Genomic DNA, 57,671 nt, shown 5'->3' with positions numbered 1-57,671 from the left:
TCGACCATCGACAACATGGTCGACCGCTCGCCGGAGGGCAAGCTCGCAGTCCAGGCGACGCCGATCCGCTACATGCACACGTGCAATTGGAAGATGCTGGTCGAGAACCAGACCGACACCTGCCATCCGATGGTGGCGCATGAGAGCTCGGCCGGCACCGCGGTCAAGGTCTGGAAGCGCGAGCAGGGCGATTCCACGGAAACGCCGATGGCGGTGCAGCTCTACGGTCCCTTCATGAGCCCGTACGAGTTCTACGAGCAGAGCGGCATCCGGATTTGGCCGAACGGCCACGGCCACACCGGCGTCGCCAACTCCATCCATTCGAACTACTCTGATATCCCGGGCTATCTCGACCAGATGGTCGCAGCCTATGGCGAGCAGCGCGCGCATGAGATCCTTGGCGAAGTCAGGCACAACACCGTCTACTTCCCGAACATCATGGTGAAAGGCGCTGTCCAGATCCTGCGCAATTTCATCCCGATCGCGGTTGACAAGACGCTGGTCGAGAGCTGGGTCTATCGCCTGGTCGGCGCCCCCGACAAGCTTTACGAGCGCGCGTTGATGTACAACCGCTTCATCAACGCGCCGACCTCGATCGTCGGCCACGACGACCTCGAGATGTATGAGCGGGCGCAGGAAGGACTGAAGTCCAACGGCAATCAATGGGTCAATCTGCGGCGGCTCTACGACGGCCACGAAGAGCAGGACGTCACGGCGGTGATCAACGGCACGTCCGAGCGGCAGATGCGGAACCAGTTTCACGCCTGGGCGAAATTCATCACCATGGGCATGGACGAGCGCATCGAGGCTCCGGAATGATCGGCGAGAAGACCATCACGGACTTCATCTATCGCGAGGCCGAGCTGCTCGACACGATGGAGTGGCAGGCCTGGCTCGATCTGTTTCACCCCGAAGGGCGTTACTGGATGCCGCTGGAATGGCAGCAGCAGGATCCGGTGCTGCAGCCGTCACTGATGTATGAGGATCTTTTGCTCCTGAAGGTGCGGGTCGAGCGGCTCGCCGGCGAGCGCACCTTCAGCCAGAAGCCGAAGAGCCGTTGCCATCATCTGCTCCAGGCACCGCGGATCGTCGCGTGCGATCCTGCTGCCGGATTGTTCAAGGCACGGACTTCCTACATCTACACCGAGACGCGCGGCGATATGCTGGAGCGCTATTCGGGATGGGCCTCGCACGAGCTCGTGCAGGTCGGCGATGCCCTGAAGATCAAGCTCAAGCGGGTCGATCTCGTCAATTTCGCTGCGCCGTTCGGCAACATCCAGCTTTTCATGTGAGACTGCTTTGACCGCTGCGACCACTGTCCATGCCCGTTTTCAAGAGACCGCGCTCCGCCGTGGCGAGGCGGGCTTCCTCAACGTGCTGCCGGAGACCGCAGGCATCTACGGCATTGCGGCGGGCGAGATTTCCTACCGCGCGATGCTCGACCGGGTCGAGCGCCGTCGCGTAGCGTTTGCGAGCCGCGGCTACGGCGAAGGCCACCGGGTCGGGCTGCTGCTCCAGAACAGGCCCGTCTTCATCGAGCTGTGGTTCGCGCTCAATGCGCTCGGCGTCTCGGTGGTGCCGATCAATCCGGACCTCCGTCTCAGCGAGCTCGAATACATCATCGGGCATTCCGAGATGAATGCCGCGTTCGTCCTCACCGAACGGCGCGAGGAGGTGGCGCTGGCCGCGCGTCAGGCCGGCCGGCCGATCCCTGTCGTGGACGATCAGGACGACGTTCCCGCGCCCTTCGGCGGTGCGCGGCCCTCGACCTCGGCAAGCGAGGGAAGCGAATGCGCGCTGCTCTATACGTCGGGGACGACGGGCCAGCCCAAGGGCTGCGTCCTCACCAACACCTATTTCCTGCATTGCGGAAACTGGTATCGCGACGTCGGCGGGCTGATCGACCTCAAGCCAGACGGCGAGCGTATGATCACGCCGCTGCCGCTGTTCCACATGAACGCGATGGCGGTGTCTCTGATGGCGATGCTGTCGGTCGGCGGCTGCCTGACCATGCTCGATCGCTTCCACCCGCGCAGCTGGTGGGCCTCGGTGCGCGACAGCCGTGCCACCTGCCTGCATTATCTCGGCGTGATGCCCTCGATGCTGATGAGTGCGCCGCCATCGGAGCTGGACCGCGCGCACAGCGTGCGCTTCGGCTTCGGCGCCGGCGTCGACAAGCTGCTGCATGCCACGTTCGAGCAGCGCTTCGGCTTCCCGCTGCTGGAGGCCTGGGCGATGACCGAGACCGGCAGCGGCGGCGTCATCGCCGCCAATGTCGAGCCGCGCAAGATCGGCACCAGCTGTTTTGGTCGCCCGGCCCCCGAGATCGAGGTTCGGATCGTCGATGACGGCGGCAATGATGCCCCGCTCGATGTGCCCGGCGAGCTGTTGGTGCGGCGCGCCGGCGCTGATCCGCGCTACGGCTTCTTCCGCGAATATCTCAAGAACGAGGCTGCCACCATCGAGGCGTGGGCCGGCGGCTGGCTGCACACTGGCGATATCGTGTCGCGCGATGCGGACGGCGACCTGCACTTCGTCGATCGCAAGAAAAACGTGATCCGTCGCTCCGGCGAGAACATCGCCGCGGTCGAGGTCGAATCCGTTCTCAACCGCCATCCCGCGATCCGGCAGGCCGCGGTTGCGGCGACGCCGGATCAGGTGCGCGGCGACGAGGTTGCGGCGGTCATCATCGCTGAGAAGGCCGGCGCGGACCGCGCGCTCGCCGAAGAGATCGTGCGCTGGAGCCTTGAGCAGATGGCCTATTACAAGGCGCCGGGCTGGATCTGCTTCGCCGACAGCCTGCCGTTGACCGCGACCGAGAAGATCCAGCGCGGCGGGTTGAAGGATTTTGTCGGGAAGCTGATGCGCGAAGGCGCGTTCTTCGACCTGCGCGACCTCAAGAAGCGGCAAGTCTGATCAAGAAGGTCTGATCAAAGAAGGGTCTGATCATGAGCGAGATCCGCACCACCCTCATCACCGGCGGCAATTCGGGGATCGGCGAGGCCCTGGCGAAGAAGCTCGTCGCGCGCGGGCAGCGCGTGGTCTCGATCGGGCTGGAGCAGCCCGGCTGGACCCATGATCTGCTCGCGGCCTATCGCGCCGACCTCACCGATATCGAACAGACGCGTGCGATCGCGCAGGAGATCTGCCGCGATCACGCCGTCGACAGCCTGGTCCACAATGCCGGGGTCATCCTGCCGAACCTGCTGCCCGACGCCAAGCCGGAAGACATATTGATGCTCGCGCAGTTGCATCTGGGCGCGCCGATGCTCCTGACCCAGGCGGCGCTGGAAGGGATGCGTGCGCGCCGCTTCGGGCGCATCGTGTTCGTCTCTTCGCGCGCCGCGATGGGGGCAGTGACGCGCTCGGCCTATTCGGCCACCAAGGCCGGCGTGCACGGCATGGCAAGGACCTGGGCGCTGGAGCTTGCCGCGAGCGGCATCACCGTGAATGTCGTCGCGCCGGGGCCGATCCTGACCGATAATTTCTGGGGCATCATCCCGAAGGGCTCCGAGCAGCAGGAGCGGATGGCGCGCAACGTTCCGGTCGGGCGGCTCGGCTCGCGCGAGGATGTCGCACACGCAATCTCGTTCTTCCTCGACGAGCACTCCGATTTCGTCACCGGCCAGGTGCTCTATGTCTGCGGCGGCACCAGCCTCGTCGGCCTCGGGCCTTGACGCGCGCGCTCTAGATCTGGTTCTGGCGGATATTCTCGACCATCTTGGCCAGCACCCGTGCGCAGACCTCGATGTCGTCGGGCTCGATGCCCGCGACCAGCTTGTCGTAATTGTTCGCCATGATCGGCCAGATCTTGCGCAGCAGCGCTTCGCCCTCCGGCGTCAGGCCGACGACGCGGCGGCGCTGGTCCTCCTCGGCGATCTCGCGCTTGACGAGGCCCGACGACACCATGGACTCGACCATGCGGCTCGCCGTCGACTGTTCGGTCACCGCGAGAACGGCGACCTCGTTGACGGTGAGGGTCTTGTAGATGAACAGTACCGACAGCGTCCGGAACACGACATTGTTGATGCCGTGCTCGCTCAAATCGCGGTTCTGATCCAGGTTCCAGCGATTGGCGAGCCGGTTGAACAGATACGGAATATAGGTTTGCAGCTGGTCCCTCGTCCTCGGCGGACCCGACTTCCATCTGCTCTTGGATTCTCTGGCCATTATCTCTTGCGACTTTGCTTCTTGCTCTCGGTGTGAAGTTTCGAGGACAGCGATTTCAGCACGGACAACGCGGCGTCCAGCTCCCGGGCCGAGACGTTCTCGAGCCGTTTGGCGAGATGCTTCTTGTGGATTTCGGCCGCCTTCCGGAACAGCGCTTCGCCTTTCGGCGTCAGGCGCACGATGAAGGACCGCCGGTCCTCGCTCGACATCTCCCTGCTGATGAGGTCGTCGGCGAGAAGACGTTGCACCAGTCCCGAGACATTGCCGCCGGTCACCTTCAGGTTTTGCGACAATTGCCCGAGCGCCAGGCCATCCTGGCAACGATCGAGCTGGGCCAGCACGTCGAATTTTGCCAGCGACAGGCCGAACTCCGAACTCAGCATCGAATTGAGCGAGGCGAACAGCTCACCATGCAGCGACAGCAACTGGAGCCAGAGCCGGGTTTCGATCTGCCCGGGGACGGGAACAATGTTCTCCTTGAGTGCTGCCGGCATCGCATGACCATCGAGTACAGAATGTCTCGTCGAGTGAAGGGAATTACCGCGGGTCGTTCGCTCCGATTAACAACCTGAGAATCGTAGTCAAGCCGTCCGATCCTGACCTCCTGCGGGGCGAACGGCAATCCAAGCCTGTGTCCGGCGCCCGTGGAATCATGCGAAAGTCTTGATGGTCTGGATCACGCCGTCGAGCGCCGTTCCTGCGCTGTCCTTCAGCGCGGCCTCCCGCAGGCGGCGCGCCCAGTCGGCGGCATCCTCGCGGCGCTCCACCAGCTTGATCGCCGCGAGCGTCCTGTCGAATTTCGACAGCCCCCGGCTGTGAGTGTCTGAATAGCCTTTGACGAGGCGTCGGCATTGCAGGATCTCGACACCGAGCTGGTAATTGGTGCCGACAGCCTCGGTCGCGGCCTTGAGCCATGAATCCCGATGCGCCGTCTCGACGGCGTGACGCAGCGAGCGGCGGCGCAGGCCGCGCATCCCGCCGACGACATAGAGGGCCAGGAACCAGGGCAGCGAGTAGGTTCGCACCCGGCGTCCCCGGTTGACGCGGCGATCGAGCCAGCCGAGCAGGCGCGGCCGCGCGCCGAGCCAGCGGCCGAAGCCTGCCGGCAGCATGCCCATCACTTCCTCCATGCGGGGATGCATGAACTCGGTGGTCTGGAGCACCTGTCCGTTCGACATCTCGAGCTCGCTCTCGATGCGCGCGCGGCGGCCGGCGCGCGTCTTGAGGTCGGCGACGCGGATGACGTCGTCATAGGTCATGGCGTTGGCGAGGTACTTTGCCGCGGCTTCCGTGAAGGCATAGGCATGTGCCCCACCGCCGGCGTTTCGGTCGGCTGCGTGCAACCTCTTGAGGATGTCGAGATATTCGCCGCCATAGGCGATGTCCTGGAAGTCGATGACCTTCCGCAAGCCTGCACGAGCCATGCCGAGTGCAGGCTCGGACAACTCCTGATTCAATCTTGCGACAAGCTCACCGAGCTGCGGATCGGGCGTCGCCAAAGAGGGGGTATCGTCGGCCGGTTTGGTTGGCGCGGGCACCGCAACTTCGGTCGGGCCGGTCTTGACCCGCTCGAAGGCGGCCTCGAAAGTCTCGACGCTGGCCTTCGCACCTTTGCCGCCGGTGCGGATGACGTCGAGATAGCTGTCGCGGCTGAACGGCAGCACGCCTGCGCCTGCGAGCGCGCCGAACATCGCGGCCGAGATGACGCTGCCATGCGCGATCGCCAGCGCGTTCAGATCGAAGATGATCTCGGTCTTCGCCGCAATGCCGATGGCGCCGGTCACGGCGCCGCCGTCGGCGATGCCGTTGCCTGGGGCGATCTTCTCGCCGATCGCGAACGACCGGTGGTTGGACGCGATCAGCGTGGTGCGATCCGGCGTCACGAGGCCACGCAGGATCGATCGCCCGGCCTCCATGAATTCGGCCGCCATCACCACGTCGACGTCGCCCGGGGTCGGCATCAGCGACAGGATCGGCTTGCGGCCGTCGAGTGGCGGCATCGCCTCGATATAGTAGATGGTGGCGCCGGTGCGCTGGGCGACGCCGGGCACCGAGGTGGACTGCGCGACCCAGCCATGGTTCTCGGCGAGCTGAACGATCCAGTCGGTCAGGACGCCGCCGCCCTGGCCGCCCATCGCGACGATCGCGATCGAGATCGGCCGCTCGGTCGCTTCGCCTGCGGCGGGGAGGGCCAGCCGGACCGTCTCGTCTCTCATGCCAGTGCCTCGAGCGCCGGCCGCCGGCGGTCGCGCCGACGCTGCAGCCAGCCGATCACGCTCATGGCGAGCTTGGATTTGAACATGTCCCAGCGAGTCGGATTATGGATGACGTCGGCTCGATAGAACGAGGGGCAGAGCACGGCGGCCTCGGCGACTTCGCCGCAATTGCCGCAACCGACGCAGGAATTGTCGATCGCCGCGACCGGATCGTCGCGCAGGGGGTCGTCGAGCTGCTTCACCGACAGTGACGGGCAGCCGGAGAGGCGGATGCAGGCATGGTCGCCGGTGCAGACGTCTTCGTCGACGCCAAAGCGCTCCTTGACGACGCGCGTCCCGTCCTTGATCGCCTTGTTGATCTGCGGCTTCACGCGCCGCTGCTTGTTCAGCATGCATTCGGAGGACGCGACGATGACCTTCGGGCCTTCCTCTTTCGTCGTCAGCGCTTCCTTCAGCGTGTCGCGCATCTTGCCGACGTCGTAGGTGCGGTCGAGCTGGCGCACCCACTGGCCGCCGATGCCCTTCACCGCCTGCACGATCGAATTGTTGGTCTTGCGGCGCTTGTTGACCGCGCGTGACGACAGGATGTCCTGACCGCCCGTCGCCGAGGTGTAGTAATTGTCGACGATGACGAACACGCCGTCATGCTTGTTGAACACGGCATTGCCGATGCCGCTGGTCAGTCCGTTGTGCCAGAAGCCGCCGTCGCCCATCACCGCGATCGAGCGCTTGTCCGCCTTGACGTTGAAGGCCGAGGTCGAGGCCGGGCCGAGGCCGAAGCCCATCGTGGTCGCGCCGATGTTGAACGGCGGCAGGATCGAGAACAGATGGCAGCCGATGTCCGCGGAGACGTGGTGCTGGCCGAGCTCTTCCTCGACCAGCTTCATGGCGGCGAAGATCGGCCGTTCCGGGCAGCCGGTGCAAAGCCCGGGCGGGCGCGCCGGCACCACCTGCTTGAGCTTCTCGACCGCGGGGTGATTGAGCACGGGCGCTGCGTCCGGCGCCGGCGGCCGGTTGCCGAGCAGCCGCGGCTCGGTCTTCTCCAGGAATTCCCTGACGCCGCCGAGCAGCACCTGCGCGGTATAGTCGCCGCCCATCGGCAGCACGTCCTTGCCGTGAACGCGCGCCTGGATGTCCTTGCGGCGTAAAACCGTATTGATCGCCTGCTCCAGATATTCCGGCTGGCCTTCCTCGACGACGAGCACGGCGTCCTTGTCGACGCAGAATTCCGCCACCTCGGTGTCGATCACGGGGTAGGTGACGTTCATGATGTAGAGCGGGATCTGCGTGTTGCCATAGGCATCCGACAGCCCGAGATATTGCAGCGCGCGGATGACGTTGTTGTACATGCCGCCCTGCATGATGATGCCGACCTTGCCCTGCTTCGGCCCCATCCACTCATTCAGCTTGTTGTCCCGAATGAATCCGATGGCCGCGGGCATCCGCGTCTTGATCTTCTCCTGCTCGTGCTCATAGGCTGCCGGCGGCAGCACGATGCGGTTGACGTCACGCTTGGGATTGTTGAGCGCGTCCTTGATGGTGTGCGCCGGCCTGACATTGTCCTTGCAGGCGAAGCTGCCGTGCATGTGGCAGGCGCGCACGCGCACCTCCAGCATGACTGGCGTGTTGGAGACCTCGGAGAGCTCGAAGCCTTTCTCGATCAGATTGACGATGCATTCATGCTCGGGGCGGGGATCGAGCAGCCACATCTGCGACTTCATCGCGAAGGCGTGGGTACGCTCCTGCATGATGGAGGACCCTTCGCCGTAGTCCTCGCCGACGATGATCATGGTGCCGCCGGTGACACCGCCCGAGGCGAGGTTGGCAAGGGCGTCGGAGGCGACGTTGGTCCCGACGGTCGACTTCCACGCCACCGCGCCGCGCAGGGGATACATCACCGATGCCGACAGCATCGCCGCGGCGGCGGCTTCGTTGGCCGAGCTCTGGAATACGACGCCGAGATCGTCGAGCACATCCTTGGCGTCGGCCAGCACGTCCATCAGATGCGAGATCGGCGAGCCCTGGTAGCCGCCGACATAGGCGACGCCCGATTGCAGCAGCGCCTTGGTGATGGCGAGGATGCCTTCGCCGCGGAACGTGTCGCCGTCGCCGAGCCTGAGATCCTCGACCTCGCGAGCAAAAGACCGTTCAGCCATTGCACCCTCCAGAAATATGCGATAGCATACGTTTACATGTGAAGTAAGTCAACGCCGCGCCATGCTATCACGCTTGCGGATGCTCCCTCCGACAAGGCGGTCATGAGCCAGCGACAGGGTAGGGCTGATGCTGAAGCTGCCTCGCTTTAAAGCCGCCGCCGTCCAGGCTTCACCAGTCTATCTCAACGCAAGCGCGACCGCCGAGAAGGCGGCTTCACTGGTCCGTGAGGCCGCAGCCAATGGGGCGAAGCTCGTCGCGTTCCCCGAAGTGTTCGTTCCCGGCTATCCCTATTGGAACTGGATCACCGATCCCGTTACCGGCAGTGCATGGTTTGAGAAGCTCGCCAAGGCGTCGGTGCTGGTGCCGGGGCCGGAGGTCGACGTCGTCCGCAAGGCCGCGCGCGATACGGGATGCCACGTCGTGCTCGGCGTGAACGAGCGCAGCCCGGTCTCGCTCGGCGCGATCTACAATACGCTGGTATTCATCGGGCCTGACGGCGCCTTACTCGGCAAGCATCGCAAGCTGGTGCCGACCTGGGCAGAGAAGCTGACCTGGACCGGCGGTGACGGATCGAGCCTGCGCGTCTATGATACCGAGATCGGGCGTCTCGGAGGCCTGGCCTGCGGCGAGAACACCAACACGCTGGCGCGCTTTGCGCTGCTTGGGCAGGGTGAGCTCGTGCACGTCGCCAGCTACATCTCGCTTCCCGTCGCGCCCCCCGACTATGACATGGCGGAGGCGATCAAATTGCGCGCGATTGCCCACTCCTTCGAAGGCAAGATCTTCACGATCGTCTCCTGCTCGACCGTGTCGGAGGAGATCATCGCGGCGATGGAGACCGTCGTTCCCGACGCACGCGCGCGTCTGCAACGGAAATCGAGCGCATTCTCCGGTATCATCGGGCCGGACGGGCGCGTGGTCGGCGATCCCTTGATCGACGACGAAGGCATCGTCTATGCCGACATCGACCTCGAGCGCTGCATCCAGCCGAAGCAGATGCACGACATCGTCGGGCACTATAACCGGTTCGACATTTTCGATCTGCGAGTCAACCGGCGTCCCCTGACGCCGCTGGGCCTCGCGGACAGCGAGGGCGATGCCGCGGAGCAGGGTTTTGTGCCGATCCCGCTGAGATCGGAATGATGATGAGATTGGGCCCGGCTGCCAACCGCAAAGAAGGTGCGCTCCCTCCCCCGCTTGCGGGGGAGGGTTGGGGAGAGGGTGTCTCCGCGTCGGGGTTGTCGAGGATTGCGGAGGATGTCCCTGCGCGGCGAGAGCCCTCACCCGCCGCGCTCTGCGAGCGCGTCGGCCTCTCCCGCAAGCGGGAGAGGCGAAGCACTCCCGCGGCCCGATCAACTCGACCCAGATTCATCATGCGCTAGGCGACGCCACGACACAGGACTTGGAGGATAGGATGCGCGAGAACGTGATCGGCCGGGCCAATGTCGAGGACACCCCGGAGCTCGAGGCCTATTACAAGGATCTCGAAAGGTACGAAGCCGGAGCGCTCTGGACCGTCGCCAACAAGATCGAGCCGTGGGCGCCGCAATCGGCCTCGGTTCCCGTGCTCTGGCGTTACAAGGATCTGCGCGAGCACGTGCTGCGCTCGGTCGAGCTGGTCTCGCCCGAGAAAGCCGGCCGGCGGGTGATCTATCTCAACAATCCCGGGCGGCGCGACGTGTCGGCCGCGGTCGGCTGGCTCTATTCCGGATTGCAGGTGATGCATCCCGGCGAGGTCGCCACGGCCCACGCCCACTCGGCCTCGGCGCTGCGCTTCATCATGGAGGGCGCGGGCGCCTACACCATCGTCGACGGTCACAAGATGACGCTGGGCGCGCGGGATTTCGTGCTGACGCCGAACGGCACCTGGCACGAGCATGGTGTCGAAGGCAACGGCTCGGTCTGCATCTGGCAGGACGGCTTGGACATCCCGCTCGTCAACGCGCTGGAAGCCAATTTCTTCGTCGTGCATCCCAAGATCCAGCAGGAGCCGTCCGGCTACCCCGTGGACGACATGACCCGGACCTGGGGCAATCCCGGCCTTCGGCCGGCGGACTCGCGCTGGTCGAAGGGCTATTCGCCGATGTTCAAATATGAGTGGGAGCCGACCTACGAATCCTTGCAGAAATATGCGGCCGCGACCGATGGCTCGCCCTATGACGGCATTCTCATGAACTACGTCAACCCGATCACCGGCGGGCACGTGATGCAGACGATCGGTGCCAGCATGCAGCTGCTGCGCCCCGGCGAGAAGACAAAGTCGCACCGGCACACCGGCAGCTTCATCTACCAGGTCGCCAAGGGGCGCGGCTATTCGATCATCGGCGGCAAGCGGCTCGAATGGGAAGAGCGCGACATCTTCTGCGTTCCCTCCTGGGCCTGGCACGAGCACGGCAATGCCTCGGCGAGCGAGGATGCCTGCCTGTTCTGCTTCAACGATCTGCCCGTCATCGAAGGCCTCGGGCTCTATCGGGAAGAGGCCTATGGCGACAATGGCGGTTACCAGTCGGTTGCCGCCTGACATGCTCTTGCAGAATTCAACCAGAACAGCCGGATAGAAGCTTTCATGCGTCTCGTCACCTACACCTTGGGCTCCAGCGGTGCCCGTCTTGGAGCCCTCGTCAATGGATTGGTCGTCGATGTCGAGCATCTTGGTGCGTCCAGCGGCGTGACATGGCCGAGTGAAATGCTGTCGTTCATCGACAACAGCGTGACGCTGCTGCCTGCGCTTAAGGAGGCACTGGCGGACGCCGATGGCCGCTTCCCGGCCGGCTCGGCGGTTGCGGTCGAAGACGTCAAGCTCCAGGCGCCGATCCCGCGGCCCCGGAAAAACATCTTCGGCATCGGGCTGAACTACCGGGCGCATGTGGCGGAATCGGCCAAGAGCCTGGATACGGACAAGGACCTGCCGAAGCAGCCGGTCGTCTTCTCCAAGCCGCCGACCTCGGTGATCGGCCCGGGCGCGGCGATCCAGCATAATGCGAAGATGACACAGCAGCTCGACTGGGAGGTCGAGCTCGCCGTCATCATCGGCAAGACCGCAACGCGCATCGCGACCGACAAGGCGATGGACCACGTCTTCGGCTATTCGGTGATGATCGACATTTCCGCGCGCGACAATCGCCGCGCCGGACAGTGGATCTTCTCCAAGGGCATGGACACTTATGCGCCGTTCGGCCCCTGCATCGTGACAGCGGACGAGATTGCCGATCCACACGATCTGCGGCTGTGGCTGACCAAGAACGGTGTCATGAAGCAGGATTCCAACACCAAATACATGATCTTCGACATTCCGGTGCTGATATCGGACATTTCGTCGGGCATGACGCTCGAGCCGGGCGACATCATCGCCACGGGAACACCTGAAGGCGTCGGCGCCGGCATGAGCCCGCAGGAATGGCTTTGGCCGGGCGACGTGGTCGAGGCCGGCGTCGACGGCGTCGGTGTCATCCGCCACCCCGTCGTCGCGATCTGATGACGAATTTTTCGTTCGAGCGCGAGCTCAGGTTCGGAGACTGCGATCCCTCGGGGATCGCGTACTTCCCGTCTTATTTAAACATTCTCAACGGCGTCGTCGAAGATTTCTGGGCTGGAATCGGTTTTCCATGGCCGGAGCTGATCACGGTCCGGAAGATCGGAACGCCCACGGTGCACCTCAATTGCGATTTCTCCCGGCCGTCGATGTTCGGCGATCTCCTGACATTCAACCTGCGCATCATCAGGGTCGGTGGGTCATCTCTCCATCTCGCGCATGTCATCTCCGGCGCGAATGGCCCGCGCTGGCGCGCGCGCCAAGTCCTTGCTGCGACTTCGCTGGTCGATCATCACGCCATCCCATGGCCCGATGACATTCGCCTCGCATTGATGGCGCATGTGAGTGTGGGCGAGGGGACCGAGGCAACGCCCGCATGATCTCGCTGTTCATGGCATTCTCCGATTCCACGGGCGAACGGCGAGTTCGTCCTGATGAGGTTACCTCTGTGGCGGAGCGCGTCGGATCGATCCCCGACATGACCGAGGCCCTGCTGTTCACGCCGCTCGAACAGTCGGTCGACCATCCTTACAAGGCCGACGGCACCGGCCCCGCCTTTGCGCTTCAACTCCGGTTTCCCGACCTGTTCGCCTGCGAGGCGGCAATGGACCGCGGCGGCGTCCTCGCCAGCCTCGCAACAGGGGCCGGGCTATCCGGCCTCACCGGACTCGATGTCGCACACCAGGTGATGCTGACGCGCCCGTTTCCCGTCGATGTCGCAGAGCATCCGGCGGGAACGACGACCCCGTGCAGTTACCTCGTGCACTATCCCGGCCCGGCCGAGGATATGAACGCCTGGAACCTGCATTATCTGGAGCACCACCCGTCGATCATGCGGACCTTCCCGAACGTTCGCCAAATCGAGATCTACACCCGCATCGACTGGGTCGACCGGCTACCGTCGCGGCGCGTCGAGCACATGCAACGCAACAAGCTGGTGTTCGACAGCCCGCAAGCCCTCGCGCACGCACTCGGCTCCGACGTGATCAAGCACATGCGTGCCGACTTCATGAAATTCCCGCCATTCGCAGGCGGCAACAAGCATTTTCCGATGCTGACCAGGGTGGTGGCGGCGAGGTCCTAGGCCGTGTACCCATAACCCGGCGGCGTGATGCGGTCAAAAGCAGCGTCTGCTTTGCTCCTATAGCGACCGAGTTCGTGCGGCGGCGCAGTATGTCGCGATGGGCCCAAAGCGCATAGCGCGGTCGGTGTTTGTTTTTTCGCGCGCTGGAATTGGAGGCATCGACCATTTGGGGCCGGATGCGCAGCCGACAAAATGGGCGAGGGCGTCGAACCGGGTTCGTCGGCTCGCGAATGGCATAAGAGGGCTGGCAACACGCGACAATTATAGTAGCGTTGTTGCAAGAAGAAGCGCACGGCGGCTGAAACCGGGCGCAACAATAGAACAGGGAGGATTTTCAATGCAGTTTCTCAAGGCTGCGGTTGCGGCCGGGCTTGTAGTTGCGGCCTTTACGGGCACCTCGCTTGCGCAGAACAAGCCGTCGGAGCTCAAAATCGGCATCACGACGTTCCTGTCGGGCCCTGCGTCAGTCTTTGGTGTGCCGGCGAAGGCCGCGGCGGAGATGATCGCGGAGGACCTCAACAAGAAGGGCGGCATCGGCGGCGTGCCGGTCAAGCTCTCCTTCATCGACGAAGGCGCGGGAGGCGAAGCGCTCGTCTCGAACTACCGACGCGTGGTGCAGGACGAAAAGGTCGATGCCACGTTTGCTTCGATCTCGTCGGGCAGCTGCACCCAGTTGGTGCCCGTCGCCGAAGACCTCAAAGTCATGAATTTCATGTGGGACTGCGGTGCGGCCTCCATCCTCGAAACCAAGAAGTACCGGTACAATTTCCGGACTCAGGCGAATGGCACGCCGGAAATGCTGGCCGTGCTCCTTTACCTGCTCAAGACCAAGCCCGACTTTAAGACCATCGCGGTGGTCAATCAGGATTATGCATGGGGTCGGGAGAGCTGGGAGATCTTTTCGACCGCGCTCAAGGCGATGAAGCCGGACGTGCAAGTCGTCGCGGAGCTCTTCCCGAAGTTCGGCGCACCGGACTACTCCACTGAAGTCTCCCGTCTGTTGGCGCTGCGGCCGGATGTGGTTCTGACCACGTCTTGGGGCGGAGATCTCGACACGCTGGTCCGCCAGGCCGGTCAACGCGGCCTGTTGCAGCAGTCGACCTTCGTGCTCGGGATCGGCGAATCATCGATCCAGCGGCTGGGCAAGGACTTGCCCGAAGGCCTGATCGTCGGCGCGCGCGGAGACCACTGGTTCCTGCATCCCGAGAAGAAGAACGACGCGGCCTTCAAGGCGTTCAATGAAGCCTTCAAGGCGAAGACCGGTGCATGGCCGATCTATCCGGTCTATCACATGGCGCAGGCATTCAAGGCTCTGCAGACCGCCTACGACAAGGCGATCAAGTCCAACGGCGGCAACTGGCCCACGCGCGAACAGGTCGTCGACGCGACGGCGGGTATTGAGTTCGCCACCGGCTTCGGCCGTCCGATTACGCTGCGGCCCGAGGACAACCAGGGTCTCGAAGCTCAGCTGGTCGGCGTCACCAAGTCCGTTCCGGGGTACGACTTCAAGCTGCTCGACAACATGATGATCTTCGATCCGAAGATGATCACCAACCCGGCGGGCGTACGGTCGGTTGAGTGGCTCAAGACGCTCAAGCCGGACTTCGTCAAGATGGACGTGCCGACCTTCAAAGCTCAGTAACGGCACGCTCGACTTTTGATTCCCGTCCTCCGAGCCGCGTCCCGGAGGACGGACCTTTTTTCGAAGGCCATCATGAACTCGACACTTGCTATCTTGGCGATCCTCGATGGGATCAGCTACGCCGCACTGGTGTTCTTGGTCTCTGTCGGGCTCAGCCTGATTTTCGGCGTGCTGCGCGTGGTCAACGTCGCGCACGGTTCGCTGTACGCGTTCGGCGCCTACCTGGCTGCGACGTTCAGCCTTGCAATCGCCCCGATCTCGCCTTGGCTCACCTATCCCGCGCTGCTGGCCGCCTCCATCGTGATCGGCGTCGTGTGCGGCGGTTTCATCGAACGGTTTCTGCTGCGACCGCTCTCTGGACAGGAGGACGTCCTCCAGCTTCTGATCACTTTCGCCGCCTTCATGATCATGGACAACCTGCAGCGTCTGATCTGGGGCGTGCAGCCCATCTTCGCCGCGGAGCCGTTGAGACTACTTCCCAACATCGCCGTGTTCGGCGTCAGCTACACGTCATACCAGGTCATTCTGCTGCCCGGCGTCGCATTGGCGACGCTGTTCGGGCTCCGCTACTTCCTGCGCAGGACCCTGTCGGGAGCGGTGATCCTTGCGGTCACGGAGGACCGCGAAGCTTCGACGGCCATTGGGATTGACGCAAAACGCGTATATTTCGTCACTTTCGTCATCGGAGCGAGTCTGGCCGCGTTGGGAGGAGCGCTGGCCTCGCCGACCACCTCGCTGGTCCCCGGTATGGGCGCCGATATGATCGTGCTTTCCTTTGCCGTCGCTGCGACCGCTGGTCTCGGCCAGATCGAGGGCACCGCGCTCACCGCGCTGATGATCGGCCTGACCCGTGCCTTCGTGATCTATCTCCAGCCGGAATTCGAAGTTCTCGTTCCCTATCTGCTGATGGTGCTGGTGCTTCTGGTGCGTCCGTTCGGCCTGTTCGGCGCCGTGCAGGTAAGGAAAATATGATGAGCGGTCGCATCAAGCCGGTCACCACGATCGCGACTATCTTCTTTCTGGCCAGCGCCGTCGCGCCCCTTTTTGTAGCGAGCTGGGCAACCTTGTTCGCGTTGATCCTAGCGAAGGGCATCGTCGTTCTCGGTATCATTCTTCTGCTGCAGGCGGGACAGGTGTCGTTCGGACATGCAATGTTCTTCGCTACTGGGGCATATACCGCGGCGTTCTGGGGCAAGTACGTCGGTGGCGGCGACATCGTGCTCTTCATCGCGCTGGGCGGCATAACCTCCGCCGTCTTCGGCCTCATCGTCGGGCTCTTCGTCGTGCGCTACCGGGAGATCTTTTTTGGAATGCTGAATCTGGCGTTTTCGATGGTGCTGTGGTCGCTGCTGGAGAAGATGTTTCATTACACCAACGGCGCCGACGGCATCCGGGTCCCTCGTCCGGCCCTGTTGGGGCTGTCGTTTACGCCCGAAACCTTCCAGTACGTCATTCTTTACGTGAGCCTCTTGATCGCGGTCGTCGCCTTCTACGGCGTGCAACGCTATCTCGATAGCCCGCTCGGACACATGCTGCGTGCCGTCAAATCGAACGAGACCCGGCTCGAGTATCTCGGGACGTCCGCACGGCGCGTGCTTCTGATAGGTTACGTAATCTCGGCTTTTCTCGGCGGCATCGGCGGCACGCTGGTGGCGATCATCCAGCAGATCGCCACGCCCGAGTTCGGGTTCTGGACGAAGTCGGGCGAGTTCGTCTTCATCGCGATCCTCGGCGGCAGCGCCCACGCCTTCGGAGCGTTCGCCGGCGCGGCGATGTTCGAGTGCGTGCGCTTCTATGCGGCGGCCCACCTGGCCGACACCTGGCAGCTGATCCTCGGCGCGGTCTTGATCGTCATCATTCTCTATGCGCCTAACGGACTGATAGGTCTCAGGCAGCGCTACGGCCAGGCGAAGCAGGGAGGACATTGATGGCCAACGTCCTCCTTTCCGCGAAGGGCATCAAGATCCGGTTCGGTGGTGTCGTCGCCGCCGACGGTATCGATCTGGATGTGCTCCAAGGCGAGAACCTCGCGATCATCGGACCGAATGGCGCCGGAAAGACCACCTTCCTCAACATCTCGACGGGTTATCTGCGGCCGCAGGCCGGAAGCATCACCTTCCTTGGCCAGGAAATCACCGCGCAGCTCCCGCGCACGATCACCAAGCTCGGCATCGCGCGGGCCTTTCAGATACCGCAGCTCTTTCTTGATCAGACTGTGATGGAGAACATGCTGATCGCCGCGGCCTCGCGGCTGGGAAGCCCTTCCGGCTTCACGGCTCTTTCCGCCCTGCCTGAGCTGCCTGAGATGGAACGCCTTCTGGATCTCGTCGGCGTCAAATCGTACGCGTCTCGCAGGGCGAGGGAGCTCCCCGAGGGACAACGCAAGCTGGTCGACATCGCTCTGGCGCTGGCGCTAAAGCCCAGACTGCTGCTGATGGACGAGCCCACCTCGGGCGTCGCCTCCGCCGAAAAGCTGGAGATCATGGACATCCTGACGTCCGCGCTCGCCAAGGAGAAGGTGACCTCGGTCTTCGTCGAGCACGACATGGACATGGTGGAGCGCTATGCCCACCGAGTCGCGGTGTGGAACGTCGGGAAGATCCAAAAGGTCGGCACGCCCGCGGAGGTTCTGGCCGATCCCAAGGTCCGCGAACAGGTGATCGGCATATGACGGCGATGCTGGACTTCGAGAACGTCAACGTCGCGATCGCCGATGCGCCGGTGCTGCGCAGCGTCAGCTTCTCGCTGCCGCCGGGCGCGACCGCCGCGCTCATCGGGCGAAACGGCGCCGGCAAGACCACGACGGTACGGACCATCATGGGCTTCACGAAGGCGAGCGGCATCGTGCGCCTGGGCGGTCAGGACCTGGGGCATGTTCCTCCGCATCGCCGGCCCTTCTTAGGCATCGGCTACGCCCCCGAGGACCGTCGTCTCTTCTCGGCTTTTACGGTGGAAGAAAACATTCTTCTGCCCGGTCGCGTCGCTAAACTTGGCGCGGACGAGGCGCGCCGGCGGCTGGAGCGAACCTACTCCGTCCTGCCGGAACTCAAGGAACTGGCGAGTCGCCCGGCGGGATCCGTCTCGGGCGGCCAAGGCAAGATGGTCGCCCTCGGGCGCGCCCTGATGCTAGGCACCCGCCTCGTCATTCTGGACGAGCCGTTCCAGGGACTCGCCCCTGTGCTGGCGCAGAGGTACGCCGAAGCGCTGCGTCGGCTTCGTTCGCAGGACCGGGACATTACCCTGCTGATCACCGAGTCGAACCCAAAGCTGCTCGAGACCTTCGCCGACGTGACGCTGACGATCGAGCGCGGCGAAATCGAAAGCCGGGTCCTTGCGTAGCGCTCGCCCGGTTCGGCGCGCGAAACAGACGGTCAAGCCAAGCTCCACGAGCTGCTCAACTCGCACCAACTGGAATTGGGGCGATGATGGCATTATGCCCCTGTTTTGCCCGACGGAACAACGTGTTTTCGTAAAATCCGCAAGGCTCGCCGCCAAGTCATTGAAATCGCTGTCACCGGCTACTGTGCATGGGGTTGTTTTCGGCGTTTTGTGTTTTCAGCGAGCGGGGCCTGATCCAGGCCGGCGCTAGTGTCCGCCGAGATAGGCCGTGATCAGCCGGGGATCGTGGATGAGATCCTTGGCGGGGCCCGACTGCACGATCTCGCCGGTCTCGAGCACATAGCCGTAATCGGCCGTCTCCAGCGCGGCGCGGGCGTTCTGCTCGACCAGCAAGATCGAGACGCCGAGATCGCGCAGCGAGGCGATGGTGCGGAAGATCTCGCGCACGATCAGCGGTGCGAGGCCGAGGCTCGGCTCGTCGAGCATGAGCAGCTTCGGCTTGGCCATCAGCGCGCGCCCGAGCGCCAACATCTGGCGCTCGCCGCCGGAGAGGGTGCCAGCGGCCTGACGCTGCCGCTCCTTCAGGCGCGGAAAGCGATCATAGACCTCGTCCAGCGTCTTCTGGACGCCCGAGCGGTCGCGCAGGCTGTAGGAGCCGAGCAGGAGATTGTCGGCGACCGACATGTCGGAGAACAGCTCGCGCTTCTCCGGCACGAGGCACAGCCGGCGCTCGACGCGGTCCTCGACGGACATCCTGCCGATGTCGTTGCCTTGAAAGACGAGGCGGCCGCGGGAGGCGAGCAATCCGATAGCGGCCATCAGCAGCGTGGTCTTGCCGGCGCCGTTCGGGCCGATCACGGTGACGATCTGGCCTTCCTCGACCGACAGCGAGACGTTGCGGACCGCTTCGACATTGTCGTAGCAGACGGTCACATCCGTCATGGAAAACATCTCGCTCACGCGACGCCTCCGAGATAGGCCTCTTGAACCCGTTCGTCGCTCCGGATCGCGGCAGGCGCGCCCTCGCAGAGCTTGGAGCCGAAGTCGAGCACGACGATGCGGTCGACCAGCGACATCACGAACTCCATGTCATGTTCGACGATCAGGATGGTCAGATGATCCGACCGCAGCGAGCGGAGCAGCTCCGCAAGCCTGAGCTTCTCCTGGCGACGCAGGCCCGCGGCGGGCTCGTCCAGCACCAGCAGCGCCGGGTCTGCGGCGAGCGCGCGCGCGATCTCCAGGATGCGCTGGTTGCCGAGCGGCAGATTGCCCGCGAGCTCGAACGGCTTGTCGCCGAGCCCGACGCGCTCGAGCTGCTTCAAGGCCTCGTGCCGGGTGCTGGCTTCCTCGCGCTGGTTGAGGCGGAGGGCGCCGGCGAACAGGCCCGTGCTGGTGCGCGCGTAGGTGCCGAGCATGACGTTCTCGAGCAGGCTCATGCGCGGCCGCAGCTTCACATGCTGGAAGGTCCTGGCGATTCCGTCCCTCGCGATGCGGGATTGTGGATCGCGCGTGATGGCGCGTCCGGCAAAGACGATCTCGCCCTTGTTGACCCTGAGTGCGCCCGTCAGGCAGTTGAACATCGTGCTCTTGCCGGCGCCGTTTGGGCCGATGACGGCGAGGATCTCGCCGGAGCGGACTTCGAAGCTGACATTGTTGACGGCGACGAGACCGCCGAACCGCCGTTCGGCGCCGTCGACCTTCAGAAGCAGTTCGCCCGGTTTCGGCTGGGGACGGCGGGGCAGTGGCGGGGCGGCTGGCGGCCGTTCGCGCTTGATCTTCGGCAAGTAGCGCGCGACGAACGGCACGATGCCCTGCCGCGCCCATTGCAGGAACAGGATGAACAGCGCGGAGAAGGCGACGATCTCGAGCTGGCCGGACGCGCCCTTGGCGATCAGCGGCAGATAGTCCTGCACGCTGTTCTTGAGTAGGGTGACGATAGCGGCGCCCACGACGCCGCCGAGCAAGCTGCCGGCGCCGCCGACCATCGACATCATCAGATATTCGATGCCCATGCCGGCCTCGAACGGGCCCGGGCTGATGAAGCGGCTCATATGGGCGTAGAGCCAGCCGGAGAGCGAGGCGAGGAAGGCCGCGATCACGAACGTCACGAGCTTGATCCGGAACGCGTTGATGCCGAGGCTTTCGACCAGGATATTGCCGCCGCGCAGCGCGCGCATGGCACGGCCGACCCGGGAGTCCAGGAGATTGTAGCCGAGGAAAAGCACCACGACGACGATGCCCCAGATCAGGAAATAGATCTGGGCGCTCGAGACGAGCGCGAATGATCCGATACTGATCGGCGGGATCGACGAGATGCCGTTGAAGCGCCCGAGTCCCTCGACATTGCCGAACAGGAAGCCGATGGCGAGCCCCCAGGCGACGGTCGAGAGCGACAGGAAATGGCCCTGGAGCCGCAAGGTGACGACGCCGAGGACGGTCGCGACACCGCAGGTCAGCGCCACCCCGAACACGAGGCCGAGCCACGGCGAATATCCATTCAGAGCAGAGACCCAGGCCGTGGCATAGGCCGCGACGCCGACGAAGGCGGCCTGTCCGAAGGACACGATGCCGCCGACGCCAGTGAGCAGGGCAAGGCCGATCGCGACCAGCGAATAGATGCCGATATAGTTCATCAGCGTGATGCTGAAGGGGTTGAGGACGAATGGCGCGAGCGCGAGGCACGCTACCGCCGCCACCGCCGCGAGCTGAACGTGAAGGCGCGTCATTCCTCGATCTCCTCCTCGGAATGCAGCGAGGCGAGGGATCGCCAGATCAGGATGGGGATCAGAAGCGAGAACACGATGACATCCTTCAGCGCGCTGCTCTCGAAGGATGCGAAGCTTTCGAGGATACCGACGCCGACCGCGCCGATGGCCGCGCCGGGATAGCTGGTCATGCCGCCGACGATGGCGCCGACGAAGGCCTTGAGGCCGAGCAGGAAGCCGGAATCGTAGAATATGGTGTTGACGGGCGCGATCAGGATTCCGGAGACGCCGGCCATCAGCGAGCCCAGGAGATAGGCGATGGTGCCGGCGCGGGCGGGACGTATGCCCATCAGGCGGGAGCCGGTCCGGTTCACGGCCGTGGCGCGGAGCGATTTACCGACCAGCGTGAAGTCGAAGAAGAGATAGAGCAGGCCAGAGAAGACGAGGGCTGCGATCACGATCAGCATGGTCTGGCCCGAGATCAGAACGCCCGCAAGCTCGGTCGACAATGACGTCAGCGGCTCGGTCCTGACACCCTCGGGACCGAAGAAGAGCAGCCCAAGGCCGACCAGCGCGAAGTGCAGGGCGACGGAGACGGTCAGGAGCAGCAGCACCGTTCCGTCCGCAATGGGACGGAAGACGATCCGGTCCAGCAGCGGGGAGATGGGGGTGATCAGCATCAAGGCCAGCACGAGCCTGATGGCGAGCGGCGGATCGGCGCGCATGGTCAGCCAGGCGAGACCAACAACGGCCAGCGGCAATGCGAGATAGAAGAAGAGAGCGCGCGGAAGCAGCTGACGCTCGCCATTGCGCAGCAGCGAGACGATTTCGATCAGGGTTGCGAGGCACGCAAGGATGAGGACCAGCGCGCCCGTGCCCGGAAAGCGCTTAGCGTCGAGCGCCGCCAGCGTCAGCGCCGTGAAGGCCGCGATGTCGCCAAAGGGAATGAAGATGACCCGTGTCACGGTGAAGATGAGGACGGTCCCGATCGCCACCAGCGCGTAGACTGCGCCGGTGGCGATCCCGTCGATCGCAAGAATGGCTGCGATGTCGCTCGTCATTGAGAACGCCGTCCCCTTGTTCTGGTGGCCTGCCGCTGTCCGACTACGGCGCGTATTTCCAGGCGCCGCCGGTCAGGCGCACCACGACCAGCGCGCGCTCATCGACGCCGGTCACCGAGCCGGGCTTGAAGTTGTAGATGGCGTGCACGCCGGGCAGCTCCTTGGTGCTGAGAATCGCGTCCCGCAGGGCGGCGCGAAATTCCGCCGTGCCGGGCTTCGCCGTCTTGAGCGCGCGCTCTGCTGCGTTGGCGAAGATCAGCCAGGCGTCGAACGAGTACGCGGAGAAGCCGTCCGTGGTGGGGATGTTATGGACCTTTTGGTAGACGCTGCGGAAATCCAGCGCGATCTTCTTGGCGAAGTGTTCGTCGGGCAGCTGCTCGGCCACGATGACCGGGCCGGCGGAGACCTGGATGCCTTCGGCCGCCTTGCCGCCGACGTTCACGAAGTCCGGATTGACGAGCGCCACCGTGCCGTAGGTGTTTCCCTTGAAGCCGCGCTCCGCGAGGCTGAGGAGCGGCAGCGCACCTTGGGTCCCCGAGCCACCATCCAGGACGGCGTCCGGCCGCGCCGCAAGCACTTTGAGGATCTGCGCGGTGACCGAAGTGTCGGTGCGCGCATAGCGCTCGTTGGTCTGGATCTTGACGTCGCCGGCGGCCTCCGCCGCCTTGGCGCCGTTGTAGACGAGGTCCCCCCAGGCGTCGGAGAAGCCGATATAGCCGATGTTCTTCATGCCATCGCGCTTCATGCGATCGGCGATGATCTTGACGAGGAGGGATGCAGGCTGCGGCACCGACACCACCCACTGCTCGGGTGTTTCCGGCAGTTTGCCGATCGGCGAAACCGCGATCATCGGCACTTTCAATTCGCTCGCCACTGCCGCCATGGCGATGGTCGAGGGCGCCGTCGCCGTGCCGATCAGGAGGTCGACCTTCTCTTCTTCCACCAGCTTGCGGGCGTTGCGGGTCGCGGCCGACGGGTCGGAGCCGTCGTCGAGCTGGATCAGGCGGATGGTCTCGCCGTTGACGGTCTTCTTGTATTCATAGGCCGCGTTGATGCCGCGCCCGTAGGGGATGCCGATCGACGAGCCGTTGCCGCTGAGCGAGGTGACGAAGCCGATGGTGATATCGGCCCGCGCGGCGGGGGCTGTGACGATGCCGGCAGCAAGTGCAAGTAAACTCAGAGCCTTGCGCATATGCGTTCTCCTCCGTTGATGCTGGATAGGAATGCTTCGATGCTGCCGCGCGGGGTCACCGAACGACGAACCGACCGATTGAAAACATTGCTGCGGCGCCAAATACCGGGCGCGACCGAAGAGAGTGTGCTGGCCCGGCGCTCAGCAGTCATGATGTTGCGTGCCGCGCGAACGATAGGCCCACCGGCACATGCAAGCGGGCGTTTTCCGGAGCGATGAAAGGTCGTCGATGCCGCCGCGATGCGCGACCGGCGATGCTGCTGCTAAGGCCGGCTGTTCGAGCACGGCGACTGTCCACACGATCGAGTCTCTCAAAATCGGTGCCCTGCAACATCATTGTCATGGCCACCGGTCCTTGACCGGCGAGGAATTACTTAAAGCCTAAAGTAACTCCGGTGGCGCCGTCAACACGTGTCACGGGGCTGTCAGAAGAAAATGTTGTTGCATACAATTTCGTCAGTGTGCGGCGCTTCTGCGCTATTCCACCGATCAAAAACGCTGTGCTCGCCTTGGCCCCGACGGCACTGGTCACCGTCGCGGCCGCGCGCATTTGACGCGTCAATTAGTTTATGATTGAAATATATTCATCGGCAGCCGACGACCGATCCTCCGATCACCGCTTGAGGAGAAGGACGATGCGCATCTTCTGGCAGAGCTTTGTTGATGCGAGCGTGAATGCGCCCTACATGGCGCGGCTGTCGGAATACCTGAACGACATCGCTGCGCCAGGCACGGCGGTCCACGTCCAGGGCATCAGTCCGCCGGACCGCGAGTTCGGACGGCTCGCGGAATTGCGCTGTGCGGTCCAGGCAATCGACAACGGCATCGCAGCGGAGGAGGGTGGGTTCGACGCCTTCGTCATGGGGCATTTCCAGGATCCCGGACTCTACGAGTTGCGCTCGGCGCTCGACATTCCCGTGATCGGGACTGGCGAGGCGACGTTGCTGGCGGCCTCTCAACTCGGGCGGCGGCTAGGTCTTGTGACGCTCGATCCCGTCTTCGAGGTCTTGCACTATGAGCAGGCTGAGCGTTACGGCCTCGGCGATCGCGTCGTCCATGTGACCGGCCTTGGCTGCAGGCCGGATGATTTCGCCGATGCGTTCGCCGGAAACGCTGCCGCGCAAGCCCGCATGATCAAGGACTTCGTCGCCTGCGCTCTCCCGCTGGTGGAACGCGGCGCGGATGTCGTGATCCCGGCCGGCGTGTTGCCAGGCCTCTTGATCGGGCGAGAGCATGGCCTGAAGGTCGGCCACGCTCCGGTGGTCAACTGCGCGGCCGTGGCGCTCAAGAGTGCCGAGATGTGGGTACAACTCCGCAAGCTCAATGGCACCGAGCCCAGCCGCGGACCGAGCTTCAGGCGGGCCAGCGCTCAGGCCCGCGATGACTTCCGCGCGCTACTTGCCCGTAACAGTCGCTAGTCGTCGAAACACCGTTTCTGGAGAACAAATCATGATGACCCCCGAAAAGATCCTGTACGAGACCGAGGTGACGGCGACCGGAGGTCGGGATGGCAAGGCGGCCAGCGCTGACGGTCTGCTCTCGGTGTCCCTGTCCTTGCCGAAATCGATGGGTGGTCCCGGTGGCGAAGGCACCAATCCCGAGCAGCTCTTTGCGGCCGGCTATGCCGCTTGCTTTCTCGGCGCGGTCAGGCTCGTCGCGCGCACGCGGAAGGTAGTGCCCTCTGCCGAGCCCTCCGTGACTGCGAAGGTTGCGATGGGGCCGGTGCCCGTCGGATATGCCCTCGCTGTCGAGCTGAAAGTCAACCTGCCCGGTGTCGAGAAGGCCGTGGCCGAAGAGGTCGTTGCCGGTGCGCATGAGCGTTGCCCCTATTCCAACGCAACCCGCGGCAATATTGACGTGAAACTGACGGTGGTCTGAGGCGGATGAACGAGGACGGTCGGTGACCAACACCTTGCGCGCACCATATGACGGCGTGGTGATCGCGGCTCCCGTCACGATTCCCTATGTGCGCTACTCCATCGAGAGCGCGCAATGGTGGATCGGGCGGGCGCTGAGCGCGCTCGTTGCGCAGGCCGGCATCAAGGCCTCCGATATCGACGGCCTGTGCGTCTCCAGTTTCACCATGGGCACGGACAGTGGCGTCGGCTTGACGCAGCATTTCGGGCTCTGCGTCCGGTGGTTGGACACGATCCCGCTCGGCGGCGCCAGCGCCATCGCGGCGCTGCGCAAGGCCGCGCGCGCGGTTCAGGCGCGCGATGCCGACATCGTGGGGTGCGTCGCTGGCGACACCAATCACGTCGATTCGTTCAGGCTGACGCTGGAGAATTTCTCGCGGTTCAATCAGGACGCCGTCTATCCTTACGGCGCGGGCGGCGCCAATGCCAGCTTTGCGCTGATTGCGCGCAACTATATGCGAATGTTCGGCGTCGCGCGCGAGGACGTCGGCAAGATCGCTGTCGCCCAGCGCGCCAATGCCCTGCGCAACCCGCATGCGCTCATGAAGGCGCCGCTCACGCTAGAGCAATACCTGGCGGCCCGGCCGATCTCCGATCCGATCCACCTGTTTGATTGCGTGATGCCCTGTGCGGGCGCGGAAGCTTTCCTCGTGATGCGCGATGAGACGGCTTCATCCCTGAAGCTGCCCGCCGCGCGACTCCTTTCGACGATCGAGCGGCACAATGCCTTTGCCGACGATCCGATGCAGGTGCGCGGCGGCTGGGCGATGGATGTCGGCGAGCTCTATGCGATGGCCGGCGTCAAGCCTGACGATCTCGATGTCGTGCAGACCTATGACGACTATCCCGTCATCACGATGATGCAGTTCGAGGATCTCGGATTCTGCAAGAAGGGCGAGGGCGCTGAGTTCGTGCGCCAACACGATCTCACCATCGACGGCGACTTCCCGCACAATACCTCGGGCGGACAGCTCTCGGTCGGGCAGGCCGGTGCCGCCGGCGCCTATCTCGGCCTCGTTGAAGGGCTCCGGCAGGTTCTGGGCAGTGCCGGTCCTACGCAAGTCAGGAATGCGAGCCTCGCTCTGGCCTCGGGGTTCGGTATGATCAACTATGATCGTGGTCTCGCCTCGGGTGCCGCGATCCTTGCTGGACCTTCGCGATGATAGAGCCGATCAAGCCGCCCCGGCGCAAGAACCCGCTGCTGCGGACGCGGCTACCGGCATCCCCACCGCGACCGCGCAGCAGGATGTCGCACGGGTTCACGCGTGCGGCCGCCGAAGGCCGCTTTATGCTGCAGCGCTGCGAGGCTTGCGGCGCCTTTGCTTATCCGGCGCGCGAAGCCTGCCCGTCTTGTCTTTCGGCCGGCCTCGCTTTCGTCGATGCGCCGCGGCGAGGTGTACTGCTTGCCGAGACAACGGCACGGGTGCCGAGCGACGTCTATTTCCGCGAACGGGCGCCGTGGCGGATCGGCCTCGTCAAGATGGATTGCGGTCCGACGATCGTCGCACATCTTCATGCCGACTGCGCAGAGGGTGCGGCCGTCAGCATGTCGTTGCAACTCGACAAGACCGGTCAGGCGGTGGCCTTTGCCCATCCCGAAGGGGAGACTCCCAACATGGCAGACGACAAGCAGTGGCGGGAGATGACGGCCGATCCGAAATTTCGTCGCGCGCTCGTCACCAACGGCCGCAGCGTCATCGGTCAGGAAGCCGTCGCCGCTTTGAAGGCGGCGGGCGCCAAGACGGTGTTCGTCGGCGTTGCCGAACCATGGCGGCCGTTCGCCGGCGAGGAGCGACTGCGCGGTCAGGACGGGATCGAAATCGTGACTCTCGATGCGGCTGATGAAAAATCGGCTACCGATCTTGCGGCCGACATCGGCGGCAAGGTCGATATTCTCGTCAACACGACGGAATATGTCCGGCCGGGCGGCCTGCTCGACCGCAGAGGCACGAGCATCGCACGGGACGAGATCGATCAGGCCTATCTCGGCTTCATCAATCTCGCTCAAGCCTTTGGCCCCGCCATGCGGATGCGCGGTGCCGACGGTATCAACAGCAGCGCGGCGTGGGTCAATATTCTCTCGGTCTATGCACTGGCGAACTGGCCCGCCTTCGGCGCCTACTCGGCCTCGCAAGCGGCGTGCCTGTCGCTGTCGCATTGCTTGCGCGCGGAGCTGCGGCCCGGCGGCGTCCGGGTGATGAACCTGTTCACCGGCCCTGTCGACACCGAATGGTTCCAGACCGTGCCGCCGCCGAAGGTCGCGCCGCGCGTGATCGCGCAGGCGATCGTGTCGGGCCTCAAGAACGGGCTCGAAGAGATGTATGTCGGAGATGTCGCCGAGGAGATCCGGCAACGTCTCGCGGCCAATCCGAAAGCGCTCGAGCGCGAGCTCGACCGATAAGAAGCGGGATTTCAACCGAGCTGGAGGACGTGACGATGCAAAGCAATCTCCTGGAGCTGGCGAGTGCGATTTCTTCCGGCGCGGTGCGCGTCGTCGATCTGACCTTCACACTCAGTCCGGACTTTCCGGTCATCGTCCTCCCGCCGGAGTTCGGTCAGGCCGCGCCTGTCCGCATCCAGGAGATATCGCGATACGATGGTCGCGGGCCGGCCTGGTACTGGAACAACGTTACGTTCGGCGAACACACCGGCACGCATTTCGACGCGCCGATTCACTGGTTCACCGGCAAGAACCTGCCGAACAATGCCGTCGACACGATGCCGGCCAAGGACATGATCGCACCGGCCTGTGTCATCGACTGCTCGGCGCAGGCGGCGCAGGATCCCGATTTCCTGCTGACCGTCCCGATTGTCGAAGCCTGGGAAGCCAGGCACGGCCGGATCCCCGAGCGAAATTGGGTCTTGCTCAGGACCGACTGGTCGAAGAAAGGCTGGCGCGACTACTCCAATCTCGGGGACGACGGCGCGCATACGCCAGGCCCGAACCCGGCGGTGATGAAGTGGCTGGTGGAGGAGCGCGGTGTCATTGGTTTCGGCACCGAAACCATCGGCACGGATGCGGGGCAGGCCGGGCACTTCGAGCCGCCTTATCCCGCGCATCACTTTCTGCACGGCGCGGGCCGCTACGGCCTGCAATGCCTGTGTAACCTGGATCAGCTTCCGGCCACCGGCGCCGTCATCGTGGCCTCGCCACTGAAGATCCAGAACGGTTCCGGCAGCCCGCTTCGAGTCATCGCTCTGGTGTCGTCCACTTGAGCCCCAATCCATGGCACTCGCCAATCAGAACAAGAAATTCTCACGAAAGACAGGTGCCATGAACTCGATCAAGAGCCTGGTGGCTTTCACTGCATTGCTGCTTGCCGTTCCGCAATTCGCGCAGGCCGAGATCCTCGTCGGATTCGTCACCGGCCTCAGCGGGCCGGTATCATCGATTGGTATTCCCAACGCGAAGGGGATCGCGGCAGGTCAGGTCTATATCGGCGAAATCGGCGGCGAGAAGCTGCGGGTCATCCAGCTCGACGACGGCTCCGATCCGACCGCGTCGGCACGCAATGCGCGCAAGCTGGTGGAGCAGGAGAAGGTCGATATCCTGATCGGCACGTCCGGCGCTCCCCAGACGCTCGCGATGGCGACCGCGGCCATCGAGATGAAGATTCCGATGATCGCGGTGTCGCCGATCGCACCGGTGCCGTCAGGCGACGGCGGTCCCTGGGTCGTGCAGACGCCGCAGCCCACGCCGCTTCTGGTGCAAGGAATCGTCGACCACATGAAGGCGAAGGGCCTGACGACCGTCGCCTTCATCGGTTTCTCCGATGCGTTCGGCGATCTCATGTACAATTCGCTCGAGCAGAGTGCGAAGGCCGCCGGCATCAAGGTCGTCGCCAACGAACGCTATGCCCGGTCGGACTCCTCGGTGACGGCTCAGGTGCTGCGCGCACTCGCCGCGCGTCCCGACGCCATCATGCTCGGCGGCACCGGCACGCCAGGCGCGCTGCCGGTCATCGCGCTGTCCGAGCGGGGATATAAGGGACCGCTCTACGGCAATCACGGGCTGATCAGCGCCGATTTCCTTCGTCTGGCCGGCAAGGCCGCCAACGGCATCATGTGCCCGACGGGACCTGTGACCGCGGCGGAGCAGCTTCCGGCCAGCAATCCGATAAAGAAGGTCGCCCTGGATTTCCGCGCGGCCTTCGAAAAGGCCAACGGCGAGGCGCCGACGGATTCATTCTCGTCCTATTCCTTCGACGGCTGGCTGATCTTCGCCGACGCCGTCAAGCGTGCGCTGGAAACCGGTGCCAAACCAGGCTCACCTGAGTTCCGTACCGCGATTCGCCAGGCGCTGTTCACCACCAAAGAGGTGGTCGGGACGCAGGGCGTCTACACCTACACGCCGGCGGACCGGCATGGGGTCGACGATCGCTCGCGCATCATGGTTCAGATCGAGGACGGCAAGTACAAGCTGTTGCCTTGAGGTGCGAGCATGGTCGCAATGGAGAAAGATGCGCTGGCAAACATCAGCGAGGTGGTCGGCGGTGAGGACGTGACGCCTGCCTGGGCGCGCGCGATGGCGTCGTTTCCGCCGTCTGAGCGCATCCTCTCGACGATGCTCACGCGGCAGGCGGAGCGTTACGGCGACCGCCTTCTGCTCGTGGCCGGGGAGACGCGTTGGAGCTTTGCGCAGGCTGCGGCGATTGCGGCTGCGTCGGCCCAGACGCTGGTCGATGCCGGGATCAAGCCGGGCGACCGGGTCGCGCTGATGTGCTCGAACCGTCCGGAGTTCTTGCAGGTCTATCTCGGCTGTGCGTGGCTGGGGGCGATCGCCGTCCCGATCAATACCGCGTTGCGCGGCTTCCAGCTGTCCCACATTTTCCGCAACTCGCAACCCGCGCTTCTCGTCGTCGAGGCTCAGTTCGCCAGCGCGGTCGATAGTGTCGAGGCGGATGTCGAGCTGCCGCCTCGGACCTGGATCATCGGAGCTGGCGCCGACGCGGTCGGTGCCAGGATTTCCGCGGTCCCGCTGCCGCCTCTTGGCGCCGCGGCCCCGGCGGGCGCCGTCCGTCCCGGTGACACCGTTGCGATCCTCTATACGTCGGGCACCACGGGCCCTGCGAAGGGTGTGTGCTGTCCGCAGGCGCAGCTGTTCTGGTGGGGCATCTATTCGGCGCGCGCGCTCGGAATCCGCGAGGGCGATGTGCTGTTCACGACGCTGCCGCTGTTCCACACCAACGCGCTGAATGCGTTCTATCAGGCGCTGCTGAACGGATGCACGTACGTGCTCGAGTCGAAGTTCTCTGCTTCCGGCTTTTGGGCTGCCGCGCGACACCACAATGCGACGGTCGGCTATCTGCTCGGTGCGATGGCGTCGATGCTCCTGGCGCAGCCGAAGAGCGCAGACGAGTCAATGCATCGTCTTCGTGTCGCGCTTGGCGGCGGCGTGCCGCCGCAAATCCACGGCCCGTTCCGCGAGCGCTTCGGCGTACCGCTGGTCGACGGCTACGGGTCGACCGAGACGAATTTTGTGTTCGCCGGCACGATCCCGTCGGATCGGGCGGGGACTATGGGGTACCTGGCCGATGGCATCGAGGCGCGGATCGTCGACGAGAATGATTCCGCGCTGCCTGATGGAGAGGCCGGCGAGCTCGTGCTTCGCGCGAGAGAACCCTTTGCGTTCGCGTCCGGCTATTTCGGCATGCCGGAGAAGACCGTGGAGGCCTGGCGAAATCTCTGGTTCCACTCCGGCGATCGGGTCGTTCGCGATTCCGACGGGCATTATCGCTTCGTCGATCGCATGAAGGATTCCATCCGCAGGCGTGGCGAGAACGTGTCCTCGTGGGAGGTCGAGCAGGCCATCCAGGCGCATCCCGCGGTTGCTGCCTGCGCGATCTACCCGCTGCCATCGGAGTTGGGTGAGGATGAAGTTGCTGCTGCGATTCTGCTGGAACCGGGCCACTTGCTACAGCCCGTCGACATCGTCAGGCATTGCGAAGGGCGGATCGCCTATTTCGCTATTCCGCGTTATGTGCGAATCCTCAGTCAGATGCCGCTGACGGAGAACGGCAAGATCAAGAAGGGCGTACTGCGCGATGCCGGCGTCACGACGGATACATGGGATCGCGAAGCGGCCGGAGTGAAGGTACGACGCTGACATCGTATTCGCTTAAGGTTTTTGCAGGGCGTCCCTGACGGCGGCCTTGAGTTCGTCGAGTTCGCCGATCAATCCATCGAACCGGTCTGCCGGGAAATCCGCCAGCAGCTCGGCAAGCCATGCGCCGTGGCTCTTGGCCATTCGCCTGAAGATCTTGCGGCCTTCGACCGTCATACAGACGATCTGCACGCGCCGGTCGAGGTTCGACGCCGTGCGGGTGATGTATCCATCTGCGACCAGGCGGTCGACGATTGGCGTGAGGTTCCCGGCCGAGACCATCAGGCGCTTGGGCAGCTCTCCCAGCACAAGTCCGCTTGGTTCGCGGTCGAGCTGGGCGAGAACGTCGAAGCGGGGCATCGTGAAGTCGAACTCTTCGCGAAACCGGCGCCGCAACTCGCCTTCGATGAGGGACGTGCAGGCGAGCAGTCGGAGCCAAAGGCGTGTTTGAGCCCTGTACTCAGCCTCCTGATCCGTCTCGTTCCTGGCCGAAACAGGCGTGGACTCCTTCGCGAGTGCCAATCGAATCTCCCGGGCTTCGTGGCTCATGAAAGCTGGCGCAGCTCTCGTGGACATTGGCAAGATAGTTCGTGCCAAAAGTAAATTCAAGGCTGCCTCCGAAGGATCCGGAATCGGCGCCGCCGTGCATCCGATTTACACTAAATTTCATGATCGGTGCTGCGGTGAGGGGCTTGCCTCCAACGTCTTTGCAGAACCGTCTTGACAATGCACGCATCGAGGAAATATTTTATACTTAAAATAATTGGGTGAGAGCTCGGCGCAACGCGCGAAAGCGAGGGATCATGCGCATAGTCTGTATCGGCGGCGGGCCGGCCGGCCTCTATCTGGGCCTCCTGATGAAGCGTCGACATCCGGAGCATGTCATCACGGTCGTCGAGCGCAACAAGCCCTACGATACGTTTGGCTGGGGGGTGGTGTTCTCCGATGCCATGATGTCTGCGATGCGCCTTGCCGACCCCGAGAGCGCGGCCGAGATCGAGAACGCCTTCAATCATTGGGACGACATCGAGCTCGTCTTCAAGGGGACGCGCCAGCGTACGACCGGCCACGGCTTCATCGGCATTGGTCGCAAGCATCTGCTCAACATTCTCCAGAGGCGCTGCGAGGCTCTGGGTGTCGAGCTCGCCTTCGAGCGCGAGGTGGAGTCCGATCTCGAATTTCCCGACGCCGACCTGATCGTCGCCTGCGACGGGGTCAACTCCAGGATTCGTGCCCGCTATGCCGAACAGTTCCAGCCGGATATGGTGATCCGGCCGAACCGCTACATCTGGCTCGGCACCAAGAAGGCGTTCGACGCCTTCACGTTCGATTTCCAGAGGACCGAGCACGGCTGGTTCCAGGCACATATCTACAAGTTCGATGCGGAGACCTCGACCTTCATCGTCGAGACCACGGAAGAAGCCTACAATGCTCACGGGCTGGGCGAGCTCGATCAGCAGGAGTCGATCGACTTCTGCGAGAAGATCTTTGCGGAGACGCTCGACGGTGCGAAGCTTTTGACCAACGCCCGCCATCTGCGCGGCTCGGCCTGGCTCAATTTCAGCCGCCTGATCTGCGGCAAATGGAACGTGTTCAACGGCCGCTCCCACGTCGTGCTGATGGGCGACGCCGCGCACACCGCGCATTTCGCCATCGGGTCGGGCACCAAGCTCGCGCTCGACGACGCCATCGAGCTCGCCAACCAGTTCGATCGCCATGGTCACGGACGCGAGGGCATCCCGACCGTGCTGGAGGCCTACGAGGAAGTGCGTCGCGTCGACGTGGCGCGCATCCAGAACGCCGCGCGCAATGCCATGGAATGGTTCGAAGTAGTCGGCCGGCGCTATGCTGATACGCTCGAACCGCCGCAATTCTTTTATTCGATGCTGACGCGTTCGCAGCGCATCAGCCATGAAAACCTGCGCCTGCGCGACCGTGCCTGGTTGGAAGGATTCGAGCGATGGTTTGCCGCGCGCTCGGGCATCGTCGTCAAGGACGGCGAACGGGTACCGCCGCCGATGCTGACGCCGCACCGCGTGCGCGGCCTCACGCTGGCGAACCGCATCATGGTTTCACCGATGGCGATGTATTCGGCGAAGGACGGGCTCATCAACGACTTCCACATCGCCCACCTCGGAGCGCGCGCCATGGGCGGCGCCGCGTTGATCTTTGCCGAGATGACCTGCGTCTCGCCGGATGCCAGGATCACGCCGGGCTGTCTCGGGCTCTGGAATGATGAGCAAGCGGCACAATGGCGCCGGCTGGTCGATTTGATCCATAGCGTCGGACACGCCAAGGTCGGCATCCAGCTCGGCCATGCCGGGCGGAAGGGATCGACCCGGCTCGCCTGGGAGGGGATTGACCAGCCGCTGGCTTCGGGCAATTGGCCGCTGATCTCGGCTTCCGCGCTGCCCTATCTGCCGCACAGCCAGTTGCCGCGGGAGATGAACCGCAGCGACATGGACCGCGTCCGCGACAATTTCGTCGCCGCAACGCACCGTGCTGCCGACGCCAAGGTCGATTGGCTCGAGCTTCATTGCGCCCATGGCTATTTGCTGTCGAGCTTCCTCTCGCCGCTGACCAACCGGCGGACCGACGAATATGGCGGCAGCCACGAAGCTCGTGCGCGCTTTCCGCTGGAGGTGTTCAGGGCGATGCGCGCGGCATGGCCATCCGATCGGCCGATGTCGGTGCGGCTGTCCTGCCATGACTGGACCGAAGGCGGCAACACGCCGGCGGACGCCGCGATCTTCGCTGCGATGTTCAAGGAGGCGGGAGCAGACGTGATCGATTGCTCCTCGGGACAGGTCTGGAAGGAGGAACGGCCGATCTACGGCCGCCTGTTCCAGACGCCATTCGCCGATCTGATCCGCAACGAAGTCGGCATCGAGACGATTGCAGTCGGTGCGATCTCCGAGGCCGATCACGCCAACTCGATTCTCGCGGCTGGCCGCGCGGATCTCTGCGCGATTGCGCGGCCGCATCTCGCCGACCCGGCCTGGACGCTGCACGAAGCCGCGCGCATCGGCATCACAGCGGTCAACTGGCCGAAGCAGTATCTGTCCGCCAAGGGACAATACGAAGCCAATCTGGCGCGTGCTGCTGCCGTGGCCGCGCAGTGAGCGAAGGAGGGGATCGGATGAACTCCGTGGTAAAGATGATCCGGCGCGAATGGCTGGACTGGCCGTTCTTCGAGTCCCCCCATCTTGCGATCGGCGAGGCGCTCGATCGCTTCGTGCAGTCGGGAGCCCTTCACAAGATCGATCACAATGATGTGGATGGTGCCTGTCGCAAGCTTGTGCGTGCGATGGGCGAGGCGGGGTTGCTCGATTGCGCGGTCGCGGCGCCCGATGGCGATGCGACGTCGATCGATTCCCGCTCGATCTGCCTGTCGCGCGAGTCGCTGGCCTATGCCGATGGCCTCGCGGATTTTGCTTTCGCCATGCAGGGGCTTGGCTCCGGAGCGATTGCTCTCGGTGGCTCGGCGGAGCTGCGCAAGGCCGTGCTGCCGAAGGTGCGTTCCGGCGAATGGCTCGCGGCCTTCGCGCTCTCCGAGAAGGAGGCGGGGTCGGACGTCGCGGCGATGTCATGCACGGCGCGGGCCGACGGCGACAACTACGTCATCGACGGCGAGAAGACCTGGATCTCGAACGGCGGTATTGCCGACGTCTATACGCTGTTCGCTCGAACGGGCGAGGCGCCGGGCGCCCGCGGCATTTCGGCCTTCGTCGTCTTTCCGGATGATCCCGGTTTTAGCATTGCCGAGCGCATCGACGTCATCGCGCCGCACCCGCTGGCGACGTTGCGCTTCACCAATTGCCGGATTCCCGCGAGCCGTAGGCTCGGCGCGCCCGGGGGTGGGTTCAAGCTCGCGATGCAGACGCTGGATATTTTCCGCGCATCGGTCGCCGCCGCAGCCCTCGGCTTTGCCCGTCGCGCGCTCGACGAGGCATTGTCGCATGCCCGCAGCCGAAACATGTTCGGTGCGACGCTGGGGGATCTTCAACTGACCCAGGCCGCGCTCGGCGACATGGCGACCGACACCGACGCGGCGGCGCTGCTGACCTACCGCGCGGCCTGGCGCCGCGATGTCCAGAAGCTTCCGACGACGCGCGAAGCCGCCATGGCGAAGCTGACCGCCACCGAGACCGCGCAGCGCGTCATCGACCGTGCCGTCCAGATGTTCGGCGGCCGCGGCGTGCGCAAGGGAGAGGTCGTCGAAGGTCTCTACCGCGAAATCCGCGCGCTGCGCATCTACGAGGGCGCGACCGAGGTCCAGAAATTGATTGTCGCCCGCGAGCTGTTGAAGCCGCGCTGAGAGGATTGAGAACTACGCATGAGCACGATCAGCAAGCCGGAAGCCCCCGTTGCGCGTGGTCTGCAACTGCTTCAGCCCAGCGGCTGGCCGCAGCCGAAGGGGTATGCGAACGGTGTCATGGCTGAAGGACGACTCATCGTGACGGGTGGTGTGGTCGGTTGGGACGCCGCCGGGCGATTTGCCGACGGACTCGTTGCGCAGGTCCGCCAGACGCTCGAAAACATCGTCGCGATCCTGGCAGAGGGCGGCGCGCGGCCGGACCATCTCGTGCGCCTGACCTGGTACGTCGTGGATATGGACGAATATGTGTCGAACCTGAAGGCGCTCGGCAAAGTCTATCGCGAGGTCATTGGCGCCCATTACCCCAGCATGGCGCTGGTGCAGATCGTGCGTCTCGTCGAGCCATCCTCGCGTGTCGAGATCGAGGCGACGGCCGTCGTCCCGCGCTGACGAAGGCGTCGGCCGCAGGCTCGAGGCGAGACCGCGACGATGGAAAGCTCTCCACGGCGCCCGTGATGGATTGGAGCGAGAGCTCAATATTTTCAATGGCTAAGGGGCGGCGTGTGCACGACGTGTGCACCGGGAGATGCACAAAAATCTATCGACGGCAAATCTGAGCAGACGGTCTGAGGCGTGATACTGAGCTCGGCTTCCGCGCGATCGAATTGACGAGAGCAGTGCAGCGACTACAACAGGCGTTTCGCCGCCGGTCATGAGTGAGAAAGAAGCCCAATGTTCCTGACCGAGAACGATCTGAATGAATTGGTGGCATGGCGACGCCATCTTCACGCCGTGCCGGAACTGTCGGGGCAAGAGGCAAAAACCGCGGAAGCCGTGCGGGCCCGTCTTCACGCGGCGGGTGCCGACAGGATCGTTTCGGGCCTCGGTGGTCACGGCGTGCTTGGAATCTACGATGGACGTGAGTCTGGCCCGACGATTATGCTTCGGGCCGAACTGGATGCACTGCCGATTCAGGAAAAATCAGAACTCAAGCATCGATCACTGGTAGCAGGAAATGCCCATCTCTGCGGTCATGATGGTCATATGGCAATTCTGGCGGCCGTAGCGCAAAATCTGAGCCAGCAACGTCCAAGCCGAGGTCGCGTAGCGCTCCTGCTTCAGCCGGCCGAGGAGGACGGGTCCGGTGCGGCCGCCGTTCTGGCTGATGCGAAGTTTGAGCAGGTGCGGCCCGACTTTGTCTTCGCGCTGCATAATCTTCCTGGGCTCGATCTTGGACAGGTCTCCCTTGCCGAGGGCTTGGTGAATTGCGCCTCGCAAGGAATGCAGATCAGATTATCAGGACGAACCACGCACGCGTCGAATCCGGAGCTCGGTATCTCCCCGAAAGACGCACTCGCCAGGCTCCTGCTGGAGATTCCCGCACTTGGGCACGGTACGGAGCTGGACGACGACTTCTCAATGCTGACGGTCACCCATGCAAGACTTGGGGAGCCTGCGTTCGGTATCGCGCCGGGCTTCGGCGAGTTGTGGGCGACACTGAGAACATGCACCGACGTGATGATGGAACGGCTCCGCCTGGAGGCGGAAGACTTGGTTCGACGCGTGACGGCCGGTGAGGGGCTGAGCACGGAAATCGCTTATCGCGACGTCTTCAATCATTGCGCAAACCACGTCGATGCTGTTGCCCATCTTAGAAATGCGCTGGACGCAGAGGGGGTGCGACATTCGGCGGAGGGCCTCCCACTGCGCGGCTCCGAGGACTTCGGACGTTTTGGCTTCCGTTCGAGGTCGGCGATGTTCTTCCTGGGAGCCGGCAAAGAGCATCCCGGGTTGCATGAGTCGAACTACGACTTTCCGGATCAGTTGATAGAAATTGGTGCAAGAATATTCATTCGCACCATACGCAACCTACTTGGCTAAATCGAGAATTCCGGACGGAATGACAGCGGATCGCCTGCGTGTCACACGTTGGATCGGCGATTAGAACGATTTGAAACTAGAAGCATTCGAAAATTTGCAGTGAAGTTCGAAACAGGAAATCGCTTCTCCGATCACGACGGTTTTTGTCGTGCAACCTTAGATAATTTCTAGGTCTCAATTTCTTCTCGCAGCACAGTCGTATGTTAGGAAGCGACGGGGACGTGCTTGCAAGTGGAATTGGGGCGCAGGAATGACGCGTGAACTCTCGGCCAGGAAAATCGTGCGTACACTATCGTTGGGCGCGGTGAGTTATCTCGCGCTGTCGATGGAATCTTCGGGTGACCTTCAGCGTGCGGTTGCGCAATCCAATCTGCCGCCCGTGACCGTGGATGCCCCCAAGCCGAGAGTTCGTCAGCCGGTCCAGAGATCGCAGTCGACGCGCGCCTCGCGTGGACAGCGATCCGTCGTCGCGGCGGCTCCGCGCCAGGCTGCACCCGTTCCCTATGTGGTGCCTTCGACCGGTACGGTCGGCACGGTGCCGCCCGCTTACGCAGGCGGCCAAGTCGCAACCGGCGGAAGCCTCGGTCTGCTCGGCAATCGCGGCGTGATGAACACGCCATTCAACCAGACGAGCTATACGGCGGAGTTGATACAGAACCAGCAAGCGCGCACAGTAGGGGACGTTCTGTTCAACGATCCCTCGGTCCGAACGAAGACGCCCGCTGGCAACGGCATTGATGGTGTGTACATCCGGGGCTTTTGGCACGACAGTGGCGACTATTCGATGAATGGTCTCTACGGAATGGCACCGTTCTACTCAACGTCCGCCAATTTCCTTGAACGTGTTGAGGTTCTGAAGGGGCCGAGCGTGCTTCTCGGAGGGATGCCGCCCGCAGGGGCCAATGGTGGCAGCATCAATCTGGTAACGAAGCGAGCTCCCGACTTCGACATCACTCAGCTCACCGCATTGTATATCTCAAAGTCTCAATTCGGACTGCAAACCGATATTAGCCGACGATACGGCGAGCATAAGGAATGGGGAGTCCGCTTCAACGGCATGGGACGGGGTGGATCGACAGCGTATGACCGACAAACCGACCAGTTTGGAAACGCGGTGCTCAATCTGGACTACCGCGGCGAGCGTGTCCGCTTTTCCACCGATCTGGGCTATCAGGCCGAGAATCTCAAGCCGCCCTTGCGATTTCTAACGTTCACCACCAGCCCTCCCTTTGCGACCACAATTCCGGTGCCCGCACTTCCAAAGCCCGGAGCGAACTACATGCCGGACTGGGCAACTTGGAAGCCGCGAGATTCCTTCGCACTGACCCGGGGCGAAGTCGACCTAACGGAGTCCGTGACTGTCTATGGTGCGGTCGGATATCACAAGAGCGAGATTGACTACATTTACCCTTCGCCACGTATCACGAACGCAAACGGTAACTGGTCGGCCGTTCCTTTCAGTGGAAGTGATGTCTATGACAACTATACGGGCGAGGCGGGGCTGCGCGCCTCGGTCGATACCGGCCCCATCAATCATCTGTTGACGGTCAACTACTCTGCTTTCGAGCGGGACTACAGCTCGTTCGGCAGGGCCGGTACTGCTATCAGTTCAAACCTGTACAATCCGCTCCCGATTCCTTTTCCAAACTTTGTTACTGTCGCCCAAAATCTGCAGACGCAGACGAAGCTTACCAGCGTCGGTATCGCTGACACGATGTCGATGCTCGACAACAGGCTGCAGCTCGTAATCGGCGCAAGGCGGCAGACAGCAGCTGTAGACAGCTTGAACCTGCTGACCTCAGCCAAGTCGAGTGTCGAGGTGCCGACTTGGAGCCCCGGCTATGCGGTCATTGTCAAGCCGGTGGAGAACATCTCCCTCTACGCAAATTACATCGAAGGTCTAAAGGCGCCGGAAGTTGTTGTCGGAGCCCAGGTGTATTCGAACGTGGGCGACATTGTTCCTCCCGCTCAAACCAAGCAGAAGGAAGTCGGCCTGAAGGTTGATATGGGTCGGATCGGCTTCACGGCGAGCGCATTTGACATCACCAGTCCGAACATCATCTCCGTCGCGGTGCCGGGGCAGGCGCTCCCTGCGAGGCGACTTTCCGGCGAGCAGCGCAACCGCGGCATCGAGCTGATGACCTTCGGAGAAGTGACGCCGACGTTCCGAGTGCTCGGTGGCTTGAGCTTCATCGACGGTGAGGTCGTCAGACAGGCAGTGTCCGCGGGAACGATCATTTTCAACTACAATGGAAAGGTTCCGGTGGGCGTGTCAGCGTTTAACGTCAACATGGGTGCCGAGTGGGATACCCCATTCTTGCCTGGGCTGACTATGACCGGCCGTGTAATCTATACCAGCGAGAGCTACGCCAACGATGCTAACACCCAGGAGCTTCCTGCGTGGACGCGGGTCGACCTTGGCGCGCGCTACACCTTCCTGTCGCCTTGGAACGGCAAGCCGATAGTCATTCGCGCAAGCGTTGAGAACGTGTTCAACGAGGCGTATTGGAACTCCTATCGCACCGTGAGTAGCGCTGTGTCACTCGGTGCCCCGCGCACCTACCTCCTATCGACGACGTTCAATTTTTGAAAGCTAGTCCTTAGTGCTCTGCTGCGTGCCGCCGCGGATCTCGTCCGCGGCGGTTTTTCGTTGGGTCAATGACCAACAAGTTGCACGTCTTGGGTTTGATGACAGCACAACTAAGCGCCGCACGCGACAAGATGTGAGATCAAGCAGTGTCGAGAAAGTTCCTCCTTGCGCGGTTAGAATTGCAGCAATCTGCGGCGCCTCCTGAAATCCCAATGTTTTCCCGCGTGTTGGCGCGCAAGCGCGGAGGTTGCATTGTGTTCGTGTGTCGCCAGTTTTGAGGTCTTAAAAAAAGACGCGTCGATATTGCTTTGACCCTCGTCTGCTTCTGACCTAGTCAAACGTCTCTGCTTTCGCTTTCCGAAAAGGGGATCGCGCTATGATGGTGTTCGACAGAGACGACGTCACCTTCACCGTCGTCGTCAACCACGAAGAGCAATACTCCATCTGGCCGACGTTCAAGGAGATTCCGGCCGGCTGGAAGGCGGTGGGCAAGTCGGGCAGCAAGAAGGAATGTCTCGACCACATCGAGCAGGTGTGGACTGACATGCGCCCGCTCAGCTTGCGCAAGTTCATGGACGGCGCGTCGCCCCAGCAGACGACGTAGTCAGCGAAGTCTGGTCGTCCGATGCGGCTTCTTTGTCTGCCTTATTCCGGCGGCAGTGCCATGTTCTATGCGCGGTGGCGCAGGCTGCTGCCGTCGTGGATCGACGTTCGGCCGGTCGAATGGCCCGGGCGTGGTGCGCGCATGGACGAGCCGCTGGCGGCCGATCCAGGCGTGCTGGCGGCGCAGCTGGCTGGTGAACTCGCGGCACAGCTCGACGGGCCCTACGCGTTGTTCGGGCACAGCCTCGGCGCCGTGATCGCGTTCGAGCTCGCACATAGCCTGCTCGATTGCGGAGCACCCGCGCCGGCCATTCTCTTCGCCTCGGGTGCGGAAGCGCCGGCGGTTCGGGACGGCAGCAAGTGGCGCCATCCCCTGAGCGACGAAGCGCTGATGCAGGAGTTGCGTAATCTTCAGGGCACGCCCGACGAGGCGCTGTCGAATGCCGAGCTAATGCGATCCGCGTTGCCGGTGCTGCGCGCTGACTTTTTGATGTGCGGGGCCTATGCCTACCGGGCGCGGCGTCCATTGCAGTGCCCGGTGCACGTCTTTGGCGGAGCGTACGACGAGACCAGCCGCGAAGCACTCGAGGCTTGGCGGCAGGAGACCTCGGCGGCATTCACGCTCGATATTCTGCCCGGGCATCACTTCTTCATTCACACAGAGCAGGCCGAGCTGATCGACCGGATCGGCTGGGCGCTGGCCCGGCAATCGGGGCGATCGATTGCTTCGCATCGGAGCGAGGATCATGAGCGCGTTCTCCGTCCAGCCACTCATTGACGGCAAGACTCTTCCCATGCTGCTTAGGGCAGGTGAGGCCGGGCAGCCGCTCGGCGAAGCCCTTCCCGTGCTGCGTGCGACGATCGACCGGTACCTGACCGACAGCGGCGGCATCGTGTTTCGCGATTTCTCGCTCGGTGGTCCCGATGCGTTTCGAGCCTTCGCGGCCGGTTTCGGTCATCCGCTGCTGACCTACGAGTTCGGGTCGACGCCGCGTTCGCAGGTGACCTCGGGTGTCTACACGTCCACGGAGTATCCGCCGCACCAGCATATCCCGCTGCATAACGAGCAGGCCTATACCCGCGATTGGCCGATGAAGATCTGGTTCTACTGCATGCAGCCGGCGCTGGAAGGCGGCGAGACGCCGATCGCCGACAGCCGCGCCATCTATCGCGACATGCCGCCGGCCATTCGCGAGCGGTTCGCCGACAAGGGTGTGATGTATGTGCGGAACTACGGCAACGGCCTCGACGTCGACTGGCAGCAGGTGTTCGGCACCGACTCCAGATCGGAGGTGGAGGCTTACTGCGCTCGCCACGACATCGAATGCGAGTGGAAGGAAGACGGCGAGCTCCGCACGCGCCAGGTCTGTCAGGGCACGGCGCAGCACCCGATCACCGGTGACTGGGTCTGGTTCAACCAGGCGCATTTGTTCCACGTCTCCAATCTCGAGCCGGAGGTGCGCGAGAGTCTGCTCGACGTGGTCGAGGACGAAGCCGATCTGCCGCGCAACGTGTTCTACGGCGACGGTTCGACGATCGAGGATGAGACGCTGTCAACGGTCCGGACCGTTCTCGAGAAGCACAAGATCAGCTTTCCCTGGCAGGCCGGCGACGTCGTGATGCTCGACAACATGCTGACCGCGCACGCGCGGGCCCCGTTCAAGGGGCCGCGCAAGGTGATCGTCGCTATGGCCGAAGCTCATCGGCAAGGGTGATCGGCGGCAGGTCTCATTCGGCGGCGGGTATTTCCGGCACGCGGCCGGACAGGAATTCGAGAACATGGACAGATCCAACCTCGTCGAACGCTTGCGCGAGCACGCTGCCTTGCGACCGGAGCAGGTGGCGTTGCGGTTCCTCGAAGGCGACGACGTCGCCGGCGAGCTGACGTTCGCTGCGCTCGACGCTCGGATCAGGGCACTTGCGGCGTGGTTTCAGCAGGTGGGCGGGGCGGGCGAACGGGCGGTGATTCTGCTTCCGAGCGGAATCAACTATGCCGTCGCATTCTATGCCTGCCTGTATTCGGGCGTGATCGCCGTGCCGGCGTATCCGCCGGAGGGCGGCCCCGAGCGCTATGCAGGACGACTCAACGGTATCCTGCAGGATGCCGCGCCTCGCTTCATCCTGGTGGAGGAGGGCCTGCGCGGTCTCATCGAGGCGGCACTGCCCAAGCTCGCCGACGTGCAGATCATTGCGGTGGACACGATCTCGCTCGACCTCGCGGCGGACTGGAGCGAGACGAGGCCCGCGGCCGATGCGATCGCGTTCCTCCAGTACACATCCGGCTCGACCTCGCAGCCGAAGGGCGTTTGCGTCTCTCATGGCAATCTGGCGGCCAACGAGCGCGCCATTGAAGCGGCCGCTGGCGGAACGCTGGACGATGTCTTCGTGAGCTGGCTGCCGCTCTATCACGACATGGGACTGATCGGCGGGCTCCTGAATCCGTTGTTCACGGGCTTTACCGGCGTCCTGATGTCGCCGCGGAATTTCCTCGAGGGGCCACGACGTTGGCTCGAGGCCATCGACCGCCACGGCGGCACGATGAGCGGGGGTCCCGACTTCGCGTACTCGCTCTGCGCCGACCGCATTTCGGATGAGACCATCAGTCGGCTGGATCTAAGCCGGTGGAAGTTTGCGTTCTCGGGCTCGGAGTTTGTCCGCCGGACGACCCTCGAGAAGTTCGGCAATCGGTTTGCGCGGGCCGGGTTCGATCGACGGGCGTTGACGGCTTGCTATGGCCTTGCGGAGGCGACGCTGCTGGTCACGGCCGGCGATATCACCGCCGAGACCGTCAGCTATACGCTCGACACCGCGGAACTCGCTGCCGGCCGCATCGCGAGCGCCAGCGAAGGCACGGACCTCGTGGCATGCGGTCGAACTGCCGCTGGTCACGCCGTGCGCATCATGCGTATCGACGGCTCCGCCGAGGCCGAGGCGAATGAGGTAGGCGAGATCTGGGCCGCGGGTCCCAGCGTCGCGCATGGATATTGGAACAATGCCCAGGCCACACATCAAGCCTTCGTGGAGCGAGATGGCGCGCGTTGGCTTCGGACCGGAGACATCGGTTTCATTCGCGACGGTGCGCTCGTGGTGGCCGGTCGTCTCAAGGACCTGCTGATCGTTCGCGGGCAGAACGTCTATCCGACGGACGTGGAGCAGGCGGTCGAAGCCGAGGTCGAATCCGTCCGCAGCGGACGGGTTGCCGCCTTTCCCGTCGAGGTCGATGGGCGTGAGGCCATCGGAGTGGCGGCGGAGTTCAGCCGCGCCGTGCTCAAGCGCAGCAGCCCGGAAGCGCTCGCACATGCGATCGGCGAAGCCGTGCTCCGGCAGGCGCAGGAATTTCCGGCGGTGATCATTCTGCTGAACCCGCAAGCGATGCCGCTGACCACGAGCGGCAAGCTGCAGCGGTCGGCCTGCGCAACGCGTCTCGCCGACAACACGCTCGACAGCTTCGCGGTGTTCGAGAGAGGGCGTCGCCGCGGCACTGCATCCCTGACGGTGCCGGCGACTGATACCGAGCGCGCCGTCGCCTCGATCTGGTGCGACGCACTTGGCGTCGCGGCGGTGCATCGCGAGGACGATTTCTTCGTGCTGGGCGGAAACTCGATCGCGGCTGGCCAAGTCGCCGCGGCGATCCGCGACCGCCTAGACGTGGAAGTAGAGCTGCGCACCTTCTTCGACGCGCCGGCGCTTGCGGCCTTCGCTGGCCGGATCGATGTTTTGGCGGGCACCGGGGCTGGCCGGGCGCTCCCGCCGATCCCATGGGCCGTCGCGGCGGAACGCGCGATGCTGTCGCACGCGCAGGAGCGGCTCTGGTTCCTCTGGAACATGGATCCCGCCGGGACAGCCTATACCGTTGCAAGCACGATCCGTCTGAAGGGGCGGCTCGATCATGCCGTACTATCGCGCGCTCTCGGCGAGATCGTCCGTCGTCACGAGATTTTGCGGACCACATTCATCGCCAAGGACGGTCGCGGAACGCAGCTCATCCACGATGTCATGAGCATCGGCGTCCGGCACGAGGATCTCCGCTCCTATTCTGCGCAGGAACGCTCCGAGCGCGCGGAGACAATTAGCCGATCCGAGCTCGGTAAGCCGTTCGATCTCGTGAAAGGGCCGTTGTTGCGCGCCGTGCTGCTTCAATTCGCGGACGATGCCTACGAATTGCTGCTGCTGGCCCATCACATCATCGTCGATGGCAGGTCGCTTGATGTGTTGCTCGAAGAGCTGGCCGCTCTCTATCGAGCCGGTACTGGTCAAGGCGCAGGCGTGCCGCCGGTTCCTGCGATTCAATATGCTGATTTCGCAGCCTGGCAGCGAAGCTGGCTTGCGGGCGGCGAGGGCGATCGGCAGCTCGCCTATTGGCGCGCCAAGCTCGGCGATGCTCACCCGGTGCTGGCGCTGCCGCATGATCGGCCGCGCCCGAGGATCCAGAGCCATGCCGGCGATACGATCGGCCTTGCCATCGACGGCACGCTTGCGGCCCGGCTCCGGGAGATCGCCGGCAAGCATCGCGTCAGCGTCTTCATGCTGCTGCTGGGCGCATATTACGCGCTGCTCCATCGCTACACCGGGCAGAGCGATTTGCGTGTCGGCGTGCCGGTCGCCGGGCGCCGGCATACGCAGCTCGAACGACTGATCGGATGTTTCGTCAACACGCTGGTGCTGCGGGCCGAGATTGCCGCCGAAGCGAGCTTTACGAGCCTGCTGCAGCAAGTCAGGGAATCGGTGGTCGAGGCGTTGGCACACCAGGATCTTCCGTTCGAAATGCTGGTCGACGGCCTCAAGCCCGAACGCAGCGGTGGGTACAACCCCCTGTTCCAGGCGAAGTTCAACTACATGACGGCGCCGGGCGGTTTCTCCGGTGTAGAGGGGCTCGCTGCCGACATCGACATTGTCGATCTCGCTGGTTCGCATTTCGATCTCGCCCTCGACGTCATCGATGGCGTCGGCATGAAGGTCACGTTCAACTACGCCACCGATCTGTTCGATCGTCCGACTATCGCGCGATTGGCGACGCAATTCAGTTCGATGCTGCGCCAGATTGCCGACAATGCCGAGCGGCGGATATCGGACTTCGTCATCGACGACGGACACCGGCAGACCGTGCCTCGTGAGGCTGCGGCGTTCGGCTTCGCCGATGTGATGAGCCTTCATCGCGCGGCGACCGCGGATCGACAGACCGCCATCGCCATTCGATGCGGCCGGGAGCAATTGACCTTTGCGGCGCTCGAGCAGCGGTCAAACGGTATCGCGCACGCCCTCATCGCCAAGGGCGTGGCACGCGAGACACCGGTTGCGCTGTGGATCGAGCGCTCTCCGGCCTTTGTCGTCGCCTTGCTCGGTGTGCTGAAGGCGGGCGGCTCTTATGTCCCGCTCGATCCGAAATGGCCGTTGGAGCGCGTCCGCCGTATCCTGACCGACGGCGGCATCGACATCATGCTTGCCACGGGCGACAAATTGGCGGATGCGCGCGAGCTGGGCTGCCTGGTGCTCAACGCGGAGGCGGAAGCGGCGCGCGCCGAGGTGTCGAGCCTGCCGCTCGACACGACCATTCATCCAACGCAGACCGCTTACGTCATCTATACCTCCGGATCGACCGGCGCGCCTAAGGGCGTCAGCGTCTCGCACGGGGCCTTGGCCAATTACGTGCAAGCCCTGTTGCAGCGCCTGAGGCCGCGGCCGTCGGCGAGCATGGCGATGGTTTCAACGGTGGCGGCCGACCTCGGCCACACTGTCCTGTTCGGTGCGCTCGCATCCGGCGGCACGCTGCATCTGTTGTCACCGGAGGCCGTGTTCGACGCCGATGCATTTGCGCAAGCGATGCGCGAGGGCGAGGTCGACATTCTCAAGATCGTCCCGAGCCATCTGCGAGGGCTACTTCAGGCCTCGCGCTCGGCCGATCTGCTCCCCCGCGATGCGCTCGTCCTGGGCGGCGAGGCGTGCGATGGCGCGCTACTGGACGACGTCCGGCGTTTGCGGCCGGAATGCCGGATCCTGAATCATTACGGGCCCACGGAAACGACCGTCGGTGCGGTGACGCATGAGTGCGCGGCAGGCCGCGGGGACGGTAAGGTTCCGATCGGTCTGCCTCTTGCCAATCTGCGCGTCCATGTCCTCGATGACGTCTTGAACGAGGTGCCGCTCGGTGTCGTTGGCGAGCTCTATGTCGGCGGCGCTGGGCTGGCGCGGGGCTATCGCGGCGCGGCGGGCCTGACCGCGGAACGCTTCGTGCCGGATCCGTTCGGCGCCGCGGGCGAGCGCCTCTACCGAACCGGGGATCGTGTCCGCTGCGACCGCCAGGGTCGGCTGATATTCCTGGGTCGTTCTGATGACCAGATCAAGTTGCGCGGCTATCGCATCGAGTTGGGCGAGGTCGCGCGCGTCATCAAGGCGCTGCAGGGGATCGGTGACGCAGTGGCCGTTTCACGGCCAATCGGTGCAAGTGAGCGCCAGGAGCTGATCGCCTACTGCGTGGCTGAGAGCGGCGCCGCTCCACAGGCCGATGCGATCAAGCAACAGCTGGCTGCAATCGCGCCGGACTATATGGTTCCGTCACACATCGTCATGTTGGCGCAATTGCCGCTGACGCCCAATGGAAAGATTGATCGTCGCGCCTTGCCCGAACCGGCCGAACAGGGGGCGCCGGCCGGCTATGTCGCGCCTGCGGGGGATATTGAAGTTGCGATCGCGGCGGTCTGGTGCGAGGTGCTCGTTCGCGAGCGCGTCGGCCGCAATGACAATTTCTTTGAACTCGGCGGCGATTCGATTCTGAGCCTGCAGATCATCGCCCGCTTGCGCAAGCGTGGCATCCGGCTCACTCCGAAGCAGATCTTCAGCCAGCAGACGGTTGCCGGGTTGGCGACGGTCGCCGTGATATCGGAGGGGACGACCAAGAAGGAGAGACCGGCGGCGAAGGCGTTAGTCGGCGACACCGCATCTGGCATGCCCCATCTGATGCCGATTCAGACGCGCTTCTTCGCCGAGGACATTGCCAACCGGGATCACTGGAACCAGGCGGTTCTGCTGCTGCCCCGTATGCAGGTCGATTGGGAGACGCTGCGGCGCGCGCTTGCGGCCATCTCGGACCATCACGATGCGCTGCGTTTGCGGTTCAAGCAGGTGGATGGCGCCTGGCGGGCGGAGCAGGGGCCGGCACCGGGGTCATCCGAACTGTTATGGATTCACGCGGGCGTTGGCGGCGCGACGGAGGTCACGGCGCTCGCCGGTGCCGCGCAGGAAAGCCTCTCACTGTCTTCCGGACCGCTGCTGCGCGCGGTCGGCATGGACCTGGCGGACGGTAGCCAACGCTTGCTGCTTGCGATCCATCATCTCGTCGTCGATGGCGTGTCCTGGCGTATCCTGCTGGAAGACCTGGCGTTGGCCTATGACCAGCTGCAGCGTGGCAGTCCCGTCGCGCTGCCGCCGAAGAGCGACTCCTTTGCCTCGTGGAGCGAGCGGCTGCATGCTTATGCGGGAACGGCGGAGATCGCGGCCGAATTGCCGTATTGGCTGGATCGTGGTGCCGGAGCGCGCCTGCCATGCAACGACGACCATGGCGATGTCGATCGCGTCGGTGATGGCGGCGAGGTGTCCTTGGTGTTGGATGCCGACCTGACGTCACAGCTGCTCGAACAGGCGCCGGCTGCCTATCGGACCCAGGTCAACGATCTCCTGCTCGCCGGTCTCGTGCGTGCGGTGTCACGCTGGAGCCAGCACGACGAGATCACCGTGGAGCTCGAAGGCCACGGCCGCGAGGAGATCTTCCCGGATGCAGATGTGTCCCGCACCGTCGGCTGGTTCACGACGGCCTTTCCGGTCCGGCTGAAAGATGCAGGCGACGAGGCGTCGCTGATCAAGGCGGTGAAGGAGACGCTTCGCGCGATTCCGAACCGCGGGATCGGCTATGGCGTGCTGCGCCATCTCGGCTCCGAGCAGCAGCGCTATGCTCTGGCGCAACTGGCGGAGCCGCAGATCGTCTTCAACTATCTAGGCCGCTTCGACGCCAACATAGGGATCAACCAACACTTCTCCTTCGCAGCGGAGAGTGCTGGTCCCTCGCGTAGCGCCACGGCACCCATGCGCGGCTGGCTGAACATCACTGGCCTCGTGCGTGAAGGCCGATTGGAATTATCTCTCGGATACGGACGCAAGCGCTACCGGCACGCGACGGTCGAGCGGCTCGCCGCACATTACAAAGACGCACTGCGCGAACTGATCGCCCATTGCTGCAATGGAACGTTCGGCCTCACGCCATCGGATGTCCCGCTGTCTGGGCTCGGTCAAGCCGACCTCGATCGGTTGGCTGCGAACTTGGATCTTCGCGGCATTGAGGACATCTATCCGCTCTCGCCGATGCAGCAGGGCATGCTGTTTCATGCGTTGCGCGATGGTGCCAACGACGCCTATGTGAATCAGGTCGGGCTCGAGCTGTTCAGCGTCGATGCCGGCAAGCTGAAGGCCGCGTGGCAGATGGTCAGCGACCGGCATGCGGCCCTGCGGACGGGGTTTGTCTGGCAGAACCTGTCGGGCGCAGCGCAGCAGATGGTGCATCGTCATGTGACGGTGCCGTTCGTCGAGGAGGATTGGCGCGGCAGCGCGCCTGCGGATCTGCAAGCCGCGCTGGCGGAGATATCCCGGCGTGAGCGCGAGATGGGCTTCGATGTTTCGCAGCCGCCGCTTCAGCGTATCCGTCTGATCCGTCTCGGCGACGACAGGCACTGGCTGATCTGGACCCATCATCACATCTTCGTCGATGGTTGGAGCTCGGCCCGGCTGGTGGCGGAGGTGTTGCAGCAGGTGAGCGGCCGCCCGCTGCCGGCCGTGCAGGGCGGCTATCGCGACTACATTGCATGGTTGCAGGATCGCGATCGCGAAAGCGCCGAGCGGTTCTGGCGGGAGGCTTTGGCAGGGCTCGAGGTGCCCACATTGCTCGCAAACACATTGGCGCCCCCCAAGACATCCCTGGCCGAAGGCCATGCCAGCGTCGGGCTTGCGGTGGACGCAGCGCTGACCGAGCGGCTGAAGTCCTTTGCAAAGCATGAACGGGTAACGCTCAACACGCTCATACAAGGGGCATGGGCGCAGCTGCTGCGGCGTCATTCGGGCCAGTCCGCGGTCTCTTTCGGCGTGACGATATCGGGTCGTCCGGCCGAATTGCCCGGCGCGGAGGAGATGGTGGGCCTCTTCATCAACACGCTTCCCATCGTCGACGCGACCAGCCCACAAACTATCGTGGGCGATTGGCTGCGCCAGTTGCAGGAAAAGAATTTGTCGCTGCGTGAGCATGGCTGGACGCCGCTCTACGACATTCAGCGCCTCGCCGGCCGTGCCGGGCAGCCGCTGTTCGACAGTATCCTGGTGTTCGAAAACTATCCGATCGACGAGCGGGTGCTGCGAGACGGGGAAGGTGGTCCGCGGCTGGGACGTGTGGCGCATGTGACGCCGACGAACTATGCGCTGGCGGTGGCGGTGTTCGCTGCAGGTGATCGGCTGAACATTGAATTCAACTATGACCGGAGCCGGTACGACGAAGCAGCGATCCTGCGCCTTCGCGACATTCTCCACGGCCTGCTGGAACGGATCGCGGCGAATGCGGAACGTGCGCTCGGTGCTCTCTCTGCGGCAGTCGAGCAGGACGCGCGACGAGCTCTCGAATGGAGTGGCGCAGCGCGGCTGACCTCCGCATCATCCTGCGCCGACGTCGTGATGCATATCGAAGCGCAGGCCGCGCAGGCGCGGTCTGCCATTGCCATCGTCTGCGGCGACCAGCGCATCTCCTATGGCGAGTTGAACGCGCGTGCGAACGCGCTCGCACGACGCCTTCGCCTCTGGAATGTCGGTCCGGATCGGCTGGTCGGCATTGCCTTGAGCCGAAGCCTGGACATGATCATCGCGCTGCTCGCAGTTTTGAAGGCCGGCGGCGCCTATCTGCCGCTCGATCCGGATTATCCGGCCGAGCGGCTTGCCTACATGCTGCGTGACGGCGGCGCGGCGCTGGTCCTGACGCAAGGCGCGCTGCTCGAGTCGCTTGCACCGGTGTTGCGCGAAGCCGGGGTCGAGGCGCTCTGCATCGAGGAACCATCGCCGTGCGCCGGCGAGGACGGCGGGAACCTCGACATCGAAACCCATCCGGACAGCCTGGCCTATGTCATCTACACGTCCGGGTCGACCGGCGCGCCGAAAGGCGTGGCGGTCGCGCGCGGACCGCTGGCGATGCATTGCGAAGCCATCGGCCGGCTGTACCGCATGACCTCGCGTGACCGCGAGTTCCAGACGGCATCGATCAATTTCGACATCGCCCACGAGCGATGGCTGGTGCCGCTGATGACGGGCGGTTCGCTCGTCCTGCCTTCGAAGCCCGGTCTTCTGATTGACGATCTCGTCAGCGAGATGACCCGCAATGCGGTGACCTCGATCTTCCTGCCGCCGGCCTATGCGGATCAATTGAGCGCGGCATTGCGGCAGGGCGGGCGCAGGCTGGCGATCAGGGCCTGTATCGTCGGCGGCGAAGCCTGGTCCGATACTGGGGTCAGGGCATTTCGCGAGGCCGTCGATATCGATCTCCTGGTCAATGCCTACGGCCCGACAGAGACGGTGATCGCACCGACGGCATGGATCGTCGACGCCGCGTTGACACCTCACCAGCCCGCACCGATCGGGCGGCCCGTCGGTGCGAGGTCGGCGCACATTCTCGATCCCGACCTCAATATCGTTCCCATCGGTGTCACCGGCGAGCTCTTCATCGGTGGTGTTGGCCAGGCCCGCGGCTATCTGAACCGGGCTGCACTGACCGCGGAGCGGTTCGTCCCCGATCCGTTCAGCGACGATGGCACGCGCCTCTATCGCACCGGCGATCTCGCGCGCTGGCGCGACGACGGCGTGATTGAGTATGTCGGCCGCGCCGACCAGCAGGTGAAGATCCGCGGCTTTCGCATCGAGCTCGGAGAGATCGAGGCGCGTCTGCTCGAGCAGCGTAGCGTGCGTGCGGCGGCCGTTGTGGCAGGCGAAGGCCGGACCGGGCGCCAGTTGTTCGCCTATGCGAGTGGCGGGCCGTCGCTCGACGGCCGCGCCTTGCGCGATGCACTGTCCGCCGTTCTGCCTGACTACATGGTGCCGTCGTCGGTGACGGTGCTGGAGCAGTTGCCGCTCACCCCCAACGGGAAGATCGATCGGCGTGCACTGCCGGCGCCGGGCGAGGATGCTTTGGCGGGTCGCACCTACGAGGCACCCGAGGACGAGATCGAGCTGGCGCTGGCTGGGATCTGGGCGGAGCTGCTCGACGTCGATCAGGTCGGACGCAACGATCACTTCTTCGAGCTCGGCGGACATTCCTTGCTCGCCGTGCGGGTGCTGAGCCGGGTGTCGCAGGAGATCGGCGTCTCGATCGCGGTCTCGGATCTGTTCGCTCATCCCGATCTTGCGTCATTTGCCCGGGTCGTGTCGATCAGGCTGATCGAGCAAGAATTCGATGCCGAAGAGCTCCAGGAACTGGTGGGAACGGAGCAGTGAGCATGGCTGACACGGCAAAGCCGAGCCTACGCGATCTGGATCCCCAGCAGATGAGAAAGCTCGTCGCGCTGGCCAGGAATCGCGGCCGGAGTGACGCTGGCGCTATTCCGGTGGTGGCGCGGAGCGGATCGTTGGAAATGTCCTTTGCGCAGCAGCGGCTCTGGCTGCTGGCGCAGCTCGATGGTACGAATTCCAGCTATCACATTCGCGGAGCATTGCGGCTTACGGGCGAGCTCGATCTCGAAGCCTTGCGTTGCAGCATCGACCGTGTGTTCGCGCGCCACGAAGCCCTGCGCAGCGTCTTTCGCGTAGTGGACGAACGGCCGCGCGTGGTGCTGCTGCCCAGGGATGCGCGTGTGCCGCTGCTCGAACATGATCTGAGTAGCCGGGACGATCGCGAGCAGGAGCTGGCGCGCCTCTGCCGCGAGGAGGCCGCGACGCCGTTTGATCTCGCCGCAGGACCGTTGGTCCGCGGTCGCCTGATCCGGATGGCGGAGGGAGAGCATCTCTTCTTGCTTACCCAGCATCACATCGTCTCCGATGGCTGGTCGATCGGCGTGATCATGCGCGAGCTCGGCGCTCTCTACCGGGCATTCGCCGCCGGCAAGGACGATCCTCTGCCGCCATTGGCAATTCAGTATCCAGACTATGCCGCCTGGCAGCGACAATGGCTGTCGGGCGAACGCTTGCAGCGGCAGTTCGACTATTGGCGAGAAGCGCTCGCGGATGCTCCTGCAATGCTCGAATTGCCGACAGACCGGCCGCGTCCGCCAATCAGGTCGCTCGCCGGCGCGTCCCTGCCGATCGAAATCGATACGGAGCTCGCATCCGGCATCAAGCGACTGAGCCAGTCGAATGGTGCCAGCGTTTTCATGACGCTGCTGGCGGCCTGGGCAGCGGTGCTGTCGAGACTCTCCGGGCAGACGGAGGTCGTGATCGGGACGCCGACGGCGAACCGAAACAAGCCGGAGATCGAGGGCCTGATCGGATTCTTCGTCAACATGCTGGCTCTCCGCGTCGATCTCGCGGCCGAGCCGAGCGTCGCCGAGCTACTCCGCCGCGTGCGCGCGGCGGCGCTCGCGGCGCAGGATCATCAGGATCTGCCGTTCGAGCAGGTCGTCGAGATCATTCAACCGCTGCGACGGCCGGAGCAGACGCCGGTCTTCCAGGTCGTGTTCGCCTGGCAAAGCAACGACATGGGACTCCTCGAGTTGCCTGGCCTGAAGGCCGAGGTCGCTGATATTCCGCTGCAACAGGTCAAGTTCGATCTCGAGCTCAATCTCGGCGAGATGGACGGGCGCATTGTCGGCTCCCTGAACTATGCGACGTCGCTGTTCGACCAGGCGACGATCACGCGTCATCGGGACTATCTGTTGACCGTGCTGCGGGCCATGATCTCCGATGCGGACCAGGAGGTCGACCGGATCGATATCATTGGTGATGATGAGCGCAGGCGCGTTCTCGACACGTGGAACGAGACGACCACGCCGTTTCCTTCAGAAAGGTGCATTCACGATCTGTTTGCGGAGCAGGTGAGAAGGGCGCCGGACGCCATTGCGCTGGCGTACGAGGACGTTCGTCTGAGTTATAGCGAGCTCGATGCGCGGGCGAACAGGCTTGCGCGGCACTTGATCACCTTGGGAGTGGTGCCGGATCAGCCCGTTGCGATCTGCATGCCGCGCGGCATCGCCATGGTCGTGAGCCTGCTGGCCGTGCTGAAGGCGGGCGGTGCCTATCTGCCGCTCGATCCCGCTTATCCTGCGGAGCGGCTACGTCAGATTGTCGATGATGCGAGGCCGCGCCTGTTGATCGCAGACGGCACAGGACGCGCGATCATTCCGGATGGGACTTGCGAGATCGTCGATCCCGATGCAGGCGCGGGGCAGGCGGCGTCGGATCCGGGTGATCTCCTCAAAGGACTGACTGCGCGAAGCCTTGCCTACATCATCTACACGTCCGGCTCGACTGGCCGGCCGAAGGGGGTGATGGTCGAGCACCGCGGCCTGGTGAATCTGGCGTTGGCGCAGCGGGCGTTGTTCAACGTCAATTCGAGCAGTCGCGTCGTGCAGTTTGCCTCGCTCAGCTTCGATGCCAGCATCTGGGAAATCGTCATGGCGCTGTGCTCGGGCGCCGCGCTGTTTCTGACCGGCACGCGCGAGCATCAGGACACCGCGGCATTGTTCGGCTATCTCGCGGACAACGCGATCACGCATGCGACGTTGCCGCCGGCGATGCTGCACGGGCGGACCGATCTCGAACGGCTCGCCTCGTTGCGGGTTCTCGTTCTTGCCGGTGAATTGCCCAAGGCCGAGCTGGCCAAGGGATTGCCTCCTGGTATTGCCGTCTTCAACGGTTATGGGCCGACGGAGGCAACGGTTTGCGCCACGAGCTGGTTGCGGCATCAGGGTTTTGACGGCGACGCCGCTCCGATCGGTCGACCGCTGCCGAATGCGCGAATCTATCTTCTGGACCGGTTCGGTACGCCCGTTCCGCTCGGCGCGGTGGGCGAAATCCATATCGGAGGGGTCGGTGTCGCGCGCGGTTATCTCAATCGCGCCGATCTGACGGCGGAACGCTTCGTGCGCGATCCCTTCTGCGGCGATGCGGATGCACGCATGTACCGCACCGGCGATCTCGGCCGCTATCTCCCGGACGGCAATATTGCGTTTCTCGGCCGCAACGACCACCAGGTCAAGATCCGTGGCTTTCGTATCGAGCTCGGTGAGATCGAGTTTCGGCTCAACGAGCACGCCGACGTGGCCGATTCAACCGTGCTGGTGCAGCGGGATCACGGTGGTGACGCGCGGCTTGTCGCCTATGTCGCCGTACGTCGCGGCAATGGCGCGGGGCTCGATGCCAATGAATTGGCCAGCGCGTTGCGCGATCACCTGCGTGCGTGTCTGCCGGACTACATGGTGCCGTCAGCGTTCGTAAATCTCGATGCACTCCCGCTCACGCCGAATGGCAAGGTGGACCGCAAGGCGCTGCCGGCGCCGGAGAACGATGCATATGCGCGGCGCCGTTTCGAACCGCCGCGAGGCGAGGTCGAGCAGATTGTCGCAAATATCTGGGCCGAGCTCTTGGGCGTCGATCGGATCGGACGCAGTGACCACTTCTTCGAGCTCGGCGGCCACTCGCTGCTCGCAGTGCGCATGCTGGAGCGATTGCAGCGGCATGCGCTGAGGGCGGATGCGCGCATGCTGTTCGCGAAGCCGGTGCTGGCGGACTTTGCCGCCAGCCTCGATGGCGGCGTAGAAGCCGACGTTCCGGTCAATCGGATCACCCGGCAGACGACGGCGATCACACCGGATTTGTTGCCGCTGATCGCGCTAACGCAATCCGACATCGACAGCATTGTGGCCGGCGTTCCCGGCGGCGTCGCCAACATCCAGGACATCTATGGCCTATCGCCGCTTCAGGATGGCATCCTCTTCCACCACCTGCTGTCGAAAGAAGGCGATCCCTATCTGCTGGTTGGCCGGATGGCTTTTGCCGACCGCGACCTGCTCGATCGCTATCTCGACGCGGTCCGGCAGGTGATCGCTCGCCACGACATTCTGCGAACGTCCATCGCGTGGAACGGCCTGTCCACACCGGCACAGGTGGTTTGGCGGCAGGCGCCCTTGGTCGTCAACGAGGTCGTGCTGGATGGCGAAGGTCCGGCGGATGAGCAGCTGGCGCGACGATTCGATCCGCGGTTGCATCGGATTGATCTCGGACAGCCGCCGCTGCTGCGCTTCGCGCTCGCCGCCGATCCAAAAGGCGGGCAATGGCTGCTCCTGGTCCTGCTGCATCATTTGATCGGCGACCATTCCACGCTCGAAGTGATGCACGACGAGGTCGGGAAGATTCTGTCCGGGCGGAGCCACGAATTGCCGCCGCCTTATCCGTTCCGGAATCTGGTGGCGCAGTCGCGCGGATCGGCGGCGGCTGCGGAGCATGAGCGCTTCTTCCGCGGCATGCTCGCCGACATCGACGAGCCGACCACGCCATTTGGGCTGGACCGGGTGCACGGCGACGGTGCCGGCGTGGCCGAAGCCCGGCGGATGGTGCCGGAAGGATTGAACGCGAGGCTTCGTGTGCAGGCGCGGCGGCTGGGCGTCAGCCTCGCCAGCCTTTGCCACCTCGCCTGGGGGCAGGTGGTGGCGCGAACCAGCGGGCGCGAGCATGTGGTGTTCGGGACTGTTTTGTTCGGCCGCATGCAGGCTGGCGCCGGCGGCGATCGTACCATGGGCCTGTTCATCAACACCTTGCCGCTGCGGCTCGACCTCGATGACACAGCGGTCGAGGACAGCGTCCGCGATGCGCATCGTCGGCTGACCGAGCTAATGGCACACGAGCACGCCTCGCTGGCGCTCGCTCAGCGATGCAGCGGCGTCACGGCACCTGCGCCTCTGTTCAGCGCGATCCTGAACTATCGGCACAATGCAATGCCGGCGGATCTGGGTGCCAACGGGAAGCACTCCGGGATCGAATGGCTCGGTGGGGAGGAGCGCACCAATTATCCCCTGATGCTGGCCGTCGAGGATTATGGTCAAGCGCTTGGCCTGACCGCTCAGATCGTCGATCCGTTCTCGGCTGATCGCATCTGCGCCTTGATGCAGCAAGCGCTCGTCCAATTGGCCGATGCGCTGGAGCATGCGCCGCGTGCGCCGGTCCGGCAGCTCGACATTTTGCCCTTCGAGGAGCGTCAGCTTTTGCTGAAGGTGTGGAATGGCGCGCAGGCGCATGATCCGCAAGACCGATTATTCGTCACGCAGTTCGAGACGCAGGTCCGGAAGTCGCCGCAGGCGATCGCGCTGGTGTTCGGCGAGGCGGAGCTGAGCTATGCCGCGCTGAATGCACGCGCCAACCGGCTGGCGCAGCGATTGCGGGGTCATGGCGTCGGGACCGAAATCGTGGTCGGGCTGGCGCTCGACCGCGGCGTCGAGATGCTGGTCGCGCTGTTGGCGGTGCTGAAAGCCGGCGGGGCCTATTTGCCGCTCGATCCGGATTACCCGCCGGAGCGGCTGGCGCACATGCTGCGCGACAGCGGCGCGGCGCTGGTGCTGACGCAAGAGGGATTGCGCGATCAGTTCGCAGCCATCCTGGCGGAGACCGGCGCGGAGGCCTGGTTCGTTGATGGACAGGACGGCGAGGGCGGCGATGCCGGCAATCTCGATGTCGCCGTTCACGGCGAGAGCCTTGCCTATGTGATCTACACTTCGGGCTCGACCGGTCTGCCCAAGGGCGTGATGGTTCGCCATGATGCCGTGACCAATTTCCTGGCGACCATGGCGGAGCAGCCCGGCATGACGGCCGGCGATCGCGTGCTGGGACTGACCTCGCTGTCCTTCGACATCGCGGTGCTGGAGCTGTGGCTGCCGCTGACGATCGGCGCCTGCGTCGTGCTGGCGGATCGCGCGGCCGCGCATGATCCTGCCAAGCTCAAGGCGATCGTGCAGCGGCATGGCGTGTCCCTGATCCAGGCAACGCCATCGACCTGGCGGATGCTGCTCGATCATGACGGCCCTGCGCTGCCGGCGAGCTGCCGGGCGCTGTGCGGCGGCGAGGCGCTGCCGCCGGATCTGGCGCGGTGGCTGGTGGCCCAGGCCGGCGAGGTCTGGAACCTGTACGGCCCGACCGAGACCACGGTGTGGTCGGCGCGCCATCGG

40 protein-coding genes (1 of these 40 running past the window's edge) are annotated in these 57,671 nt (G+C 64.0%); 31 read left to right on the top strand and 9 right to left on the bottom strand.

Features of this window, described 5'->3' with window-relative positions; translation table 11 throughout:
* The 4 genes in view from ACM43_RS14650 to ACM43_RS14635 are tightly spaced (at most 32 nt apart) and all read left to right on the top strand, a layout consistent with a single transcriptional unit that may run on beyond the window.
* Positions 1-819, top strand: the 3' portion of a protein-coding gene (locus tag ACM43_RS14650; protein WP_271540772.1) for a Rieske 2Fe-2S domain-containing protein. Its footprint begins 522 nt before the window's first position; the window shows 819 of its 1,341 coding nt (coding positions 523-1,341); its start codon lies beyond the left edge, outside the window; it ends in the stop codon at positions 817-819.
* The gene (locus ACM43_RS14645) at positions 816-1,292 is read left to right on the top strand and encodes an aromatic-ring-hydroxylating dioxygenase subunit beta (RefSeq protein ID WP_271540771.1); all 477 of its coding nucleotides are present in this window, start codon (positions 816-818) and stop codon (positions 1,290-1,292) included. The genes ACM43_RS14650 and ACM43_RS14645 overlap by 4 nt, the downstream gene beginning before the upstream one ends.
* A 7-nt stretch (positions 1,293-1,299) precedes the next feature.
* Positions 1,300-2,916 carry an ATP-dependent acyl-CoA ligase gene (locus tag ACM43_RS14640; protein ID WP_271540770.1) on the top strand — a complete coding sequence of 539 codons (1,617 nt, stop codon included), beginning with the start codon at positions 1,300-1,302 and terminating at the stop codon, positions 2,914-2,916.
* Between the two features lie 32 nt (positions 2,917-2,948).
* Complete coding sequence (locus tag ACM43_RS14635) at positions 2,949-3,677, top strand: SDR family NAD(P)-dependent oxidoreductase (protein WP_271540769.1); 729 nt, start codon at positions 2,949-2,951, stop codon at positions 3,675-3,677.
* Between the two features lie 10 nt (positions 3,678-3,687).
* Here ACM43_RS14635 and ACM43_RS14630 read toward each other — a convergent pair whose 3' ends face one another.
* From ACM43_RS14630 to ACM43_RS14615, 4 genes are all read right to left on the bottom strand, one after another.
* Positions 3,688-4,170, bottom strand: a complete 483-nt coding sequence (locus ACM43_RS14630; protein ID WP_036013385.1) for a MarR family winged helix-turn-helix transcriptional regulator — start codon at positions 4,168-4,170, stop codon at positions 3,688-3,690.
* Positions 4,170-4,664: a MarR family winged helix-turn-helix transcriptional regulator gene (locus tag ACM43_RS14625; RefSeq protein WP_271540768.1), complete on the bottom strand. Its 495-nt coding sequence runs from the start codon at positions 4,662-4,664 to the stop codon at positions 4,170-4,172. The genes ACM43_RS14630 and ACM43_RS14625 overlap by 1 nt, the downstream gene beginning before the upstream one ends.
* Positions 4,665-4,820: 156 nt before the next feature.
* The gene (locus ACM43_RS14620; protein WP_271540767.1) at positions 4,821-6,386 is read right to left on the bottom strand and encodes an indolepyruvate oxidoreductase subunit beta family protein; all 1,566 of its coding nucleotides are present in this window, start codon (positions 6,384-6,386) and stop codon (positions 4,821-4,823) included.
* Entirely contained in the window at positions 6,383-8,542 is a 2,160-nt protein-coding gene (locus ACM43_RS14615; RefSeq protein WP_271540766.1) for an indolepyruvate ferredoxin oxidoreductase subunit alpha, read from the bottom strand. Before ACM43_RS14615 ends, ACM43_RS14620 begins: the two co-directional genes overlap by 4 nt.
* Positions 8,543-8,669: 127 nt before the next feature.
* On the opposite strand from ACM43_RS14615, the gene ACM43_RS14610 reads away from it, so the two are divergent.
* From ACM43_RS14610 to ACM43_RS14565, 10 genes are all read left to right on the top strand, one after another.
* Positions 8,670-9,686, top strand: a complete 1,017-nt coding sequence (locus ACM43_RS14610) for a carbon-nitrogen hydrolase family protein (RefSeq protein ID WP_271540765.1) — start codon at positions 8,670-8,672, stop codon at positions 9,684-9,686.
* Between the two features lie 271 nt (positions 9,687-9,957).
* Positions 9,958-11,064, top strand: a complete 1,107-nt coding sequence (locus ACM43_RS14605; RefSeq protein WP_271540764.1) for a cupin domain-containing protein — start codon at positions 9,958-9,960, stop codon at positions 11,062-11,064.
* Positions 11,065-11,109: 45 nt separating this feature from the next.
* Positions 11,110-12,018, top strand: coding sequence for a fumarylacetoacetate hydrolase family protein (locus ACM43_RS14600; RefSeq protein ID WP_271540763.1), 909 nt, complete (start codon positions 11,110-11,112; stop codon positions 12,016-12,018).
* Positions 12,018-12,455 carry an acyl-CoA thioesterase gene (locus ACM43_RS14595; RefSeq protein ID WP_271540762.1) on the top strand — a complete coding sequence of 146 codons (438 nt, stop codon included), beginning with the start codon at positions 12,018-12,020 and terminating at the stop codon, positions 12,453-12,455. Before ACM43_RS14600 ends, ACM43_RS14595 begins: the two co-directional genes overlap by 1 nt.
* Complete coding sequence (locus ACM43_RS14590; protein WP_271540761.1) at positions 12,452-13,159, top strand: hypothetical protein; 708 nt, start codon at positions 12,452-12,454, stop codon at positions 13,157-13,159. The genes ACM43_RS14595 and ACM43_RS14590 overlap by 4 nt, the downstream gene beginning before the upstream one ends.
* A gap of 124 nt (positions 13,160-13,283) precedes the next feature.
* Positions 13,284-14,801 (top strand): ABC transporter substrate-binding protein, encoded by a 1,518-nt coding sequence (locus ACM43_RS14585; protein WP_271540760.1) that lies wholly within the window; start codon positions 13,284-13,286, stop codon positions 14,799-14,801.
* 72 nt (positions 14,802-14,873) lie between these two features.
* Complete coding sequence (locus ACM43_RS14580; RefSeq protein ID WP_036013410.1) at positions 14,874-15,773, top strand: branched-chain amino acid ABC transporter permease; 900 nt, start codon at positions 14,874-14,876, stop codon at positions 15,771-15,773.
* A complete protein-coding gene (locus tag ACM43_RS14575; protein WP_225131369.1) occupies positions 15,773-16,729 on the top strand; it encodes a branched-chain amino acid ABC transporter permease in 957 nt (318 codons plus the stop codon). Before ACM43_RS14580 ends, ACM43_RS14575 begins: the two co-directional genes overlap by 1 nt.
* Complete coding sequence (locus ACM43_RS14570; protein ID WP_271540759.1) at positions 16,729-17,472, top strand: ABC transporter ATP-binding protein; 744 nt, start codon at positions 16,729-16,731, stop codon at positions 17,470-17,472. The genes ACM43_RS14575 and ACM43_RS14570 overlap by 1 nt, the downstream gene beginning before the upstream one ends.
* The gene (locus ACM43_RS14565) at positions 17,469-18,140 is read left to right on the top strand and encodes an ABC transporter ATP-binding protein (protein WP_271540758.1); all 672 of its coding nucleotides are present in this window, start codon (positions 17,469-17,471) and stop codon (positions 18,138-18,140) included. The genes ACM43_RS14570 and ACM43_RS14565 overlap by 4 nt, the downstream gene beginning before the upstream one ends.
* A 246-nt stretch (positions 18,141-18,386) precedes the next feature.
* Here ACM43_RS14565 and ACM43_RS14560 read toward each other — a convergent pair whose 3' ends face one another.
* The 4 genes from ACM43_RS14560 to ACM43_RS14545 are packed head-to-tail and all read right to left on the bottom strand — an operon-like array spanning position 18,387 to position 23,098.
* A complete protein-coding gene (locus ACM43_RS14560) occupies positions 18,387-19,100 on the bottom strand; it encodes an ABC transporter ATP-binding protein (protein ID WP_109144179.1) in 714 nt (237 codons plus the stop codon).
* Complete coding sequence (locus ACM43_RS14555) at positions 19,097-20,866, bottom strand: branched-chain amino acid ABC transporter ATP-binding protein/permease (RefSeq protein WP_271540757.1); 1,770 nt, start codon at positions 20,864-20,866, stop codon at positions 19,097-19,099. Before ACM43_RS14555 ends, ACM43_RS14560 begins: the two co-directional genes overlap by 4 nt.
* Positions 20,863-21,906, bottom strand: coding sequence for a branched-chain amino acid ABC transporter permease (locus tag ACM43_RS14550; protein ID WP_271540756.1), 1,044 nt, complete (start codon positions 21,904-21,906; stop codon positions 20,863-20,865). The genes ACM43_RS14555 and ACM43_RS14550 overlap by 4 nt, the downstream gene beginning before the upstream one ends.
* 43 nt (positions 21,907-21,949) lie before the next feature.
* A complete protein-coding gene (locus tag ACM43_RS14545; protein WP_271540755.1) occupies positions 21,950-23,098 on the bottom strand; it encodes an ABC transporter substrate-binding protein in 1,149 nt (382 codons plus the stop codon).
* Between the two features lie 635 nt (positions 23,099-23,733).
* Between ACM43_RS14545 and ACM43_RS14540 the strand changes: the two genes are divergently transcribed.
* Genes ACM43_RS14540 through ACM43_RS14510 form a run of 7 tightly spaced genes read left to right on the top strand, consistent with a single transcriptional unit; the run spans position 23,734 to position 31,120 of the window.
* On the top strand, positions 23,734-24,516 hold the full coding sequence (locus ACM43_RS14540) for an aspartate/glutamate racemase family protein (RefSeq protein WP_225187239.1): 783 nt from the start codon (positions 23,734-23,736) through the stop codon (positions 24,514-24,516).
* 31 nt (positions 24,517-24,547) lie between these two features.
* Positions 24,548-24,976: an organic hydroperoxide resistance protein gene (locus ACM43_RS14535; RefSeq protein ID WP_333919222.1), complete on the top strand. Its 429-nt coding sequence runs from the start codon at positions 24,548-24,550 to the stop codon at positions 24,974-24,976.
* A 22-nt stretch (positions 24,977-24,998) separates the two neighbouring features.
* Positions 24,999-26,177 (top strand): thiolase family protein, encoded by a 1,179-nt coding sequence (locus ACM43_RS14530; protein ID WP_271540754.1) that lies wholly within the window; start codon positions 24,999-25,001, stop codon positions 26,175-26,177.
* Positions 26,174-27,415, top strand: coding sequence for an SDR family NAD(P)-dependent oxidoreductase (locus tag ACM43_RS14525; RefSeq protein WP_271540753.1), 1,242 nt, complete (start codon positions 26,174-26,176; stop codon positions 27,413-27,415). The genes ACM43_RS14530 and ACM43_RS14525 overlap by 4 nt, the downstream gene beginning before the upstream one ends.
* Before the next feature lie 35 nt (positions 27,416-27,450).
* Entirely contained in the window at positions 27,451-28,230 is a 780-nt protein-coding gene (locus ACM43_RS14520) for a cyclase family protein (RefSeq protein ID WP_271540787.1), read from the top strand.
* 58 nt (positions 28,231-28,288) lie between these two features.
* Positions 28,289-29,446, top strand: a complete 1,158-nt coding sequence (locus ACM43_RS14515) for an ABC transporter substrate-binding protein (protein WP_271540786.1) — start codon at positions 28,289-28,291, stop codon at positions 29,444-29,446.
* Positions 29,447-29,464: 18 nt separating this feature from the next.
* Positions 29,465-31,120 carry an ATP-dependent acyl-CoA ligase gene (locus ACM43_RS14510; protein WP_442869308.1) on the top strand — a complete coding sequence of 552 codons (1,656 nt, stop codon included), beginning with the start codon at positions 29,465-29,467 and terminating at the stop codon, positions 31,118-31,120.
* A gap of 12 nt (positions 31,121-31,132) precedes the next feature.
* On the opposite strand, the gene ACM43_RS14505 is transcribed toward ACM43_RS14510, so the two are convergent.
* Complete coding sequence (locus ACM43_RS14505) at positions 31,133-31,639, bottom strand: MarR family winged helix-turn-helix transcriptional regulator (protein ID WP_128262334.1); 507 nt, start codon at positions 31,637-31,639, stop codon at positions 31,133-31,135.
* A 281-nt stretch (positions 31,640-31,920) separates the two neighbouring features.
* On the opposite strand from ACM43_RS14505, the gene ACM43_RS14500 reads away from it, so the two are divergent.
* The 10 genes from ACM43_RS14500 to ACM43_RS14455 form a co-directional block, all read left to right on the top strand.
* Positions 31,921-34,239 carry a bifunctional salicylyl-CoA 5-hydroxylase/oxidoreductase gene (locus tag ACM43_RS14500; protein ID WP_271540751.1) on the top strand — a complete coding sequence of 773 codons (2,319 nt, stop codon included), beginning with the start codon at positions 31,921-31,923 and terminating at the stop codon, positions 34,237-34,239.
* Positions 34,240-34,256: 17 nt separating this feature from the next.
* Positions 34,257-35,435, top strand: a complete 1,179-nt coding sequence (locus ACM43_RS14495; RefSeq protein WP_271540750.1) for an acyl-CoA dehydrogenase family protein — start codon at positions 34,257-34,259, stop codon at positions 35,433-35,435.
* A gap of 18 nt (positions 35,436-35,453) precedes the next feature.
* On the top strand, positions 35,454-35,885 hold the full coding sequence (locus ACM43_RS14490; protein ID WP_157282368.1) for a RidA family protein: 432 nt from the start codon (positions 35,454-35,456) through the stop codon (positions 35,883-35,885).
* Between the two features lie 282 nt (positions 35,886-36,167).
* Complete coding sequence (locus ACM43_RS14485) at positions 36,168-37,316, top strand: amidohydrolase (RefSeq protein ID WP_271540749.1); 1,149 nt, start codon at positions 36,168-36,170, stop codon at positions 37,314-37,316.
* Positions 37,317-37,566: 250 nt separating this feature from the next.
* Entirely contained in the window at positions 37,567-39,906 is a 2,340-nt protein-coding gene (locus ACM43_RS14480; RefSeq protein ID WP_271540748.1) for a TonB-dependent receptor, read from the top strand.
* Positions 39,907-40,282: 376 nt separating this feature from the next.
* Positions 40,283-40,510 carry an MbtH family protein gene (locus tag ACM43_RS14475; protein WP_036013449.1) on the top strand — a complete coding sequence of 76 codons (228 nt, stop codon included), beginning with the start codon at positions 40,283-40,285 and terminating at the stop codon, positions 40,508-40,510.
* 21 nt (positions 40,511-40,531) lie between these two features.
* On the top strand, positions 40,532-41,287 hold the full coding sequence (locus tag ACM43_RS14470; protein WP_271540747.1) for a thioesterase II family protein: 756 nt from the start codon (positions 40,532-40,534) through the stop codon (positions 41,285-41,287).
* Entirely contained in the window at positions 41,256-42,224 is a 969-nt protein-coding gene (locus tag ACM43_RS14465; protein WP_271540746.1) for a TauD/TfdA family dioxygenase, read from the top strand. Before ACM43_RS14470 ends, ACM43_RS14465 begins: the two co-directional genes overlap by 32 nt.
* A gap of 64 nt (positions 42,225-42,288) precedes the next feature.
* Positions 42,289-52,017: a non-ribosomal peptide synthetase gene (locus ACM43_RS14460; protein WP_271540745.1), complete on the top strand. Its 9,729-nt coding sequence runs from the start codon at positions 42,289-42,291 to the stop codon at positions 52,015-52,017.
* A 2-nt stretch (positions 52,018-52,019) separates the two neighbouring features.
* Positions 52,020-57,671, top strand: a 5,652-nt coding sequence (locus ACM43_RS14455) for a non-ribosomal peptide synthetase (protein WP_271540744.1), incomplete at its 3' end; no start/stop codon positions are given.

The sequence above is a fragment of the Bradyrhizobium sp. CCBAU 45321 genome (assembly GCF_028128975.1).
Lineage (GTDB): Bacteria > Pseudomonadota > Alphaproteobacteria > Rhizobiales > Xanthobacteraceae > Bradyrhizobium > Bradyrhizobium yuanmingense.
This window is presented reverse-complemented; position numbering and strand designations above follow the sequence as displayed.

Coding starts and splice junctions, on each gene's coding strand:
- ACM43_RS14600 (WP_271540763.1), top strand. CDS start 11,110: ATGCGTCTCGTCACCTACACCTTGGGCTCCAGCGGTGCCCGTCTTGGA.
- ACM43_RS14580 (WP_036013410.1), top strand. CDS start 14,874: ATGAACTCGACACTTGCTATCTTGGCGATCCTCGATGGGATCAGCTAC.
- ACM43_RS14535 (WP_333919222.1), top strand. CDS start 24,548: ATGATGACCCCCGAAAAGATCCTGTACGAGACCGAGGTGACGGCGACC.
- ACM43_RS14465 (WP_271540746.1), top strand. CDS start 41,256: ATGAGCGCGTTCTCCGTCCAGCCACTCATTGACGGCAAGACTCTTCCC.
- ACM43_RS14540 (WP_225187239.1), top strand. CDS start 23,734: ATGCGCATCTTCTGGCAGAGCTTTGTTGATGCGAGCGTGAATGCGCCC.
- ACM43_RS14515 (WP_271540786.1), top strand. CDS start 28,289: ATGAACTCGATCAAGAGCCTGGTGGCTTTCACTGCATTGCTGCTTGCC.
- ACM43_RS14520 (WP_271540787.1), top strand. CDS start 27,451: ATGCAAAGCAATCTCCTGGAGCTGGCGAGTGCGATTTCTTCCGGCGCG.
- ACM43_RS14485 (WP_271540749.1), top strand. CDS start 36,168: ATGTTCCTGACCGAGAACGATCTGAATGAATTGGTGGCATGGCGACGC.
- ACM43_RS14460 (WP_271540745.1), top strand. CDS start 42,289: ATGGACAGATCCAACCTCGTCGAACGCTTGCGCGAGCACGCTGCCTTG.
- ACM43_RS14595 (WP_271540762.1), top strand. CDS start 12,018: ATGACGAATTTTTCGTTCGAGCGCGAGCTCAGGTTCGGAGACTGCGAT.
- ACM43_RS14615 (WP_271540766.1), bottom strand. CDS start 8,542: ATGGCTGAACGGTCTTTTGCTCGCGAGGTCGAGGATCTCAGGCTCGGC.
- ACM43_RS14510 (WP_442869308.1), top strand. CDS start 29,465: ATGGAGAAAGATGCGCTGGCAAACATCAGCGAGGTGGTCGGCGGTGAG.
- ACM43_RS14550 (WP_271540756.1), bottom strand. CDS start 21,906: ATGACGAGCGACATCGCAGCCATTCTTGCGATCGACGGGATCGCCACC.
- ACM43_RS14545 (WP_271540755.1), bottom strand. CDS start 23,098: ATGCGCAAGGCTCTGAGTTTACTTGCACTTGCTGCCGGCATCGTCACA.
- ACM43_RS14525 (WP_271540753.1), top strand. CDS start 26,174: ATGATAGAGCCGATCAAGCCGCCCCGGCGCAAGAACCCGCTGCTGCGG.
- ACM43_RS14630 (WP_036013385.1), bottom strand. CDS start 4,170: ATGGCCAGAGAATCCAAGAGCAGATGGAAGTCGGGTCCGCCGAGGACG.
- ACM43_RS14605 (WP_271540764.1), top strand. CDS start 9,958: ATGCGCGAGAACGTGATCGGCCGGGCCAATGTCGAGGACACCCCGGAG.
- ACM43_RS14645 (WP_271540771.1), top strand. CDS start 816: ATGATCGGCGAGAAGACCATCACGGACTTCATCTATCGCGAGGCCGAG.
- ACM43_RS14475 (WP_036013449.1), top strand. CDS start 40,283: ATGATGGTGTTCGACAGAGACGACGTCACCTTCACCGTCGTCGTCAAC.
- ACM43_RS14625 (WP_271540768.1), bottom strand. CDS start 4,664: ATGCCGGCAGCACTCAAGGAGAACATTGTTCCCGTCCCCGGGCAGATC.
- ACM43_RS14620 (WP_271540767.1), bottom strand. CDS start 6,386: ATGAGAGACGAGACGGTCCGGCTGGCCCTCCCCGCCGCAGGCGAAGCG.
- ACM43_RS14490 (WP_157282368.1), top strand. CDS start 35,454: ATGAGCACGATCAGCAAGCCGGAAGCCCCCGTTGCGCGTGGTCTGCAA.
- ACM43_RS14555 (WP_271540757.1), bottom strand. CDS start 20,866: ATGACGCGCCTTCACGTTCAGCTCGCGGCGGTGGCGGCGGTAGCGTGC.
- ACM43_RS14495 (WP_271540750.1), top strand. CDS start 34,257: ATGAACTCCGTGGTAAAGATGATCCGGCGCGAATGGCTGGACTGGCCG.
- ACM43_RS14575 (WP_225131369.1), top strand. CDS start 15,773: ATGAGCGGTCGCATCAAGCCGGTCACCACGATCGCGACTATCTTCTTT.
- ACM43_RS14565 (WP_271540758.1), top strand. CDS start 17,469: ATGACGGCGATGCTGGACTTCGAGAACGTCAACGTCGCGATCGCCGAT.
- ACM43_RS14480 (WP_271540748.1), top strand. CDS start 37,567: ATGACGCGTGAACTCTCGGCCAGGAAAATCGTGCGTACACTATCGTTG.
- ACM43_RS14500 (WP_271540751.1), top strand. CDS start 31,921: ATGCGCATAGTCTGTATCGGCGGCGGGCCGGCCGGCCTCTATCTGGGC.
- ACM43_RS14570 (WP_271540759.1), top strand. CDS start 16,729: ATGGCCAACGTCCTCCTTTCCGCGAAGGGCATCAAGATCCGGTTCGGT.
- ACM43_RS14590 (WP_271540761.1), top strand. CDS start 12,452: ATGATCTCGCTGTTCATGGCATTCTCCGATTCCACGGGCGAACGGCGA.
- ACM43_RS14610 (WP_271540765.1), top strand. CDS start 8,670: ATGCTGAAGCTGCCTCGCTTTAAAGCCGCCGCCGTCCAGGCTTCACCA.
- ACM43_RS14470 (WP_271540747.1), top strand. CDS start 40,532: ATGCGGCTTCTTTGTCTGCCTTATTCCGGCGGCAGTGCCATGTTCTAT.
- ACM43_RS14635 (WP_271540769.1), top strand. CDS start 2,949: ATGAGCGAGATCCGCACCACCCTCATCACCGGCGGCAATTCGGGGATC.